This window comes from Candidatus Magnetaquiglobus sp., assembly GCF_058402785.1.
In genome coordinates this window covers 1-46664 of record NZ_JBZVFG010000016.1, presented here as the reverse complement: position 1 = coordinate 46664, position 46664 = coordinate 1, and the positions used below count along the sequence as shown (strand labels likewise).

At 60.8% G+C, this 46664-nt stretch carries 41 protein-coding genes; 22 read left to right on the top strand and 19 right to left on the bottom strand.

Annotated features, from left to right (window positions below):
* Positions 1–154: 154 nt before the first annotated feature.
* Positions 155–1444, top strand: a complete 1290-nt coding sequence (gene hemL / locus ACV4UY_RS07585; protein WP_491607003.1) for a glutamate-1-semialdehyde 2,1-aminomutase — start codon at positions 155–157, stop codon at positions 1442–1444.
* 450 nt (positions 1445–1894) lie between these two features.
* Here hemL and ACV4UY_RS07580 read toward each other — a convergent pair whose 3' ends face one another.
* The 6 genes from ACV4UY_RS07580 to ACV4UY_RS07555 are packed head-to-tail and all read right to left on the bottom strand — an operon-like array spanning position 1895 to position 7403.
* The gene (locus ACV4UY_RS07580; RefSeq protein ID WP_491607002.1) at positions 1895–2473 is read right to left on the bottom strand and encodes a NapC/NirT family cytochrome c; all 579 of its coding nucleotides are present in this window, start codon (positions 2471–2473) and stop codon (positions 1895–1897) included.
* Positions 2474–2528: 55 nt separating this feature from the next.
* Positions 2529–2990, bottom strand: coding sequence for a nitrate reductase cytochrome c-type subunit (locus tag ACV4UY_RS07575; RefSeq protein ID WP_491607001.1), 462 nt, complete (start codon positions 2988–2990; stop codon positions 2529–2531).
* Positions 2987–3856, bottom strand: a complete 870-nt coding sequence (napH, locus tag ACV4UY_RS07570; RefSeq protein WP_491607000.1) for a quinol dehydrogenase ferredoxin subunit NapH — start codon at positions 3854–3856, stop codon at positions 2987–2989. The genes ACV4UY_RS07575 and napH overlap by 4 nt, the downstream gene beginning before the upstream one ends.
* On the bottom strand, positions 3853–4581 hold the full coding sequence (gene napG, locus ACV4UY_RS07565; RefSeq protein ID WP_420906221.1) for a ferredoxin-type protein NapG: 729 nt from the start codon (positions 4579–4581) through the stop codon (positions 3853–3855). The genes napH and napG overlap by 4 nt, the downstream gene beginning before the upstream one ends.
* A 44-nt stretch (positions 4582–4625) precedes the next feature.
* On the bottom strand, positions 4626–7112 hold the full coding sequence (napA, locus tag ACV4UY_RS07560) for a nitrate reductase catalytic subunit NapA (protein ID WP_491606999.1): 2487 nt from the start codon (positions 7110–7112) through the stop codon (positions 4626–4628).
* A 27-nt stretch (positions 7113–7139) separates the two neighbouring features.
* Entirely contained in the window at positions 7140–7403 is a 264-nt protein-coding gene (locus ACV4UY_RS07555; protein ID WP_491606998.1) for a chaperone NapD, read from the bottom strand.
* Positions 7404–7806: 403 nt separating this feature from the next.
* Here ACV4UY_RS07555 and htpX point away from each other — a divergent pair, with 403 nt between their 5' ends.
* Complete coding sequence (htpX, locus tag ACV4UY_RS07550) at positions 7807–8661, top strand: zinc metalloprotease HtpX (protein ID WP_420906218.1); 855 nt, start codon at positions 7807–7809, stop codon at positions 8659–8661.
* Positions 8658–9317, top strand: coding sequence for a ribulose-phosphate 3-epimerase (gene rpe / locus ACV4UY_RS07545; protein ID WP_491606997.1), 660 nt, complete (start codon positions 8658–8660; stop codon positions 9315–9317). Before htpX ends, rpe begins: the two co-directional genes overlap by 4 nt.
* Before the next feature lie 320 nt (positions 9318–9637).
* Here the strand turns inward: rpe and ACV4UY_RS07540 are convergent, their stop codons facing one another.
* The 3 genes from ACV4UY_RS07540 to ACV4UY_RS07530 all read right to left on the bottom strand — a co-directional run bounded on the left by ACV4UY_RS07540 (position 9638) and on the right by ACV4UY_RS07530 (position 11592).
* Positions 9638–10558: a DsbA family protein gene (locus ACV4UY_RS07540; RefSeq protein ID WP_491606996.1), complete on the bottom strand. Its 921-nt coding sequence runs from the start codon at positions 10556–10558 to the stop codon at positions 9638–9640.
* A 146-nt stretch (positions 10559–10704) separates the two neighbouring features.
* Positions 10705–11136 carry a type II toxin-antitoxin system RatA family toxin gene (locus tag ACV4UY_RS07535; RefSeq protein ID WP_491606995.1) on the bottom strand — a complete coding sequence of 144 codons (432 nt, stop codon included), beginning with the start codon at positions 11134–11136 and terminating at the stop codon, positions 10705–10707.
* Between the two features lie 24 nt (positions 11137–11160).
* Complete coding sequence (locus tag ACV4UY_RS07530; protein WP_420906214.1) at positions 11161–11592, bottom strand: type II toxin-antitoxin system RatA family toxin; 432 nt, start codon at positions 11590–11592, stop codon at positions 11161–11163.
* 274 nt (positions 11593–11866) lie between these two features.
* On the opposite strand from ACV4UY_RS07530, the gene ACV4UY_RS07525 reads away from it, so the two are divergent.
* From ACV4UY_RS07525 to ACV4UY_RS07510, 4 genes are all read left to right on the top strand, one after another.
* On the top strand, positions 11867–16126 hold the full coding sequence (locus tag ACV4UY_RS07525; protein ID WP_491606994.1) for a PEP/pyruvate-binding domain-containing protein: 4260 nt from the start codon (positions 11867–11869) through the stop codon (positions 16124–16126).
* Between the two features lie 27 nt (positions 16127–16153).
* The gene (locus ACV4UY_RS07520; RefSeq protein ID WP_491606993.1) at positions 16154–17398 is read left to right on the top strand and encodes a type I glyceraldehyde-3-phosphate dehydrogenase; all 1245 of its coding nucleotides are present in this window, start codon (positions 16154–16156) and stop codon (positions 17396–17398) included.
* 92 nt (positions 17399–17490) lie between these two features.
* Entirely contained in the window at positions 17491–18174 is a 684-nt protein-coding gene (locus ACV4UY_RS07515; RefSeq protein ID WP_491606992.1) for a hypothetical protein, read from the top strand.
* 350 nt (positions 18175–18524) lie between these two features.
* Positions 18525–19136 carry a DUF3592 domain-containing protein gene (locus ACV4UY_RS07510; protein WP_420906210.1) on the top strand — a complete coding sequence of 204 codons (612 nt, stop codon included), beginning with the start codon at positions 18525–18527 and terminating at the stop codon, positions 19134–19136.
* A 321-nt stretch (positions 19137–19457) separates the two neighbouring features.
* On the opposite strand, the gene ACV4UY_RS07505 is transcribed toward ACV4UY_RS07510, so the two are convergent.
* The 4 genes from ACV4UY_RS07505 to ACV4UY_RS07490 are packed head-to-tail and all read right to left on the bottom strand — an operon-like array spanning position 19458 to position 23260.
* Positions 19458–20264, bottom strand: coding sequence for a formylglycine-generating enzyme family protein (locus ACV4UY_RS07505; RefSeq protein WP_491606991.1), 807 nt, complete (start codon positions 20262–20264; stop codon positions 19458–19460).
* A complete protein-coding gene (locus tag ACV4UY_RS07500; protein WP_491606990.1) occupies positions 20251–21120 on the bottom strand; it encodes a glycosyltransferase family 2 protein in 870 nt (289 codons plus the stop codon). Before ACV4UY_RS07500 ends, ACV4UY_RS07505 begins: the two co-directional genes overlap by 14 nt.
* The gene (locus ACV4UY_RS07495) at positions 21117–21821 is read right to left on the bottom strand and encodes a class I SAM-dependent methyltransferase (RefSeq protein WP_491606989.1); all 705 of its coding nucleotides are present in this window, start codon (positions 21819–21821) and stop codon (positions 21117–21119) included. Before ACV4UY_RS07495 ends, ACV4UY_RS07500 begins: the two co-directional genes overlap by 4 nt.
* Entirely contained in the window at positions 21818–23260 is a 1443-nt protein-coding gene (locus ACV4UY_RS07490; RefSeq protein ID WP_491606988.1) for a hypothetical protein, read from the bottom strand. The genes ACV4UY_RS07495 and ACV4UY_RS07490 overlap by 4 nt, the downstream gene beginning before the upstream one ends.
* 310 nt (positions 23261–23570) lie before the next feature.
* Here ACV4UY_RS07490 and dnaA point away from each other — a divergent pair, with 310 nt between their 5' ends.
* From dnaA to ACV4UY_RS07465, 5 genes are all read left to right on the top strand, one after another.
* Positions 23571–24893: a chromosomal replication initiator protein DnaA gene (dnaA, locus tag ACV4UY_RS07485; RefSeq protein WP_491606987.1), complete on the top strand. Its 1323-nt coding sequence runs from the start codon at positions 23571–23573 to the stop codon at positions 24891–24893.
* A 301-nt stretch (positions 24894–25194) separates the two neighbouring features.
* The gene (gene dnaN / locus ACV4UY_RS07480) at positions 25195–26316 is read left to right on the top strand and encodes a DNA polymerase III subunit beta (protein WP_491606986.1); all 1122 of its coding nucleotides are present in this window, start codon (positions 25195–25197) and stop codon (positions 26314–26316) included.
* Positions 26317–26465: 149 nt separating this feature from the next.
* Positions 26466–27587: a DNA replication/repair protein RecF gene (gene recF, locus ACV4UY_RS07475; protein WP_491606985.1), complete on the top strand. Its 1122-nt coding sequence runs from the start codon at positions 26466–26468 to the stop codon at positions 27585–27587.
* A gap of 448 nt (positions 27588–28035) precedes the next feature.
* Positions 28036–30480: a DNA topoisomerase (ATP-hydrolyzing) subunit B gene (gyrB, locus tag ACV4UY_RS07470; RefSeq protein ID WP_491606984.1), complete on the top strand. Its 2445-nt coding sequence runs from the start codon at positions 28036–28038 to the stop codon at positions 30478–30480.
* 41 nt (positions 30481–30521) lie between these two features.
* Entirely contained in the window at positions 30522–30980 is a 459-nt protein-coding gene (locus tag ACV4UY_RS07465; protein WP_491606983.1) for a methylated-DNA--[protein]-cysteine S-methyltransferase, read from the top strand.
* 147 nt (positions 30981–31127) lie between these two features.
* On the opposite strand, the gene ACV4UY_RS07460 is transcribed toward ACV4UY_RS07465, so the two are convergent.
* From ACV4UY_RS07460 to ACV4UY_RS07445, 4 genes are all read right to left on the bottom strand, one after another.
* A complete protein-coding gene (locus tag ACV4UY_RS07460; protein WP_491606982.1) occupies positions 31128–33764 on the bottom strand; it encodes a hybrid sensor histidine kinase/response regulator in 2637 nt (878 codons plus the stop codon).
* Between the two features lie 86 nt (positions 33765–33850).
* Positions 33851–34552, bottom strand: a complete 702-nt coding sequence (locus ACV4UY_RS07455; protein ID WP_491606981.1) for a phosphatase PAP2 family protein — start codon at positions 34550–34552, stop codon at positions 33851–33853.
* Between the two features lie 55 nt (positions 34553–34607).
* Positions 34608–34925: a cupredoxin domain-containing protein gene (locus tag ACV4UY_RS07450; RefSeq protein WP_491606980.1), complete on the bottom strand. Its 318-nt coding sequence runs from the start codon at positions 34923–34925 to the stop codon at positions 34608–34610.
* 50 nt (positions 34926–34975) lie between these two features.
* On the bottom strand, positions 34976–35899 hold the full coding sequence (locus ACV4UY_RS07445; protein WP_491606979.1) for a selenium metabolism-associated LysR family transcriptional regulator: 924 nt from the start codon (positions 35897–35899) through the stop codon (positions 34976–34978).
* A gap of 216 nt (positions 35900–36115) precedes the next feature.
* Between ACV4UY_RS07445 and ACV4UY_RS07440 the strand changes: the two genes are divergently transcribed.
* Together ACV4UY_RS07440 and ACV4UY_RS07435 are read left to right on the top strand one after the other, a co-directional pair.
* Positions 36116–37072 (top strand): HAD-IIA family hydrolase, encoded by a 957-nt coding sequence (locus ACV4UY_RS07440; RefSeq protein WP_491606978.1) that lies wholly within the window; start codon positions 36116–36118, stop codon positions 37070–37072.
* A 64-nt stretch (positions 37073–37136) separates the two neighbouring features.
* On the top strand, positions 37137–38747 hold the full coding sequence (locus ACV4UY_RS07435) for a fumarate hydratase (RefSeq protein ID WP_491606977.1): 1611 nt from the start codon (positions 37137–37139) through the stop codon (positions 38745–38747).
* Positions 38748–39207: 460 nt separating this feature from the next.
* Here the strand turns inward: ACV4UY_RS07435 and pyrR are convergent, their stop codons facing one another.
* Positions 39208–39759, bottom strand: a complete 552-nt coding sequence (pyrR, locus tag ACV4UY_RS07430) for a bifunctional pyr operon transcriptional regulator/uracil phosphoribosyltransferase PyrR (protein WP_491606976.1) — start codon at positions 39757–39759, stop codon at positions 39208–39210.
* 214 nt (positions 39760–39973) lie between these two features.
* Here pyrR and ACV4UY_RS07425 point away from each other — a divergent pair, with 214 nt between their 5' ends.
* From ACV4UY_RS07425 to ACV4UY_RS07410, 4 genes are all read left to right on the top strand, one after another.
* Positions 39974–40414 carry a hypothetical protein gene (locus ACV4UY_RS07425; protein WP_491606975.1) on the top strand — a complete coding sequence of 147 codons (441 nt, stop codon included), beginning with the start codon at positions 39974–39976 and terminating at the stop codon, positions 40412–40414.
* A gap of 97 nt (positions 40415–40511) precedes the next feature.
* Positions 40512–41294, top strand: a complete 783-nt coding sequence (locus ACV4UY_RS07420; protein WP_491606974.1) for an esterase/lipase family protein — start codon at positions 40512–40514, stop codon at positions 41292–41294.
* 126 nt (positions 41295–41420) lie between these two features.
* Positions 41421–41975: a DUF3576 domain-containing protein gene (locus ACV4UY_RS07415; protein ID WP_491606973.1), complete on the top strand. Its 555-nt coding sequence runs from the start codon at positions 41421–41423 to the stop codon at positions 41973–41975.
* Positions 41972–42118, top strand: coding sequence for a hypothetical protein (locus ACV4UY_RS07410; protein WP_491606972.1), 147 nt, complete (start codon positions 41972–41974; stop codon positions 42116–42118). Before ACV4UY_RS07415 ends, ACV4UY_RS07410 begins: the two co-directional genes overlap by 4 nt.
* Positions 42119–42133: 15 nt before the next feature.
* On the opposite strand, the gene ACV4UY_RS07405 is transcribed toward ACV4UY_RS07410, so the two are convergent.
* Positions 42134–42724: a hypothetical protein gene (locus ACV4UY_RS07405; protein ID WP_491606971.1), complete on the bottom strand. Its 591-nt coding sequence runs from the start codon at positions 42722–42724 to the stop codon at positions 42134–42136.
* A gap of 262 nt (positions 42725–42986) precedes the next feature.
* On the opposite strand from ACV4UY_RS07405, the gene ACV4UY_RS07400 reads away from it, so the two are divergent.
* The 4 genes from ACV4UY_RS07400 (at position 42987) to argF (ending at position 46406) form a co-directional block, all read left to right on the top strand.
* Complete coding sequence (locus tag ACV4UY_RS07400; protein ID WP_420906189.1) at positions 42987–43211, top strand: sulfurtransferase TusA family protein; 225 nt, start codon at positions 42987–42989, stop codon at positions 43209–43211.
* 25 nt (positions 43212–43236) lie between these two features.
* Entirely contained in the window at positions 43237–43704 is a 468-nt protein-coding gene (gene dsrE2, locus ACV4UY_RS07395; protein WP_420906190.1) for a sulfur carrier protein DsrE2, read from the top strand.
* Positions 43705–44271: 567 nt separating this feature from the next.
* Positions 44272–45444: an aspartate aminotransferase family protein gene (locus ACV4UY_RS07390; protein ID WP_491606970.1), complete on the top strand. Its 1173-nt coding sequence runs from the start codon at positions 44272–44274 to the stop codon at positions 45442–45444.
* An 11-nt stretch (positions 45445–45455) separates the two neighbouring features.
* The gene (argF, locus tag ACV4UY_RS07385) at positions 45456–46406 is read left to right on the top strand and encodes an ornithine carbamoyltransferase (RefSeq protein ID WP_491606969.1); all 951 of its coding nucleotides are present in this window, start codon (positions 45456–45458) and stop codon (positions 46404–46406) included.
* The last annotated feature ends 258 nt before the right edge of the window (positions 46407–46664 follow it).

The following is a 46664-nucleotide window of genomic DNA, read 5'->3' as shown; positions in this document are numbered from 1 at the left end:
CTGAACTTTACCCCTGAACTTTACCCCTGAACTTTACCCCTGAACTTTACCCCTGAACTTTACCCCTGGACTTTGCCCCTGGACTTTGCCCCTGGCCCCTGAACCCCACGAACAATGGATGACACCGAATCGTCATCAACCACTGGAGAAAAAGATGTCGCGTTCTGAAGAACTGTTTCTCAAGGCAAAAACCATGATTCCCGGCGGGGTCAACAGCCCGGTGCGCGCCTTCAAGTCGGTAGGCGGTACCCCACCCTTCATCCGCTCCGGTCAGGGTGCCCACATCACCGATGTGGATGGCAAGGTCTATATCGATTATGTCGGTTCCTGGGGCCCGCTGATCGTTGGCCATGCCCACCCCCACGTCGTGGAGGCCATCTGTCGCACCGCGGAAAACGGCTGCTCGTTCGGAGCCCCCACGGAGGCGGAAATCACTCTCGCCGAACGAATCATCGAACGGTTTCCCGGCATGGAAATGGTGCGCCTGGTCAACTCCGGCACCGAGGCGGTGATGAGTGCCATCCGTCTGGCCCGCGCCGCCACCGGACGCGACGTGCTGGTGAAATTCGAAGGGTGCTACCACGGCCATGCCGATGGACTGCTGGTGGCGGCGGGATCGGGCCTGGCCACCTTCGGCGTGCCTACCTCGCCGGGTATCACCCGCGCCACAGCCCGTGATACGCTGGTCCTTCCCTTCAACGATCTGATGGCGGTGGAAACCCTGTGGGCTGAACGTGGCAACGAAATCGCGGCGGTGATCGTCGAACCGGTGGCCGGCAACATGGGATGCGTGTTACCTCTGCCCGGTTTTCTCGAGGGACTGCGGAACGTTTGCGACACGCATGGTTCGTTGTTGATCTTCGATGAGGTGATGACCGGGTTGCGGGTGGATCGCGGTGGAGCCCAAACCCTCTACAACATTCGTCCGGATTTGACCACGCTGGGAAAGATCATCGGTGGAGGATTGCCGGTTGGCGCCTACGGAGGTCCGGCCAAATGGATGGAGATGATCGCTCCGGCTGGCCCGGTCTATCAGGCCGGAACCTTGTCCGGCAATCCGCTGGCGGTCGCTGCCGGTCTGGCAACTCTGGATCTGCTCGACGCGCCCGGCGCCTATGCTACGCTGACAGCCAAGACCCGGTATCTGGTCAAAGGGTTGGACCAGGTGATGTGCGCCAACAACATTCCCTGTCTGATCAACCATGTGGGATCGATGTTCGGGCTGTTTTTCACCAGTGCCCAGACGGTCGCCAACTTCACGGATGTCTCCAACGGTGATATCAATCGGTTCAACCGCTGGTTCCATGGCATGCTGCAAGAGGGGATCTATCTGGCACCGAGTGCCTTCGAGGCGGGATTCGTGTCGTTGGCCCACGAGGAGACGATGTTGGATCAAACCTTGACCATGGCCGAACGGGTGGCCGGACAGCTGCGCGCGGCGTAAAAGGCTGTTTGACACATGCTAAACCGCGCCCAGCTTGGAATGTGTAGTTTTTTATTATCAGGGGTCCAGGGGGATTATCCCCCTGGTGGGATCCAAGGGCAAAGCCCTTGGGACGTTTTTTTGACTTTAAACCGCGCCCAGCTTGGGATATTTAGTGGTGAAAAAAAAGAGAGGATCCGGGAGATTCCTCTCCCAGGGTTTTGATTTTACCTTTGACTTTAGCGCGCTCCTCAAAAGAAGCATTTTTCGCGGTTTTTTGCGAAAAATGCGCTGCGCGCAGCCTTCCTTGCGAGAAACGACGCATCCCAAAATGGGTGCGGTTTAAACGGAAGATGCAGAAATCAAGGCTCACGGGGAGGGACCGGGAACGATCCGAACCCCCTGAAGCGTTGTCACGCCATCCGCGTGACAACGCTCCACAATCCTCCGACACCCCGACTCACACCCGACTCAGAAGTGACTGGTATCGTCCGCCACCGTCATGCCCTTGGGCAACGCATGGGCAATCCCCTTGTGACAATCGATGCAGGTCTTGCCCTTGGAAAAACCACGCTCGTGGAAATCAAAAGCCCGCGCGCCCTGCCGCGTGAAGTCCATGGACTTGAACTCGTGACAGTTGCGACACTCGCGGGAATCGGTGCTCTTCATGGTCTGCCAGACATTGCGCGCCAACTCCAACCGCTTGCCCTCGAACTTCTCCGGCGTGTCGATCGTCCCCTTGAACTTGTGCCACAACTCGTTGCTCGCCTGAATCTTGCGCACGATCATGTGCTGCCAGGCCTTGGGCACATGACAATCCGGACAGGTGGCACGCACCCCGCTCGGATTGTAATAGTGCACGGTCTCCCGATACTCCTTGTACACGTTGTCCTTCATCTCGTGACACGAGATGCAGAAGGTCTCATTGTTGGTGGCGGCCAACGCCCAGTGGAAACCACCCCAAAACAGGACACCCAGAAAGAAGAATCCTCCCAGGATCTTCCACTGATTCCTGAAACTCCGCGGCGCGCGGTCCTGATCTTGACTCATGGCTGCTCCCTTCCTTCGAATGGCGTGGTCCCCGGCTGCATGGATCGCATCAACGTCACATCACCGAATCCACGGGCTTGAAGGAGTTGTCCACCAAGGGCTTGGCATCCTTCTGCGGAACGTGACACTGGGTGCAGAAATAACGCTGCGGCGAGACATCGGACAGTTCCGTGCCGAAACGGTTGCGGAAATGGGTCAGGCTGATCTTGGTGGCATGGGTCTCCTTGGCCTTGCTCCAACTGTGGCAGGTCATGCACTTGTTCTGACGCAGATCGATCTTGTAACCTTCGATGTGATGCGGAATCAACGGTGGCTGCTGCAAATAGTTGCGCGGCAGACCGTGGCTGTCCGGCATCCACTTGGCCATCTCCGGGGCCTGATCCGCACCCTCCAGAGGCACCGCCCCACGCAACGAACGCACCTCCCCGCCCTCCTGGGCCATGGCCACGCTACTCCACGCCCCGACGGCCACGATCACCAACGCCGCCCACATGATCAACCACAACCGTTTTTTCATGGCACCACCCTCGAAATGTTGGGTAAATGAAAGTCGAATTCAAAAACATCATCCGGACAGACATCGATGCAGCGCCCACAGCGCGTGCAATCCATCCCGGTGATGCGCGGCCCGACACCCTTGTCGGCCCCCTTGAGCGCCGGATCGATCACCGCCGCTTCGGGACAGACCTGATGACAGGCGCGACAATCGGTGCAGGCGTCGCGCCGGACGGCACTGACCGCCAACGGGGTTCGCCGACCCAACAGGGCATACACCGCTCCGGTGGGACACAACCGCCCGCACCAGCCGTGGGGCGAGAGGATCAGATCGAACAGAAAGATCCCCACCACCGCCAGCCAACCGCTCCACACCCCGAAGATCAAGCCGCGATGGAGCAGACTCATCGGGTTGATCCATTCCCAGACCATCAGACCACTCAATCCGGCGGTCGCAACCACCACGACCAGCACTGCATGACGAATGCGCCGGTCACCGCGCCAACCGCCACCGATGCCGAACCGGCGCCGCATCCAGGCGGCCAGATCGGCGATGGGGTTGACCGGACAGACCCAGGCGCAAAAGGCCCGACCGCCCAGAAGTCCATACAGCACCACCACCACCACGAATCCCAGCGTCGCCTGGGTGGCCGGCATGCCGCTGGTGGCCAACAGCTGCGCAAAAATCAGCGGATCGGTCATCGGCAGCGTGTCCAGAAACAGACTCGCGGAGAGATTGCCCTGGATCAGCCACACATCGAACGCCGGACCGAGCAGAAACAGTCCCAGAACACCCAGTTGCGAGAGGCGCCGCCACACCAGCCAACGATGGGCCGGCCACCACCCCTTTTTTTCGATCGCCTCGTCACCGGCCAAGCGTTTTTTCATGGTCCGTCTCCCGGACGCCGCACCGGCAGGCTGAGCGGTTCGGGAATCAGCGCATGCCCGGCCTTTTTCTTCTCTTCCCAGCCGACCCGGTAGTGCTTGCCCAACTCCCCCTTCACCGAAGAACGGGGAAAGACCCGGATGGCCGCCTCTTCCAGCACACACCCCTTTTCGCACTTGCCGCACCCGGTGCAGTGCTCCGAATGGACGGTGGGCAGGAAGTGGACATGCTTGCCGCTGCGGGTGTTGGGTCGCATCTCCAGGGTGATGGCCTTGTTCATCACCGGACAGACCTGGAAACAGACCTCGCAACGCAGCCCCAGAAAGGCCAGACAGGTCTCCTGGTCGGCGAGCACCGCCAATCCCATGCGCGCCTTGGCAATGTCGGTGAGTCCGTGATCCAGGGCCCCGGAAGGACACGCCTGGACGCACGGAATCTCCGGACACATCTCGCATGGCGCCTTCCTGGGCATGAAGAAAGGTGTGCCCGGTGCCACCCCACTGCCGGTTTCGGCCAGGGTGAGGATGTCGTAGGGACACGAACGCACGCACAAGCCGCAACGCAGACACTTGCCGAGAAAATCGGGTTCGGGCAAGGCCCCCGGCGGGCGCACCGCCCACACCGGCATCGCCTCGGTGGAACGCGCACCCACCCAGGTCAGAAAACCGATCAACCCCAAACCAACCGCGGCCCCCCCGCCCTTTTGCAAAAGGCCACGCCGCGTCATGGCGGTCCCCTGGGACCGCCCAGCGGATGAGTCGTTCATTTCGATCAGGCCTTCACCACCTTGACCGCGCACTTCTTGTAATCGGTCTCCTTCGAGATCGGGCAAGTGGCATCCAGGGTCAGCTTGTTGACCAGCCGCGACTCGTCGAAGAAGGGAATGTAGACCAGGCCCACCGGCGGACGGTTGCGACCCAGGGTTTCGACCCGCGCCACCACCTCGCCGCGGCGGGAGATGATCTTGGCCACCATGCCCCGTTTGAGACCCCGTTTTTCGGCGTCCTCCGGGTGCATGAAGAGCTGGGCATCCGGCACCGCGCGATGGAGTTCGGGAACGCGACGGGTCATGGAGCCGGAGTGCCAGTGCTCGAGCACGCGACCGGTCGAAAGCCACAGATCGAACTCCCCATCCGGGGATTCCGCCGCCGGTTGATAGGGCAGCGCGAAGATCCACGCCTTGCCATCCGGCTTGCCGTAGAACCGGACCTTCTGTCCGGCCTTCACATAGGGGTCATACCCCTCGCGGAAGCGCCACAGGGTCTCCTTGCCATCGACCACCGGCCAACGCAGACCGCGCGCCTTGTGATAGCTGTCGAAATCGGCCAGGTCGTGGGCATGGCCGCGACCGAAGGCGGCATACTCCTCGAAGAGCCCCTTTTGCACATAGAAACCGAAATGGCGCGATTCGTCGTTGAGCTGATCCTTCTTGAGTTCGTCCACCGAAAACTTGTTGACCTGCCCGTTGGCATACAGCACGTCGAAAAGGGTCTTGCCCTGGAGTTCCGGCTTCTTGGCGATCAGGTCGGCGGGCCACACCTCCTCGACCTTGAACCGCTTGGAAAACTCCATCAATTGCCACAGATCGGATCGGGCCTCGCCCGGCGCCTTGATCTGCTGGCGCCAGAACTGGGTACGCCGCTCGGCGTTGCCGTAGGCTCCCTCCTTCTCGACCCACATGGCCGTGGGCAGGATCAGATCCGCGGCCAGAGCCGTCACCGTGGGATAGGGGTCGGAAACCGCCACGAAGTTCTTCGGGTTGCGATAGCCGGGATATCCCTCCTCGTTCATGTTCGGAGCGGTCTGCATGTTGTTGGTGCACATCACCCAGTAGGCGTTGAGCTTGCCATCCTTGAGCATGCGGTGATGGACCACGGCGTGATAGCCCGGCTTGTCCGGCAGGGTGCCCTCGGGCAGAAGCCACAATTTTTCCGTGATGTCGCGATGCTCTTTCTTCATCACCACCATGTCCGCCGGCAGACGATGCGAGAAGGTGCCCACCTCGCGGGCCGTGCCGCAGGCCGAGGGCTGACCGGTGAGCGAGAAGGGGGAGTTGCCCGGCTCGGCGATCTTGCCGGTCAGAAGGTGCATGTTGTAGATCATGTTGTTCATCCAGGTGCCGCGGGTGTGCTGGTTGACACCCATGGTCCACAGCGACATCACCTTCAATTTCGGATCGGCGTACATCTCCGCCAGGGCCTCGAGATCCTTCTTGGCGATGCCGGTCAACTGACTGGTCATGTCGGCGGTGTACTCGGCGACGAAGGCCTTGAAATCGTCGAAGCTGATCGGCGCCGACACGTTCGGATCCTTGGCGTCGGCGGCATCCTTCTCCAGCCCGTGGGTGGGACGCAGGCCGTAGCCGATGTTGGTGACCCCCTTGTGGAAGGCGACGTGGTTGGCGACGAACTCTTCGTTCACCTTGCCGGTCTGGATGATGTGGTTGGCGATGAAGTTGGCGATGGCCAGGTCGGTCTGGGGCTTGAAGATCAGACCCATGTCGGCCAGATCGAAGCTGCGGTGCTGGAAGGTGGAAAGCACCACCACCTTGGCGTTGGGATTGCTCAGACGGGTGTTGGCCAGACGCGACCAGAGGATGGGATGCATCTCGGCCATGTTGGAGCCCCACAGCACGAACACGTCGGCATGCTCCAGGTCGTCGTAGCAGCCCATGGGCTCGTCGATGCCGAAGGTGCGCATGAAGCCGGCCACCGCCGAGGCCATGCAGTGACGGGCATTCGGATCGATGTTGTTGGAACGGAACCCGGCCTTGAACAACTTGACCGCCGCCACCCCTTCCCAGATGGTCCACTGGCCGGAACCGAACATGCCCACCGTGGTCGGTCCACCCTCCTTGAGGGCGGCCTTGTACTTTTCGGCCATGATGTCGAACGCTTCGTTCCAGGAGACCGGGGTGAAGTCGCCGTTCTTGTCGTATTTGCCGTCCTTCTTGCGCAACAGCGGGGTGGTGAGGCGGTCCGCGCCGTAGGGGATTTTCGAGAGGAAATACCCCTTGATGCAGTTCAGTCCCTTGTTGACCGGCGCGTCCGGATCGCCCTGGGTGGCCACGATGCGGCCATTCTTGACACCCACCAGCACGCTGCACCCGGTGCCGCAGTAACGGCAGGGGGCCTTGTCCCAACGGATGTCACCTTCCTCGCTCTGAACCTGGGCCATGACGGGCAGGCTCATGCCGGCTGCCGCGGCGGCGGCGGCAATGGCGTTGGCCTTGATGAATTCGCGTCGGGTCACTTTCACGGTGCGGTCTCCTTGACTTATGATGCCTTATGGGTCGGAACTCTCTTCGGAGTGCTGATAAATCAAATCGGCGCTTAGTACGCCGTCGAGGGTGCGGATGGTATCGAATTGATCGACGAGTATTTTTGTTGTTTCGCCTTCCAGGGTGATCACCATTTTGCCCTGTTCGCTGGTCGCGTGGATGGCGGCGCCTGGCAGGTCGGTGATGATGGCCGCGACCGTGAGCAGCCGTGCGGGCTGAACCAGGATCACGGCGCTTGCCAGGGCAAAGGGGGCGTCATCGCGAGACATGTGGGGTTGGCCGCTTTCAGTAGGTTATATTTAAAAACGCATCGTTCCAGACACGTTAACCTGAATTCAGGGTGAAATACAGTGTTGGGACTGGGGTTACATTGATCTGCATCAATTATGGGAGATTTTTTTTCACCCCCCAACGGAAACACGGGAATTGTCTCCATTTCTTTGTCAGCAATCGTTTATGTTAATATTTGCAAGCAAAAAATTATTCGCTCATTCCAACCCTTTTCATGCAGGAAAATGGCCTCCATCCGGTTGAACTTCCCGTGGAGGGGCACTATCTATAAACCATGAGGATCCATTCAAACGTTCATGATGGGGGGAGAATTCCCCCACCCCTCGACCGTGGCATGCCCAAGGGACATTCCACGGCACCACACCAGGCAGGAGTCAGACGATGAATCACCTTCGTTTTCTTTTGCTGCTCGCCGGTCTGACCGGGCTGTTTCTCGGCATCGGCCACCTGATCGGCGGTCGAGACGGCATGCTGTTGGCGTTGATCCTTGCTGCGGGCATGAATTTCTGGGCCTGGTGGAATTCGGATCAGGCGGTGTTGTCCATGTACAACGCCATGGAGGTCGGACCCGCCCAGGCACCCGAACTGCATGGCATCGTCCAGGAGCTGGCGCGGCGTGGCGGATTGCCGATGCCGCGGGTGTACGTCATCGACGACCCCTCCCCCAACGCCTTTGCCACGGGGCGCGATCCCGAACACGCGGCGGTGGCGGCCACCACCGGGATCCTGCGCATTCTCACCCGCGAAGAGTTGGCCGGGGTGATGGCCCATGAGATGGCCCATGTGCAGCATCGGGATATCCTGGTCGGCACCGTGACCGCCACCCTGGCGGGTGCGATCACCACGTTGGCCAATTTTGCCGGGCTTTTCTCCTCGAGCCGTTCCGACGACGGGGAGGAGGGCGGACGTGGCTGGCTGGGTGAGATCGTCATGCTGTTCCTGGCGCCCCTGGCCGCCATGTTGATCCAGATGGCCGTCTCCCGTTCCCGCGAGTATGGCGCGGACGAGGGCGGGGCGCGGTTGTGCGGCAATCCGTTGTGGCTGGCCTCCGCGTTGCATAAACTCGAGATCGGTTCGCAGCGGGTGCCGTTGGCCGCTGCCGAACAGAATCCGGCCACCGCACATCTGTTCATCGTTTCGCCGCTCTCCGGTGGGATGGTGGCGGGGCTCTTTTCCACCCATCCTCCCATGGAGGAGCGTATCGCCCGGTTGCAAAGGATGGCGCATACTCGATGATCAAGATCGCCCCTTCGGTTCTCTCCGCCGATTTCGCCCGTCTGGGCGAGGAGGTCCGCGCCGTGGAGCAGGCTGGCGCGGATTACATCCATGTGGATGTCATGGATGGACATTTCGTTCCAAACCTCACCATGGGTCCCCTGGTGGTCCAGGCCATCGCGCGGGTGGCCACCAGGCCCCTGGATGTCCATCTGATGATCTCGCCGGTGGAGATTTACATTCCGGATTTCGTCAAGGCGGGCGCTTCGATCATCACCGTCCATGCCGAGGCGACCCATCATCTGGATCGCACCTTGAACTTGATTCGCGAGTTGGGGTGCAAGGTTGGGTTGGCGTTGAATCCGGCCACGCCGTTGTGCAATCTCGGCACTGTGTTGCCGCTGTTGGACATGGTGGTGATCATGAGCGTCAATCCCGGATTTGGCGGGCAGTCGTTCATTCCGTATGCCTTGCAGCGCATTCAGACCGCGCGGCGCATGATCAACGATCGGGGTTTGCGGGTGGAGCTGGAGGTGGACGGGGGGATCAAGCCGGAGAACATTCAGGCCGCGGTGAAGGCGGGTGCGGATGTGTTCGTGGCCGGATCGGCGATCTTTTCCCAGCCCGATTATGGCGCGGTGATCCGGGCGATGCGGGAGAATGCGGCGGCGGGATGAGTCAAGTCATCACGGGGAGCGCGGGCGTTTAAGGCGGTTTATGTGCTGATGTGCGATGCGCCCCGAGTCGTTGCCCGAAATCGGCAACGACTCGGGGCGCATAAGACCGCGTAAAAGACGAAATCAAAAGCAACTTCCCAAGGGCTTCGTCCTTGGATCCCACCAGGGGCCACTGGCCTCTGCCGACTTGGGGGGCCTGAATATTCGTAAAAGCGCGCCAAAGGCAAAAGCGAAGTCCCGGAGGCTCTGCCTCCGGACCTCCGCCGGGGACCTTCGGCCCCCGGTCCCCCGCGACGGTTGGAGCCTGATCGGACCCCGCCCTACTTTTTCTCTTTCTCCTTCAACTCGTCATCGATCACACTCTTGAACTTCTCGAACGGTTGCGCCCCCACCACACGCACCCCGTTGATGAAGAAGGTCGGCGTGCCGGTCACCCCCAACTTCTTGCCATCGGTCAGATCCGCGGTCACCCGCGCACCATGCTTGCCACTGTCGAAACATTTGTCAAACGCCGTCATGTCCAACCCGATCGCCTTGGCGGCCTTCTTCAAATCCGCCGGATCCAACCCGGCCTTGTCTTCGAACAACAGATCGTGCATGGGCCAGAACTTGCCCTGATCCGCCGCGCACTGGGCCGCCTCGGAGGCCTTGGGCGCCTTGGCGTGGAACGGCAACGGATAGTGACGGAACACCATGCGCACCTTGTCGCCATACGCCTCGGTCACCTTCTTCAAGGTGGCCTGGGCACGCCGACAGTAGGGACACTCGAAATCGGAAAACTCGATGATGGTCACCGGTGCCTTGGCATCGCCACGGGAGAGATCCTCCGGACCGGTCACCGTGAAACGGGGCGCCTTGAGCAGAATCTCCGGCTCGAACTTCTGCAACAGCTTGGTCAACACCTTGCCCTCGGCATCCTTCCTGGCCTCGTCGCTCAGATGCTCCTTGATCTGCTCTTCCATCCCCTCGCCGTTGTTGGGGAGTTGGTCCTTGTTTTTCTGGATGAAGGTCTTGACCTCGGCGGCACTCGGCTCCGGCACCTTGCCCATCAGCTTTTCGACCACCTGCTCCGGGGGAACCTTCTCCTCGGCGCCCTTGACGGTCAGAATGTGCTCCAACACCAGCTCGCGAATCTTGGACTCGCGCAACTCGTGGATCTTGACCGCCAGAGCCCGATCCACCTCCTCGAGGGAGAGCACCCAGCTTCCCACCTTGGCCACGGGTTCGGCGAGGGCCGGCATCGGCGCGCTCAACCACAACAGGACCGCGCCAAGCGGCAACCAGGTCCATTTGGGCTTGATCGTTCTACCATGAAACGCCCGCGGGGAGGTCCATGGTACGGGGGGTGAGGGGGTTTTCCCCCCATCAGGCAAGTCACTCAAGCGGTTCATTTCGCGTAAATCTCCGTGGCTCGTTGTTTGAAAGCTTCGACCATCCGTTTGGACGCCTCGCCGAAGACCGGACCGAGGGTGAAATCCAACAGACGGTTCTTGAACGAAAAACTGATGAAAAAATCGATGCGCGCCCCGCCTTCGGCAGGGGAGAAACGCCATTCGCTCTCCAGATCGCGAAACGGACCGGAGACCAGTTGGATGCGGATCGATTCGTTGGGAACGATGAAATCCTGGGTGTGGAAGGTCTCGCGCAATCCCTTGAAGGCAAAGGTCATCTCCGACAGGAAGCGGTCTTCCTTCACGTCGTACTTGCGTGCCTTGACGATCCAGGGAATGAACTCCGGATAACGGTCCATGTCTGCCACGAGAGTATACATCTGTTCGGGCGTGAAAGGAACCAGGGTGGTTGAAGAGTGTTTGGCCATGATCTTAGGGATGGTTTGAGGAGGTTAGCGGCGGTAGACCACGGCGGCGCGGGCCTTGAACGCCTCAAGCATGCGCCTGGAGGCCTCGGAGAAGACCGGCCCCATGATCATCTCCTTCATGCGGCTCTGGAAGCTGAAGTCGATGAAGAAATCGACCCGCGAGCCGTTCGTGGCCGGGGCGAAGGCCCAGGTGCTGACCAGGTATTTGAAGGGACCATCGCGCAGGTTGATCTCGATGCGCTTGCCGGGATCGATGATGTCGAGGGTGCGGAAGGTTTCGCGGATCCCCTTGAAGGAGACGGTCATTTCGGCCATGAACTGGGTGGGGGTGCGGTCCCAGACACGGGTGGCCGCGCACCACGGCAGGAAATCGGGATAGCGTTCCACGTCCACCACCAGGGCGTACATCTGTTCGGGAGCGAAGGAAACGGTCTCACTGATGCGAATGCGCGGCATGGGGCAAGGTCCGAAAGCGGTGATCCGTATTGTGATCGCGGCAAGATTCCAATATGCTCCCTCCATTCACGGAGGGTCTCGATCCTGAGACGATACCGCGATCCGTCTGTTTGGATCACCAATCCCGCGACCTCGGAAACGCCATGCAAGGGGTTGCCGGAGAGCGGGGATGGGGGGATCCCCCATCAAGCCACGTAGTATGACGATTCGGAGGCGTTATGCAAAGGAAATTCCCATCCTGGCGGTGCAACTTCGCGTCGGGAGCGCGCCGGCCATGTTGACGAAACGGGATCCGGAAGGGCAGGTCTGGCCCGAATCCGACGCCCTGCGCGCCAATCTGGCGGTGACCGCGGTAGACGAGGTGGTCATCGACCCGCGTTTCACTCCTCTTCTGGAGGTGGTGCGCGGCTTTGCCGGCATTCTGAAGGATCTGGAACGGCTGCTCCGGGAACTCAACCACCCGTTTCGCAACTGGCCGTTGATCCTGCCGGAATTGAAAGGGTTCGTGCTCAAGAACGCGGTCCGCTACGCCCCCCATCCGCTGGGTCCGGCCTGTTTCGAGTTGTTCGGCGCGCTTTTTTTCCAGGCCCTCGACGAGGTGAACAAACCGGTCACCGTGCGGCTGGTGTTCGACGGTCTGACCGCCTATCTGGACAAGCAGGTCAATCTCATCGCGCCGGACCGCCTGGGCGAATACGCTCCGGTTTTCGATCGCATCATGGCCCGTCTGGCCGAGATGTCCGACGAGCGGTTGCTGATCGTCTCCCAGAGCCATCTGCCGTTGCGACGTACTTTCGCGCGCATGATCGAGCGGTGCTCCGAGAGCGGACACCCCTTCCCGTTCGATCCGGCACCCTACTGCCTCCTGGCGATCCGTTCCCTCACCGCCACCTATGATCTGTGGCTCGACCAGGCCGATCCGGTCTGGTACACGGTGCGCGGCCATCACGAGTGCGATGCCATCTCGCATCGCACCCTGCGCACCGCCAGCGAAACCTTGAAGAGTCTGGCCCGCGAGCACCCCTCGGAGGAGCTGCTTGGACGTCTCGCCATGCTGCCGGCCTATCTGGACATCGTGCGCGGCTATCGCGACGCGGCCAACGCCCTGGGACGGTTGCAGGCCCGGGACGGCAACGACGCCGATACCGACTCCGAACAGCTCGCCGAAGGACGCAAGCTGAGATTTCTGTTCCATATTTTGGAAACCGATGGCCTCTCGATGATCCACGAGGAGACCTTAAGGGAGATCAACCGCACCCTGGCCCACCTGGTGGAGCTGAAACAGAGCTACGAGGAGCTGCGGGAGTCGTTCCTGCGCACCTTCGCCTTTCTCAAGGCCAACGTGGTCAAATATCCCCACACCGCCTTGCAGTGCATCGAGGCGTTGGGCATCGAGGTGTTCAAGCGCGACAACAGCCGCCTGGTGGAGGCCTTCCTGGAACAGGCGGTACGTTTCGGCTTTCAGTACCGGACGGTCACCGGCGTGGGCAGCGACTGGCAACCGATCTGCAATCCGGCCCACCTGACCAACATCCGCGTCTGGCTCAACCTGATCAACCTCAACCCCAAATGGTGCTCGACCCTGCTTTCGGCGCTGATCATCAACGTCAAGCTCTCCGGCACCCTGATCCGGGATACGGATCTGTTCCAGAAGGAGGTGACCCGGCTGTTGAACGGCGAGGTGGCGCCGGTGTTCAATCTGGTGAAACAATTCGCGCGGCTCCTGCCGGTCTATTTCAACGAGATCGGCGCCGAGGGGGAGCTGCGCGATGTCTCCACCGAACTCGACGAGATCTCCAAGCGCCAGGATCGGTTGATCCACTTCCTGCGCAAGGCCTGTCATGTGGAGAGCACCAATCTGATGGTCGAGCTGGTGCGCGAGATCCTCGACTTCTGGCACTCGGGCGACTTGAACGATCTGGCCGGTCTGATCGCCCAACCCACCCTGGAGTCGATCCAGGCTCCCGGTCCGTGGTTCGACGGCGTGCATCGGGTCACGCGCCACCTGTTCGCCGCGTTGGCCATCGACGATCCGGTCACCCTGCTCACCCTCCCCCTGGAGAAGATCGAACCGGTGATCCTGGCGACCCCGGATGTGCCGGAAGGGGAGCGGCGGCGGGTGTTCCTGTTGATCCGGCTTTATCAGCTGCTCGATCACAAGTACAATCCGAGTCGGCATGGGGTGCTCGGCCTGGTGAAAAAGGCCGGCGAGGAGGGGATTTATGGCATGGATTGGCTGTCCGAGGTGCTCGAAAGCGGCGAGACGCGGGATGATGTCCGCCTGAACGCCCTGCTCGACGCCATGGAGGCCCTCAAACAGGTGGTGTTGTGTCGCGACACCTTCCCGGCCCAGGAGGAGATCTATCAAAAACGACACATCGCCGTGGACATCCCCTCGGTCTACGGGCGCTATCAGGAGCGCAAGTTCGATGCGCTGTCGCTGCTGTTCCGGCTCGAAGATCTGGCCAACGTCCATCTGGAACGGCTGGTGGAGCGGATTCCGGAAGGGTTCATCACCCGCGCCGCCTTCTTCCGCATCGACAAGTACATTCAGTTCTACCTGCGCGGGCTCGATCTGGACGGGATCTCCTCACGCCGCCTGGAGAGCCTGCGCAACGTGTTGACCCGGTTTCTGGAGCTGAATCAATTCTCCTTCCATCAGTATCTGGACATTTTCCGCAACTTTTCGGACAGCATCAAGGAGATCATCCACGCCTACTACGCGATCCATCACCGCGAAAACCTGGCGGTGATCGTGCCGATGATCCCGGAGCTGGCCATGGTGCCGCGCTACGCGGCCTTGAAGGATTCCGATCCCAGCTCCACCCTGGAGCGAATCACCGAATCGTTCATGCGCGACCTGATCGCCGAGACCTTCGGGTTGCAGTCGTTCGACCGTTTCATCTCGCGCATCCTGCGCATCCTGTCGCGCCAGGAGGGCAAGCTCCCGCCCGAGCTGATGAACAAGCTGATGACCTATGACCCGGCCAAGCTCTTCTGCCCGATCCACGATCCGGATCCGCGGGTGCGCGATCTGATTCATCTGGGCAACAAGGGATTCAACCTCACCGAGCTGGCTGCCATGGAGCTGCCGGTCCCGGCGGGGGTGATCACCACCACCGAATTCTTCCGCTGTCGCGAGGTGGTGCGTGCCTACTCCCTGGCCGGCGAGGATTTTCTTCAGCGGCTGCGGGATCGGGTGCGCGACATCGAGGAGGAGACCGGACTGGCCTTCGGCTGTGAGCGCAATCCGCTGCTGCTGTCGGTGCGCAGCGGCGCGTTGATCTCCATGCCGGGCATGATGCAGACCGTGCACAACGTCGGCATCAACGAGGCGATCGTGCGCGGGCTGGCCACCTGGTCCGGCAACCCCTTCTTCGCTTGGGACAATTACCGGCGTTTCGTGCAGTCGTGGAGCATGACCTTCGATGTCAATCGCGGCGTTTTCACCGATCTGATGCGCCGCGCCAAAAGACGTCACGACGTGCGCAAGAAACGGGAGTTCACCCCCGAGCAGATGGCCGATCTGGCCCGCGAATACCATCAGGCGGCCATCGAGATCGGCATCGAGATCCCCCAGGATCCCTGGGAGCAGCTCATGGCCGCCATCAACCAGGTGATGGACTCCTGGAACCTCCCCAAGGCCAGGGAGTACCGGCGCATCATGAACATCGCCGACGACTGGGGCACGGCGGTGGTGCTGCAACGCATGGTCTACGGCAATCTGCACCGTCAATCGGGCTCCGGGGTCTTCTTCACCGCCCATCCGCATCGCAAGCTCGATCGGGTGGTGCTGTGGGGGGACTATGCCACCGGGGATCAGGGCGAGGATATCGTCGGCGGCCTGGTCTCCACAGACGCCATTTCCCTTGAACAGTGCCGCTACGACCGTCGCGATCCCGAAACCTGCCTGGAGGTGCGCTTCCCGCGCATCTACGACGCCCTGCGCTGCACCGCGCGCCGCCTGATCCTGGAAAAGGGGTGGAACCACCAGGAGATGGAATTCACCTTCGACGGTCCGGAAGAAGAGAACCTCTTTTATCTGCAAACCCGTGATATGATCACCGCGAAAGGTCGCAACGCCCTGCGCGCGGTCTTCGCCGACTCCCCGAATCTGGCCGCCAGCCTCCTCACCCAGGGGATCGGCGCCAGCGGCGGAGTGCTGTGCGGGGTGGCGGTCTTCAACATGGAGCAGATTTCGCGCAAAAGACACGAAGATCCGGATGTACCTTTGATCCTGATCCGCTATGATACCGTGCCGGAGGATATCCGCGAGATCTCCCGAGCCGATGGACTGCTCACCGCCCGCGGGGGACAAACCTCCCACGCGGCCATCGTCGCGGCCCGACTCGAGAAGACCTGCGTGGTCGGTTGCGAACTTTTGACGGTTCGGGAAAGCTCCAGCCGTTGCGAAATCGACGGCGTGGTCATTCAATATGGGGATACCATCAGCATCGATGGCAACCGTGGCCTGTTGTACAAGGGCTGGCATCCCGTGACCACCGTGGTCACGGGCGACGCAGGTTTGTTGTAAGTAACTTAAATATCAGGAGAATCAGTCATGAAATTGGGTATCAACGGCATGGGGCGGATTGGCAAGCTCTCCTTGTGGACCCATGTGGCGCGCAAGCGTTTTTCCGGAATCGTGGTCAATCTGGGCCGTGACGTGGGTCAGAGTCTCTCCGATCTGGCCCAGACGGTGGAGAAGGACAGCACCTACGGACGCTTGACCCAGTATCTGCACGGCGTGCGCGGCGAACGGGTGATCGAGAATCTCGACGAGGCCAAGGGAACCATGACCATCGACGGGATTCCCGTGCAGTTCCTGCGGCATGGACGCAACCCCAGGGAGATCGGCTGGCGCGATCACGACGTGCAACTGGTGGTGGATTGCACCGGCGTCTTCATCGATCCGACCGTCTCCGCCGACGCCGGCAACGGCTCGCTGCGCGGTCATCTGGAGGCCGGAGCGCGCAAGGTGATCCTGTCGGCTCCCTACAAGATCAAGAGCACGGGGCTCTCCATGCCCGGCGACGCCGTGACCACGGTGATGGGGATCAACGAAGAGGTGTACGATCCGGGCAAGCACGCCTTGATCTCGGCGGCTTCGTGCACCACCACCTGCCTTTCGTTCATGATGAAACCGCTGATGGACCATTTCGGCGTGGATCGGATCCTGTCGGCCTCGATGGTGACCGTGCACGCCTCGACCAGCAGCCAGACCGTGCTCGATGCCGTGCCGCTGGCCGGAGCCAAGGATCTGCGCAAGAGCCGCAGCATCATGAACAACATCATCCTCACCACCACCGGCGCGGCCAAGGCGTTGCGTCTGGTGCTGCCGGACATGAAGGATGTCGGATTCATGGCCGAGTCGGTGCGCGTGCCGACCACCACCGGTTCGCTCACCATCCTCACGGTGAATCTCCAGTCCGAGAGCCGAGAAACCCCGATCAACCGCAACGACATCAACGGCATCTACCGCGAAGCGGCCCTGGGGCCCTATCGGGGGTATCTGGCCTATACCGAGGAGCAGAACGTCTCTTCGGACATGATCGGTTTCCCCAAGGCGGCCACGGTGATCGAAGCCCAGGAGACCCACACCCGTACCGCCTTCATCCGCTTGAATCTCGACCGGGTTCCCGGACTCTCCCCGGAGATCCTGGAGACCCTGGCCTCCCTGCCGAAGCACATCCTGGAGGCTCCGGTGACCCAGGTGGTGGTTTACGGCTGGTACGACAACGAACTGGGCAGCTATGCCAACATGCTCGGTGATCTCACCGAGCACATCTCAGCCCGGATGGTGTGATGCGGTGAAGCATGCGGGGTTCTTGGAGGACCCCGCCCTCTTCCGGAGGGGCGCGACGCTCCGGATCATTCAACAATGAGGGAGGGTGGTCGATGGATATGTCTCAAGGAAACGAGGGCGAAGGGATTCCGGTCGAACTGGCGCCGATCATGCGCGGGGATGGTTCGATGCGTTACGACATCATCTGTGGCAAACGGTTGGAAATGGTCCTCCCGCAGGCGGTCCACCAGGATCCGGCGCTCCAGGTGATGGTCGAGCTGGTCGATCGGGGGATGTTTCATCCGTTGTGCGAGATTTTCGGCAACATCGGTCTGGAGCGGTTCATCGACGCGCGCAAGGCGTTGGAGGCGGCGGCGCGTGATCCGCGACTCGCCAGCGAACCGTTTGGCCCCTCGGTGCGTCGCTCGCTGACGCAGACCGTGGTCGCCATGAAAGAGCGTGAACCCAAGGCGCGCGCCGCCGAACATCTGATCGCCCAGTCGGATGCGGTGGATCAGCTCTCCCGCGAGATGTTGACGTTGGACTCCCGTTGCGCGGTGGCCGGAGAGTCCCGGCGTCGGCAAAGCTCGTGTCGTCAGGAGTATTGGCGACTGTGGGAGCTGGCCTGGGCGGTGCGGATCTTCTCTCCCGAGGAGAAGGTGATCGAATCGCTCGAGAAGATGTATGCCCGCTATCCCTGTCTGGAGTTGCGCGAGGGGGAACGGCGCAAATTGCAGTTGCCGGGGGGTTTAAGGGATCCGCGGTTGCAGGAAGAGGGTGCGGTGGAGTTGTGGTGATGCGGATCGGGTCGGGGATCGTCGCGCCCCGGCCCGCCTGTCATGTCCGGAGAGGATTCGTCTTCCTGATGCGTCGTTGTCGATCCTGAGCGGTCATCCCTGCGTGGTCTGTTGGCGCGCGGTTCTGGAAACGCCATGCCCGAGTCGCGCGTCATCACGATTTTTTGAGTTCAACAAACCATCATAACGGCATAAGAATTGCTTGTTTTCCTGGAGGTTAAGGATCCTCAAGATCCACACCATTCATGGTGGCCATTTTTTGCAATGGGATGGATTCATGGGCTGGGATGCTCTATCATGCGTTAATTCAACGTGCTTCGAATCGCAACCGAAAAGAAGGATTGACGTGGATGGGACACAATCTCTACCTGTTGGTGCGCAATCTGGCTCTGTTTCTCGGCGGATTCTGTCTGGTCATTTTTCTTCAGCCCTTGCTCAAATACGTTGAATCCTCCAACTGGCCTCAGGCCGAGGGCACCATCGTGCAGTCCGACATGCGTCAAGATGGGGCGATGTTGTTCGATCTGCTGCCTCTTTACCGGGTAGAGATCGTTTATCGTTTCAAGTCTGGTGACACCGAATATCTGGGCACGCAACTCGATTCCGATCCCCAGGCCACGTTGTTTTTGTTCGAGCGGTTCGCCCGGGTCACCGTGGATCGTTATCCGGTCGGCAAGACGGTGCAGACCCATTACAATCCCAACAATCCCGCCGAGGCGTTCATTGCCCGTTCGGTCATTCCTGGGCTTGGTTTTTTCTGGGTGATTGGATCGTTGGTGATTTTTCTGGTGGCGGCGATCATCATGTGGAACAAAGCGCCGTTGGAGGATGCGCTGGAGAAGACCTTCAACAAATCCTTGCGGCCCAATGGTCGGGATCGTCAGGAGATTTTCAAGGGGTGTTATCCCAAGGCGGTCTACAATCCGCCGCCGTTGCAGCCTGGGCCGGAGAATCGGTCGTAACGTGCATGATGGGGCATTGGGCTCCGGTCGTTCGCAAAATGTGACTATTCAGCACCCCCATTATTGCAGGGGACGGGGGCCCGCGAGTTCCCCGGCAGAGGTTCGGAGACGGAGGGGTCTCCGAGGTTTGGTTTTTGACTGTGGCTTTTTAGCGCGCTCTTCTCAAAGAAGCATTTTGCGCGTCTTTTGCACTGTGGCCTTGCGGGAAACGACGCATCTCAAAGTAGACGCGGTTTAAAAGCGCGCAAAAGGCAAAAAGGGCCATTGGTCCCTGGACCCCGCCCAATGCAGGGGTCCTGAATCGTCACCTGCCCAGATCCCTCACCGCTCTGTCATCGCCACCCGGAACCCCACCGCGCCACTGCGATAATCCGGTTGATAATCATGCCGATTGGCCACCCGCACAAAAGCCGCGGCATTGTTCCAACTCCCGCCCCGCAACACCCGACTCCTGCCCCGCTCCGGTCCAACGGGATCCAGAACCACCACACCCGACTCATACCGACCCTGCCAGTCGGCCACCCACTCCCAAACATTGCCCAGCATGTCGTGCAACCCCCAGGCGTTCGGCGCCAACTGCCCCACCGGATGGGTCCGCTTCAGGGCGTTGCCCTGGTCATATCCAAACCAGGCATGCTTCTCCATCAACCTCCCATCATCCCCCCAGGGACGAAGGGTGGTCGTGCCGGCACGGGCCGCATACTCCCACTCGGCCTCGCTGGGGAGTCGATAGAGCCGCTCCTTTTCGCGAGCGTTGAGAAGGCGCAAAAACTCCTGAGTATCCTCCCAACTGACATTCTCCACCGGCAACCGCATGCCGACGAATTGCGACCGCTGCGACCCCATCACCGCCAACCATTCGGCCTGGGTCACCTCGTATCGACCCAGATAAAAGGAGCGGGTGATCTCCACCGCATGCGCCGGGGTCTCCACCGCCACCGCATCCGGGTCCACGGCGGGATCCGAACCCATGATGAAACGTCCAGGGGGAATGCGCACCAGTTCCATGCCGATGGTGTTGACGATGACCGCCTCGGACTCCGCATGCACGCCGTTCGACCAGGTTCCGGCCAAAAGGAACGCGATCGCCAACACCCGCCAGGCGAATCTCCCCTCAAAAGCTTCCACGACGCATCAACTCCTTGAGCTGCACGGCCAACAAACCGATGGCGAAAACCAGAATCGCCAGAAAGATGTTGCCGATCCCGAGAATGAACAGGCTGAGCAGCTTGGTGGCCAAGGCCCCGACCAGACAGAACGCGGACAGAAGCAGACAGAAAAGACTGAGCAGAATGTAGATCTTGATCGGGTTGTAATAGAGGATCGCCTCGATGATGTATTGCAGGGTGCGCAGGGTATCCCGAAAAAGACGCACCTTGCTCGAACCGATGCGGGAGTGATAATCGATCGGCAGATGATCGATGAAACGACCGGTCATCTGATAGGCCATGGTCAGGGAGGTGGTGAAGCTGAAGGTGTTGCACAGCCGAGGCAGATAGGGAAGAATGGTTTTTCTGGAAAAGATGCGCAAACCGGAGTTGACATCCGGCACCGGCTGCCCGGTGGTGAACTCCACCAGCATGCGCAACACGGCCCGCAGCGGCGACTTGAGGCGCGACTCCCGATAGTGGGGACCGGTCCGTTGTCCCACCACCATGTCGAATCCCTGCTGATAGCGCTGCCACAGATCGCCGACCCGCTCGATGGGATAGGTGCCATCGGCATCCAGGATCACCACCGTGTCGTGACTGGCGGCGAGAATCCCCTTTTTCAAGGCGTTGCCGTAACCACCCGGCTTGGGATGGCGGATCACCCGCGCCCCCTGACGTTGTGCTTCCTCGCCGGTGGCATCGGTCGAGCCATCATCCACCACGATCACTTCCGCCGGCTCCAGGGCGTGTTGACGGGCCACCGCCTGACATTTGCCCACGGTTTCGGCAATGGCGGCAGCCTCGTTGAGTGCGGGAATCACAAAACTGATCATCTCTTTCTGACCACCAGCATGAGGGATTGACCGAAAAGCCCCCGAGTCAAGGGGGTGAGCAGTCTGGAGATGGGCAGCAGATACCGCACGAAAAAGCGGATCTGGGCATTGCAGCCCGCGCCATCCAGATCATCATGGGCGATGAAGTTGTTCAATCCCCAGCCGAAGAATCCCACCGGATTGAAGAAATCGATCCGGATCACCTCTGCCGGCTGTCCGGAAAAGAGCGCCAGCAGGTCATCCCGGCCATAACGGCGCTGATGATGGGCCAGCCGGTCCAGATCGTTGTAAAGGAAGGTATGTGCCGGCACCTGGATGAGCAGATGTCCACCCGGTTGCAACAGCTCCAGCAGATGGGTCACCGCCTGGCGATCGTCGGGCACATGTTCGAGCACGTTGCAACAGAGAATGGAGCGCACCCGCCCCACCCCGGCCAGGGAGTCCCGATCGGCGATGTCGGCGGAAACGAAGCGCAAATCCGGATAGGTCCGCGCGGCTTCGGCCACGGCCTCGGGATCGATGTCCAGACCGGTGTAGTCGCCGATGGCGGCCAGATCGGGCACGAAACCACCATGTCCCAGCCCGATCTCCAGAATCGGCCCCTGGAGATGGGGTCGGAAGGTGTCCAGAATCCAGCGCGCATAGGTTGTGGCTTCGGCCACCGCCGAAGAGTAGGTCGCGGAAGAGGCGATGACCGTCATGCGGACTCCTTGTCCGGGAGAGAAGGGTTGGATGGCGCCACGACCGGTTGTTTCCAGGCGATCCAGCCGTTGTACGCGATCTGCCAGATCAGGAATCCGAGCAGGGGTTGAATGAAGATCGAGGTGGCGCGCAGATAGCGATCCATGGGAGGTTCGACCAGGACCACCAGCAGGGTCAAGGGGAGAAAGGTGGTGAGCGCCACCACGGACAGCACCCCCAGATGGTGATCACCCTGACTGGGAAAGCGGTTCATGCCGGTTTTGAGCGCCAGGTAAAGACGCCACAGCACGAGCAGAAACAGGATCGTCAAGGTGTACTCGGAGAGGATGAGCCGATCGCTGACGTAGATCAACGACTCCACCACCCCGGTGACCACCCAGCGCAAATAGTCGCCGGGATGGATCAGGATCAGCTCGCGCGACAGCCGGGAAAGCGCGGCGTTGACGCGCACCGGATCCGCGCCGTGCAGTTGTTCCGCCGCCGGGACGGTGATTCGCCAGATGTATTCGTTGTAGTGGCGCCAGGCGCCGGCGGGATGGATCCGATAGCCGAACACCAGACGTTTCTGATCGTCGCCGGGTTCGGGGCGCGGCGGATTCTGACCGATGCGGTGCAGGATCGCCTCGGCGAGGGGTCGGCTCTCCGGGGAGAGATCGGGAAGCGTCTCCCGGGTCAGTTGCGGGGTGGTGAGCCCCACCAGGTTGTAGCCGCCAAAGGAGACCAGTCCGAAATGGCCCACCACGATCAGGCGCAGCAGACAATAAAGGAAGAACGGCGCGATGGCGACCCAGAGATGGGTTTTGAGTTTTTGTTTGAACAGCAGCCGATCCATGCGGAATCCATCGATCGGGCCGCGGATCCACGACAGCAGCATGCCGAGCATCGGAACGATGAGGATCATGGGCAGATAGCTGGGCCGCATGTGGTAGCTGGCCGCCGTGCAAAGGCCGAGCAGGAGCCAGAGGAGCGGGTTTGTTTTCAACGGTTTGGCATGGATGAACAACAGCAGCGCCACCGTGAGCACCACCAGGGAGAGGGCCAGGGAGTCGGTGGCGATCTTGGCGAAGAAGGTTTTGAGGAGCAGGATCGGCAGTACGGCGCAAAGGGCGCCGGCGGCGGGGAGTCCGAAGCGGATCAGGGCGAAATAGAAAACCGTTCCCGTCAGGAGTTGGGCGAAGAACTGGACCGCGGCAATGCCGTGCTCGGAGCCGAACAGGGCCAGATGGGCACGCAGATAGAGGGGATAGCCGATGGTGCGGATCGAGGAGAGCAGTTCAACCCAGTCGAGGGGCGCGGCGACGAAATCGAGATAGTTGTCCTTGGTGGGTTTGTTGACCAGATGACCGGTGCGCCATTGATACCAGGCGTAGAGCGTGACGGTCAAAAGCAGCAACAGCGTGGGCAGATGGTCGCGTAACACGCGCGGGGAGCGTTTCATTCTGGCGGCCTGTCAGCGGGTCATGGCGAGGGTGGGGTGATCGCATCGGTCTGGAGCATCGATGAAAAAGTGCGCGTATCATCGCATGGATTTACGTTAATTCAAACGCCTTTGTCAAGGTCGCCCGCTCGACGTTGCGGCATGGCTTCAGCCTGATGATTTCTCCTGGAGGGCGGTAGCGTCGCAGGGTTGAATCGTGTTATGGTAACGTTCGAAAGCGCTGTTTGGTGCGTGCCGAACACCCTTTCACCCACAACGGACCCACCCAACGATGGATCACGAGACCAATCCGGCGAAACAGGCAATGGAGATGACGGCAATTTGGCAGGCAGCGCGCGCGCTGATCCAGGAACAGCTGGCTCCTCCTGTTTTCGATATGTGGATCAAGCCGTTGCGTCTTGGCCGAGCCGACGATCCCCAGCGCATCGAGATTCTGGCCAGCAACGATTTTTCCGCCAGCTACGTGCGGGATCACTACGGCGCCCTGTTGACCACCGCCTTCTCCTCGGCGCTCGGCCAGGGAGCCCGCCTGCTGTTTCACGTCGATCCGGATCCGCCGGCCCGACAGGTCGAGGAGTCCCCCGTCCCGCCACCACCACCCACCGGCGCCCGGTTCGGGGTGGATGGACGCTACACCTTCGAGAACTTCGTGGTCGGGAGTTGCAATCAATTCGCCCATGCCGCTGCGGCAAGGGTGGCGGACGCGCCTGCGACCGCATATAATCCGTTGTACATCCAGGGGGGGGTGGGACTCGGCAAGACCCATCTTCTGCATGCCATCGGCAACGCCCTGCTGCGCGCCCGACCGGAGAGCAAGACGCTCTACATCACCTCGGAAAAGTTCATGACCCAGTTGGTGGACTCGTTGCGTTTCAAGCAGGTCCACAACTTCAAGGAGAACTTCCGTTCCGTGGATGTGCTGCTGGTGGATGACATTCAGTTCATCGCCGGGAAAAAGGCCACTCAGGAGGAGTTTTTCCACACCTTCAACGCCCTCCAGGAGGCCAACAAACAGATCGTCATCTCCTCGGACAGCTATCCGGGCGAGATCGAACATCTGGAAGAACGGTTGCGCTCCCGGTTTTCGCAAGGATTGGTGGCGGATATCCATCCCCCGGATCTGGAAACCCGCATGGCGATCCTGAAAAAAAAGGCCGCCGTGGAGGGGATGGAGCTGTCCGACGATGTGGCCTTCTTTCTGGCCGAGGCGATCCAAAGCAACGTGCGCGAGCTGGAAGGGGCCCTGATCCGGGTTTTTCTGCTCGCCTCCCTGGAAAAAGAACCGGTCACCCTGTCGTTGGTGCGGGAGTCGTTGCGCGGCACGTTGCGGCGTGGGGAGCCGCGTCTCTTGTCGATGGACAAGATCATCGAAACCGTGGCCGCCTATTACAAAATCCGCCCGTTGGATATACGGTCGGACAAGCGGGCCAGACGTTTCAGCCATCCGCGCCAGGTGGCGATGTTTTTATGCAAGCAGTTGACCAAGGCCTCCTATCCGGAGATCGCCCGGGAGTTCGGGGACCGCAACCACACCACGGTGTTGTATGCCGTGGACAAGATCGCCTCCCAGCAACAGGTCGATGTCGATCTGGAGCAGGCGGTCGGAACCCTGGCGGGCATGTTGCGCAAGTGAGTCATGGATCAAGTAGGATGTTTTTATAATAGCGGGTCTTCTGAATTAAACCGCGTCTATTTTGAGAGGCGTCGTTTCCCGCAAGGCCACCGTGCAAACTACCAGAGGGATAATCCCCCTGGACCCTTGCTAATGGAACGACGCATCCCGTGATGGGTGCGGTTTAAAGTCAAAAGCAAAACCGTGGGAGAGGAATCTCCCAGACGCTCTCTTTATTCTTCAACGGTAAAAACGACACATTCCAGACTGGATGCGGTTTAAACCGGGATTGATTGAAACAACGACGACAAGGCGGTTAAAAATGGAATTTTTCATCGACCGTGACCCTTTTCTGAAAGTTCTGGCGCGCATTCAAAGCGTGGTGGAGCGACGCAACACCATGCCGATTCTCGGCAATGCCCTGCTGGAGGTGGCCAATGGCCAACTCACCGTCTCCGCCACCGATCTGGAGGTGTCGCTGCGCACCGTGACACGGGTCGAAAGCGTGGTGGAAGGGGCGATGACCGTCGGTGCACGGGTGTTGTTCGACGTGGTGAAGGAGCTGCCCGCCAAGGCGATCCGGTTGCGCGGCGAGGGTGAGCGGCTGCTGTTGACCTGCGATCGGGCCCGCTTCGATCTGGCCACCCTGCCGGCGGCGCAGTTTCCGCGCATCCCGGACGCGGACGGGGAGTTCCGTCTGGCGATCCCCCGCGAGCAGCTGATCGGCATGCTGGAGCGAACCCAGTTCGCCATGTCCACGGACGAAACCCGTTACGTGTTGAACGGCATCTTCATGCAGGTGACCGCCGCCACCGAGGTCGATCAGCCGGGTCGGATCCGCATGGTGGCCACCGATACCCACCGCATGGCCATGGTCGAACAGTCCCTGGAACACGCCGTACCGGAAAATCGGGAGGTGATCCTGCCGAAAAAAGGGATCCATGAGATCCGAAAGCTGCTCGAAGAGGACGATTCGCCTCCAGAGATGATTCTTGGCGAAACCTACGCCCAGCTGATCAAACCCGATCTGACCCTGGTCACCAAGGTGGTGCAGGGACGGTTTCCGGATTGGCGCCGGGTGGTCCCGACCGGCAATACGGTGCGACTGACCACCACCCGCGAGGCGTTCCATCAGGTGGTCAAGCGCATCTCCACCCTCTCCCACGAAAAATCCCTCGGGGTACGGCTCTCCATCGAGGAGACGCGCATGCGCATCGTGACGGTCAGTCCCGAGCAGGAGGAGGCCGAAGAGGAGATGGCCGTCACCTTCGACGGTCCCAGTCCGTTGACCATCGGCTTCAATGCCCGGTATCTGCGCGAGATTCTCACCGTGATGAACGGCGAGACCGCCCAGTTCGCCCTCAAGGACGACGAATCCCCGGTATTGGTGTACGATCCGGAGCGTGGCGATGCGTTGTTCGTGTTGATGCCGATGCGGGTGTGATGGCTGGTGTCGCGGGTTCGGGATGGGGATCGTTTCCGTGGTCCGCGACGGACGAAAGGGTCCCGCGACGGACGAAAGGGTCCCGCGACGGACGAAAGGGTCCCGCGACGGGCGGAATGGTTTGAAATGACCGGATCAAGTGGGTTTGCATGCATCTGGAATCGCTCCGTCTCAAGGATTTCCGCAACATCTCCGAGGCCCATTTGACCTTTTCCCCTGGCCTCAATCGCATCATCGGCGCCAATGGTCAGGGAAAGAGCAATCTGTTGGAGGCCGTGGCGTTGTTGGCCAACGGTCGTTCGTATCGCAAGGCATCCGCTGCGGTCATGCGGCGTTGGGATCGGCCCTGGTTTCGGGTGAGTGGCGCGGCGCGGGCGGGCGGCATGCGGCGCGCGTTGGATGTGATCGGCGAGTCGGGTCGGCAGGTATTCCGTCTCGACGACAAGCCGGTGGAGTCGGTATCCGGCATGGAGCGGGTATTGGTGGCCGTGGTGGTCACCCCGGAGAGCGCCTTGTTGGCGCGTGGTGCGCCGGTGGAGCGGCGTGCCTTTCTGGACTGGGTGATCTTTTCCGCGGACCGGCGTCATGGGGTGGAGTCGCGGGAGTATCAGATCGCCGCGCGGGCGCGGCAGCAGGTGTTGCGCGGGGCGGGTGATCTGCGCGAACTGGACGCCTGGGAGGCGCAGTTGGCGCGGTTGGGGGCGCGCATCGGTCAGCGGCGACAATGGGCGATGGGTCATTTGGCGCGGTGGTTGCCGGATCATCTGGAGCGGCTTGGTTTGGATTCCGGTTTGTGCGCGGTGGCGTTGGTGGGGGAGAGTGCGGAGGTTTGTGCGCGGGAGGGTGAGGTTGAGCGGGTGGAGGCGGCGTTGCGCGAGTCATTCATGCGCGTGCGTGCGCGGGACCGCGATACCGGACAGACCGGGGCCGGGCCGCAGCGGGATGATCTGGAGTTGCGGTTATCCGGTCATCTGGTGGCCCGTTACGGGTCGCGGGGCCAGCAGCAGCGGTTTGCGTTGGCTTTGAAGTTGGCCGAGGCGGATTGGTTGGAGGAGATGATCGGGGAGGCGCCGTTGATGGTTCTGGACGATCCGGCGGCGGAGTTGGATCCCGAGGGGGCGCGGGCGTTGATGCAGGTGTTGTTCGGGCGGGGGCGGCAGGTATTCGTGGCCGCGCCGGTGATGGATGGATTGAGGTGGCCGGGTGGGAGTGAAGATGAGGTGGCGGTGGGATTTTCCGTGACGGCGGGAGTGGTTGCGAAGCTGGTTTGACTGTTGCGGGGGACGGGGGCCGAAAGCCCCCGAAGATGGTGAGCTGATCTCACTGTTGCGGGGGACGGGGGGCCGAAGGCCCCCGGTGGAGGTTCGGAGGCAGCGCCTCCGAGGTCTTTTTTTTGACTTTTCCTTTGTTTTTGATTTTATTTTCTATTTTCGTTTTTTTCTTTGGCGCGCTTTACAAAAAAAAGCGATTTTCACGTTTTTTGTGAAAATCGCTTGCGCGCAGCCTTGGAAGGTGAGTCGTTTTGCGTTTTTGGCAAAACGACTCACCTTCGCCTTGCCGTGAAACAGGTCGCCAGAGGCGGCTCATGTTCTGACGAGCGATTCTCCATGAGGCCGAAGGCTCTGCCTCCGTACTTACAAACCGGGGACGATCATCGCCCCCGGTCCCCCGTGGGAAATGGACGTACACGAATCACCGCCTTAATGAAGGAACCCCCGCATGACCACGACGGACGAAAACGATATCCCGGCCAACGCCAGCTCCGAATACGGCGCGGATAGCATCAAGGTCTTGAAAGGATTGGAAGCGGTCCGCAAACGGCCCGGCATGTACATCGGCGATACCGACGACGGCACCGGCCTGCATCACATGGTCTTCGAGGTGGTGGATAACGCCATCGACGAAACCCTGGCCGGCTACTGCGATCGGATCGACGTGATCTTGCGCGTGGATGGCTCGGTGACCGTGCGCGACAACGGACGCGGCATTCCCACGGATATCCACCTGGAAGAGGGACGCTCTGCCGCCGAGGTGATCATGACCGTGCTGCATGCGGGTGGCAAGTTCGATCAGAACTCCTACAAGGTGTCGGGCGGTCTGCACGGGGTGGGCGTGTCGGTGGTGAACGCCCTTTCGGAACGACTGGAGCTGACCATCCGCCGCAACGGCGAAAAATGGCATCAGGAGTACCGGGATGGCGACCCGGTGGAGCCGATCCGTCGCATCGGCACGGCCAAGAGCACCGGTACCGAGGTGACCTTCCTGCCCAGCCGGCAGGTGTTCACGGATGTCACCTTTTCGTTCGATATCCTGTCGCAACGGCTGCGGGAACTGTCGTTTCTGAACTCCGGGGTGAATATTTTCATTCGTGAGGATGCCACGGAAAAGGAGCATCACTTCCATTACAAGGGAGGAATCCGCTCGTTCGTGGAACATCTGAACCGGGCCCGCACGCCGATCATGACCCCGCCGGTCTGCTTCACCGAAACCAAGGGGGTGATCCAGGTGGAGGCGGCGTTGCAGTGGAACGACTCCTATCAGGAGAACGTCTACTGCTTCACCAACAACATCCCGCAACGGGACGGCGGCACCCATCTGATCGGTTTTCGCTCCGCGCTGACCCGCGTGCTGAATCAATACGCCCTGACCACCGGACTCTTGAAAAAAGACAAGGGGGCCACCCTGGCCGGCGAGGATTGCCGCGAAGGGTTGACCGCCGTGCTGTCGATCAAGGTGCCGGACCCGAAATTCTCCTCGCAAACCAAGGAAAAACTGGTCTCCTCCGAGGTGCGGCCCGCAGTCGAAAGCGTGATGGCGGACCACCTGACCACCTATTTCGAAGAGCATCCCCAGGATGCCAAACGGATTCTCGGCAAGGCGGTGGAGGCGGCCACGGCCCGCGAGGCGGCGCGCAAGGCCCGCGAGTTGACCCGACGCAAGAGCGCGTTGGAAATCTCCTCCCTGCCCGGCAAGCTGGCCGACTGCCAGGAGAAGGATCCAGGCTTGAGCGAACTCTATCTGGTCGAGGGGGACTCCGCCGGCGGGTCGGCCAAACAGGCGCGGGATCGCAAGTTTCAGGCGATCCTGCCGTTGAAGGGCAAGATCCTCAACGTGGAGAAAGCCCGGTTCGACAAGATGCTCTCTTCCGCCGAGGTCGGCACCTTGATCACTGCGCTCGGCACCGGCATCGGCGCCGAGGAGTACAACATCGCCAAGCTCCGCTATCACCGCATCATCATCATGACCGACGCGGACGTGGATGGCTCGCACATCCGCACCCTGCTTCTGACCTTCTTTTTCCGGCAGTTCCCGGAGATCATCGAACGGGGTTATCTGTACATCGCCCAGCCGCCGCTCTACCGGCTGGCGCGCGGCAAGACGGTCCGTTATCTCAAGGACGAGGAGTCGTTGGTCGAGGTGCTGCTCGAGGGTGGACTGGAGGGGGTGGAGCTGATCACCGGTCCGGGGGAGACGTTGACTTCGGTCGAGACGTTGAACCTGGTGCGGGACGCGCGGCGTTATCAGGTGACGTTGGAGCGTCTGGCGCGGCGTTTCGACCGGCGGGTGCTGTCCGCCGCAGTGGAGCGGGCCCAGGTGACCGCGGACTCCCTGGCGAGCGCCGAAGAGGCGACCCGGACCGCCGAACGGCTGCGTCGGGCGTTGGAGGACGAGGCCGGAGCGGATCGGTTGACCGTGTTGGTGGAGCTGGATGGCGAGAGCGACATGGCGGCGTTGGTGATCCGGCGCACCATTCACGGCGTGCCGGTGGATGCGCGCTTGGATGGCGAGTTGATCCGGTCGCCGGAGTATCGGGACATGTCGCAGGTGGTGCGGCGCATCACCGAACGGTTGGGCGCGGGCGCCCGGTTGCGCAAGGGGAGCACGGAAACGCCGGTGGCGGATCTGGAGGCGCTGTTGAGCCAGGTGATGGCCGAGGGTCGCAAGGGGTTGACGATCCAGCGGTACAAAGGCTTGGGTGAGATGAATCCCGAGCAGTTGTGGGAGACCACCATGGATCCGACGGTGCGCACCCTGTTGCAGGTGCGGGTCGAGGATGCCATCGAGGTGGATACGGTCTTCACGACGTTGATGGGGGATGCGGTGGAGCCGCGCCGGGAGTTCATCCAGTCGAATGCGTTGAATGTGGTGAATCTGGATGTGTGACAAGCGGTAGCCGACAGGCTCCCAAGACCCAAGAGGCCCCCATGGCATCCCCCGATTTCGAGACCCCCCTGGGTCCGTACTGGCTGCAAACAGACGCCGGCTCGATCTTGGCCCTGAGTACGCAACCAACGCCCGATTCGGCGGATCCCGCCTTGCGCCAGCAGGTGGCCGAATGGCTGGATGCCTATTTCAAGGGGATTTTCCTGGCTTTGGATGTACTGCCCCTCGCGCCACGGGGTACCCCGTTTCAGCGTCGGGTCTGGGAGGCGCTGCGGGAGATCCCTCCGGGCCGGATCGAGAGCTATGGTGCGCTCGCCAAACGGATCGACGCCGCGCCTCGCCCCGTGGGCGCGGCATTGGGTGCCAATCCGGTCCCGATCCTGCTCCCCTGTCACCGGGTGGTGGCCTCAGATGGCGCGTTGCGGGGATACAGTGGCCGGGGTGGGCTGGAGAGCAAACGGTTTCTGTTGCGATTGGAAGGGGTTGAGGTCGCCAAGTGATCGCGGCCTGTCTGCTCCCGGATCCGGCGGTTGCGGGCAAGCACCCGTGGCCACCTTTTGCATCCATCCGGCAAATCGGAAGAAGGTCCCCCTCACCTCCCGACCGAGAACCTCCCCTGGCGGGAGTTCCAGGGCATCCCCGCATACTCACCCGTCACCCGACTCATCTTGCGCCATCTCCAATCCGATGACCCCCACCAGCCGATGCAAGACCTGTCGGGCCTCCTGAAAATCCAGCTGGTCCAAACACCCACCCAACTCCCGAATCACATTCGAATAGTCCTTCTCCGAGGTCAACCCGGCCTCCAACATCGGTTTCAAACGTTCGAACAGCACGCAGGCATCGAAATCCTGTTGAATCAACATCGGTTTGAGTTGACGCAACAATTCGCCAACCGTCCGCGCATCGAATCCTTGGGACTCCACCGTCACGCCCGCCGCCGTCTCACTCCGCTCCCAGGCGCGCACCTCGGCGACCAGCTGGTCCAGGGCCCGTTCCAGATCGTCCAACAACAACGACCATGCCGTGCTGACGGCCCCGGCCCGCAGAACCATTTCCAGGGCCCGTGCCGATTCGAATACCCGCCTGGCGGAGAGATTGCCGGCCATCCCCTTCAACGAATGGACCAAGCGCATGGCCCTGGTGCCATCTTCCGGATCGCCGCTCTCCAGCCACGACCGCAGGCGCGGTATCGACTGCTCCTGACCGCGCACGAACTCCTTCAACAGCATGCGCGCCAGCTGCCGGTTGTGATTGACCCGATCCAGCAGTTCCTCCACCTCGATGCAGGTCAACCCCTCGAAGTTGTGACCGCCGTGCGTTGCCTTCTGCATCGCGGGGGCGCTGATGCGTTGCGACTGCGGCGCGATCCAGCGGGTCAGCAGCGCGAAGAGTTGCGCGGAGTCGATGGGCTTGGTGACGTGCTCGTTCATGCCCGCGTTCAGGCTCTCCAGACGGTCTTCGTGCATGGCATGGGCGCTCATGGCCAGAACCGGCAACTCCCGCCAGCGTGCATCGGCCCGCAGCGCCCGGGTGGCTGACAGACCATCCATGATCGGCATCTGGATATCCATCAACACCAGATCAAACGAGCCCTGTTCCAGCTTGTCGAGGGCCATCTGGCCATTGTCCGCGCACTCCACGATCAGACCCACCCCGGAGAGCATGGCTTCGGCCACCTGACGGTTGATCGGCTGATCCTCCACGAGCAGCACCCGTGCCCCACCCAGATGGTTCACCAGGGTTTCGCGGCTCAACGGTGCGCGGCGATGCGCGGTGACGGCGCGGGTTGACCACGCTTCACCGCTGGGTTGACCGATTTCCAACAGCACGGTGAAATGAAAGGTACTGCCGCGACCTGGCGCGCTGCGCACCCAGATTTCACCCTCCATCATCTCCACCAGACGTTTGCAGATCGCCAATCCCAGCCCCGTGCCGCCGAAGCGGCGGGTGGTGCTTTCATCGGCCTGGGTGAAGGGGGCGAACAGGGCGGACTGTTTTTCCAGCGGGATGCCGATCCCTTCGTCCATCACCCGGAATTGAATCTGCTCCTTGCCCGCGGTCCGTCCGAGGGACTCGACGCTCACCGTGATCCGACCCCGTGGCGTGAATTTGACCGCGTTGCCCACCAGGTTGAACAGCACCTGTTGCAGCCGCAGCGGATCACCGATCAGCCATTCGATCTTGCGGGCGGGGGTGATGATATCCAGGCGCAGATCCTTGTCCGCGATGTTGGGTGCGAACAGATCGGCCACGTCGGCCAGCAGATCGGGCAGGCGAAAGGGAATCTTTTCCAGGACCAGGGCGCCCTGTTCGATTTTGGAGAAGTCCAGGATATCGTTGATCAACCGGAGCAGGGTGAGGGACGATGCCTGGGCCTTGAACAGATACTCGCGGGTTGTCGGCGAGATGGCGACGTTCAGGGCCAATTCGATCATGCCGAGTACGCCATTCATCGGCGTACGGATTTCGTGGCTCATGTTGGCCAGAAAGGCGCTTTTGGAGCGGTTGGCGGTTTCCGCCTCCTGGCGTGCCTGCTTGAGGTCGAGGGAGACTACCAGAATGCTGATCAAAAGGCCGATCAGCACACACAGATAGCTGATCTGTTTAAAGAAATGTCCCAGGTCGAACCGTTCGTCGTACAGTTGGTCCGAGGTGGCCATGAACAGGGCCTCGCCCCAGAAATTCACCAGCAGTGCCAGCACCAGCCAGTGTTCGAAGGTGTTGTCCCGCCAGTTTCCCTTGTGCAGAAATCCGATCAGGGCGATCAGGAACAGGCTTGCCGGCATCCACTCTTGTGGTCTGGGCACGAACCATTCCGGATGGATGGCGCGTGGCAGGGGCATGAGCATGAAGAACAGCAGGTTGGCCAGGGTGAACAGTCCCATGCCCCAGAGGAGCCAGCGGGGGTTCAACCGCGATGGGTGGATGCGGGTGTCGTGGCGGGTGAAAACCCAGCTCAGCACCAGGAAGAAGGCGAGGAAGAATCGTGACGAAAACCAGCTCCAGGGGATGAGTGTGGTGTAATCCAACGCCATCGCCTGGGTGAAAGGGGCCGAGGTGACGATGGTGTGATACAGGTCCAGGAGCGCGGTACCCAGGAATCCGGCCCCGATCAGCAGATAGAGATCCTCTTTTTCGGTATGGTGGCGCATCAGGGCGAGCACGCCGACCATGGAGGCGAGCGTGGTGGCCACGGTTTCGAGCAGGGTATGCAGATGAACCGAGCTGGTCCAGGTGATCTGGCGTGTGAGCAGGTAGCCGGCAACCAGCACAAGGGACACGATTCCGTATTGACGGCCACGCGTCCGTGCTCGGTTCGAGGGTGCGGTGGTGGTCATACGCCCGATCGCGTTGGAAGTGGAACCGGTTATGTTGTGGGGGTGTGAGGAGTTTTCCCCCTCTCAGGCCAGTATTTTTCGAATAGTAGCACGATTCCTTCGATGAGCAACCAGGCAAGCAGCATGGAGACGATGACATGGCTCAAATAGTGCGCGCCTTTCATCATCTGGTAGAGTCCCATGATCCAGCCGAGGGTGACGCCGGTGCCCAGGCCGACCCAGCGCCAGGCTCCCGGCAGCAGGAAAAAGAGCGCCATGAAGGCGAAGCCGCCGGAGGGGTGGCCGGCGGGAAAGCATTTGCCTGGGCGTTTGGCTGGAAAGTCGTTCGGATTGGTGGCCAGAAACGGCACATGGGGCAGATCCCCGCCGTAGCGGGTCAGGGACCAGGGACAATGGACGTTGGAGATGTTCTTGAGGCCCGAGATCGTCCCCGGCACCACGATCAGCGTTACCAGGAGCAGGGTGAGTTTGCGGCGCAGATGGATGCGGGTCTTGAATTTCCAGGAGTGGAGGAGTGTGAGCAGCGTGAGGATGGCCACGAGGGCGATGGTGCGTTTGGCACCGGTATAGAAGATGGCGCGCCAGAAGGGATCGTCCTTGTCGATGCGCCATTGGTGGCTGTCGAACTGGAAGAAGAGATCCTGGACAGGCAGATCCACACCAGTGGTTTCGAGCAGCAGGATCAGGAGCAGCGCGACCGAGACCCAGAGGATGGAAGGTTTAATGCGCATCGGGGGGAGGGGGGCGATTGAGAACGTTTGCGGGGATGATAGGGACCCACCACCTTCACGGCTCGACGACGATCGTACCCTTCATGCGGTTTTCATGCGGGGTGCAGTGATAGGGATAGGTGCCAGGGGTGGTGAAGGTGTGGCTCCAAAGCTCTCCGGGGAAGAAATCCGCTGACATGAACGTGCCAGCCTCGTCGCTGGCCACGGCATGATAGGTGGCGCCGGCCTCGTTGTTTTTCCAGGTGACGGTGGTTCCAACCCGAATGGTGAGGGTGGCCGGATGAAAGGCCATCTTCTGAATGCTCACCTCCGCGGAAGCCGGGAGCTGGTCAGCCCCTACGGCAGCCGGCGACAGACAAAGCAGAACCGCCAACACCCAACCATGATCAGACCTGAACCATTGCATGGTCTCCCCCGGACGACTCAAATGGCAAATTTTTCTTTGATTTTCGAGCACTCGCCCTGGGCATAGGCGAGAAACTCCTCCACCGCCTTGGAGCGGAATTTCTGCTTTTGAAAGACAAAATTGAGCTTGCGCTTGATGGTCCCCTCCTTGAGGCGACGCACTACCAGACTTTTGAGTTGGACCTCCTTGCGCAACGCCATGGTCGAAACGATGCTGAACCCCACGCCACCTTCGACCGCGGCCTTGATCGATTCGGTGGCACCCATCTCCAGGATGAGATCCAACTGCTCGTAATGGATTCCGAATTTGCTCAACTGTTCGGTGATCACCGCGCGCGTGCCCGAACCCTCCTCGCGGGAGACGAACGGATACTCCTTGAGCCGGTGAACCGGCACCTCCTCGAGCTTGGTGAACGGGTGATTCGGGGCCATGATCAGCACCAGTTCATCCTCCATGCAGGAGGAGACGACGATGTTCTTGTTGCTGATCGGCCCTTCGATCATGCCGATGTCGATGGTGGCGTCCTCGAGCTTGCGCACCACGGTGCGGGTGTTGTGGACCGTCAGACGGACCTGCACGCCGGGAAAGCCGTCGTGATAACCGCTTAGAATGCGCGGCAGCAGGTACTCGCCCAGGGTGGTGGTGGCGCCGAGCTTGATCACCCCGCGGGTCACGCCGGTCATTTCGTTGATGGCTTTTTCCGTCTCCCGATAGAGTTCCAGGATCCGGTCCGCGTAGTTGAAGACCATCATGCCCGCCTCGGTCAGCGAGATGCGGTTGTGATGGCGATCGAAGAGGCGGGTGTTGAAATGTTCTTCGAGCTGTCGGATCTGGAACGTGACGGCGGGCTGGGTGAGGTAGAGTTCTTCAGCCGCGCGGGTGAAGGAGAGATGTTTGGCCACGGAGTAGAAAACCCGGAGCCGGGTATCGGAAAAGCTCATGGGATGTTCTGCCTTCTGACGGAATACCGAAAGCGATAGGGGGATGGCTCTATATGCTAAAAAAAAATTTGATGGATGTATAGGGAAAAAGGGTTCCAAACGAAAAATGGCGGCCAACAACCACATGACTTGGGAATGATCGACAAAAGAGGATATAGTGGTAGTGAAACACGGCATCGTCAAGCTTTGGAACTGGCATGAGGTCTTGTTATTAAAATGAATCTCAAACCCCGCATTGAATCCCAGGATGCCTTGACCCCGCGCTATGCCCGTTATCGGCGTCTGTGGTGCGAGGCGCGGCCCGGTCTCGATGCGACCCTGCGAGCCGGTCGGATGGTACGCACAACCCTGGCTGAATTGCGCCTGGAATTCGATGTGATCCTGTTGGACGCCTTTGGGGTGTTGAATCTGGGTGACGGGGTGATTCCCGGCGCTCCCGAGGCGGTTCAGGGGCTGTTCGCGGCAGACAGACAGGTACGGGTGGTCTCCAACAACGCCTCCCAGTCCCCGGCACGAATGGTTCGCAAGCTCAAGGAGATGGGCTATCCGTTCGAGGCGGGGCATATCCTCTCCTCGGGCATGGCGGTTGGACCGTATGTGGCCGCCTCGGGCTATCGCGACCGGCCTTATTTGTTGGTCGGCAGCGAGGACAGCGCGTTGTATGCGCCGGATGCCGAGGCGTGGATGGTCAATCGCGCGGGCTCCCGCTGGGCCATCGAAGAGGCGGAATATCTGCTTTTTTGCAGCAATCGCGACTACCATGGCGGTCAGCAGGAGATCGATGCCAAGGCGCTGTTGGCGGTGAAGAGCGTCCCGTTGTTGTTGGCCAATCCGGATCTGGTCACCCCCAAGCCGGATGGTCGGCTGGAGGCGGTGGCCGGTTTCGCGGCCATGGATCTGGTGGAAGCCCACGATCTGGTCATCGAGGGGATCGGCAAGCCGTTCGCGCCGATCTTCGAGCTGGTGCGCGCCCAGTTTCCGGATGTGGCCCAGGAGCGGATCCTGATGGTCGGGGATACGTTGGATACCGACGTGTTGGGGGCGGCGGCGATGGGGTTTGCCAGTTGTCTGGCCTTGTCCGGGGCGTGTGCCGGTTGGGGGGAGGCGTTGGAGCGGTTGTGTGACGCGCGGGGCATACGTCCGGATTATGTGATTGATTCGTTGGGTAGTTAGCGTTGCGGGTTGTGGCGATAAGTAAAGTTCATTTCCTTTCCACCGATTGGGAGAGTCGAGGATCATGGCCGAATTTCGATATGGTGAGCTGTTCAATCTGGGACACGACGAAACCGAATTTCGTCTGTTAAGCCGCGATTTCGTCCGCGAGGAGAATTTTCGCGGCGCACGGATGGTGATGATCGATCCGGAAGGTCTGACATGGCTGGCCAAGGAGGCGATGCGCGATGTGTCGTTTTTGTTGCGTACCAGCCATTTGCAACAACTGCGCGCCATTCTCGACGATCCCGAAGCCTCCGGAAACGACCGTTACGTGGCCCTGGAACTGCTGAAAAACGCCAACATCGCGGCGGGCATGGTGCTGCCGAGCTGTCAGGATACCGGCACGGCCACGGTGGTGGCCAAGAAGGGACAGCGGGTCTGGACCGGCGGCAACGATCGCGAGGCCCTGTCGCGGGGGATCTTTTCGGCCTATGCCGACAATAACCTCCGCTACTCCCAGGTGGCGCCCATCAATTTGTACGATGAAAAGAACACCGGCACCAATCTGCCCGCTCAGATCGACATCGAAGCCGTGGATGGCGAGGCCTATAAATTCCTCTTTCTGGCCAAGGGGGGCGGCTCGGCCAACAAGACCTTCCTGTTTCAGCAGAACAAATCGTTGTTGAATCCCGCGTCGCTGGCGGCCTTCGTCGCCGACAAACTCAAGGGGTTGGGAACCTCGGCCTGCCCACCCTATCATCTGGCGTTGGTGATCGGCGGACTCTCCCCGGAGATGACCTTGAAGACCGTCAAGCTCGCTTCGGCGCGCTATCTGGATACTCTGCCCGAGACCGGCGATGGCATCGGCGGCGCGTTGCGCGACCGTGCCTTCGAGGCCGAGGTGTTGGAGTTGGCCAAAAACATCGGTCTGGGCGCTCAGTTCGGCGGCAAGTATTTCGCCCACGATGTGCGGGTGATCCGTCTGCCGCGGCATGGTGCTTCGTGTCCGGTGGGGTTGGGGGTGTCGTGTTCGGCGGACCGCAACATCCTGGCCAAGATCAATGCCGAGGGGATCTGGCTCGAGGCGTTGGAGCGTGATCCGGCCCGTTTCCTCCCCGAGGTGGAACCGACCGCCGGCGAGACGGTGCGGGTGGACCTGAACCGTCCCATGAGCGAAATCCGCGCCGAATTGAGCCGTTATCCGATCCGCACCCGTCTGTCGCTGAGCGGTCCGATCGTGGTGGCCCGTGACATCGCTCATGCCCGCATTCAGGAGCGTCTGGATCGCGGCGAGGGGATGCCGGACTATTTCAAGGATCACATCGTCTATTATGCCGGCCCGGCCAAAAAGCCGGATGGCATGCCTTCCGGGTCGTTCGGTCCCACCACCGCCGGGCGCATGGACAGTTATGTGGACCGTTTCCAGAAGGTTGGCGGATCGTTGGTGATGCTGGCCAAGGGGAATCGCAGTCGCGAGGTGACTGCGGCCTGCAAGGCCAATGGGGGCTTTTATCTCGGATCGATCGGTGGCGCGGCGGCTTCACTGGCGCAAAAGAGCATCCGCAAGGTGGAGGTGATCGATTTCCCGGAGTTGGGAATGGAGGCGGTGCATCGCATCGAGGTGGAGGATTTTCCGGCCTTCATCGTGGTCGATGACAAGGGTGGGGATTTCTTCGCGGAGTTGGGATTGTAAGAAATAGGGACCGGGGGGGTGATCTCCCCCGGAGGAGCGCAAGAAAAGCTTCCCAAGGGCGAAACCCTTGGGAAGTTGCTTTTGATTGTGTCTTTCGCGCGTTTTTCACGATAAGCCAATTTTCACGATTTTTGCGAAAATTGGCGCAAGCGCGCGGTTTTATGTGCTCTGAGTCGTTGCCGATTCTGGGCAACGACTCAGGGCGAATGGCACGTCAGCACATAAGCCGCCTTCGGCGGCCTGTTTGAGGCCATGCGAAGGTGAGTCGTTTTGCCCAAATCGCAAAACGACTCACCTTCCAAGACCGCACGCAACGTTTTTTCGCCAAAGGCGCGTAAAAACGTTGCCGCGAACATGGCCCGCAATCAGGCCGACGGAAGCGACGCGTCTTCCGAGAGCCATTCTTCCCCCTCCTTGATGCCCTGGCGGGCAACAGGTGAGGCGTCTCGCCCTGCAATCATCACCCCTCCGGCACGCGCCGCACCACGATCCACTCCCCCGGATTGCGCTCCACCAGTTTGATCATCTCCCGCGCGCCCGCTTCGAAATGGCCACCCGCATAATCGGGTTGAATCGGCAACTGCCGTCCGCCACGATCCACCAGCACCGCCAACTCGACCCGCTCCGGGCGTCCATAGTCGAACAGGGCGTTCAGGGCGGCGCGGATGGTGCGTCCGGTGAAGAGCACGTCGTCCACCAGGATCACCTGTCGGCCATCGATGGACATGGAAAGATCCGTGGCCCCGACCACCGGATTGGGGGCGATGGTGCGCAGATCGTCGCGATAGAAGGTGATGTCGAGATAACCGATGGGGATCTGGCGTCCCAGAGCTTCGTCCAGACGGGCACGCAACAATTTGGCCACCACCGCCCCACCACGTCGGATGCCGACCAGAACCTTTTTCTCCGGTTGCGAAAAATCACCGAGAATGCGTTCGGCCATGCGTTGGATGACGGCCCGGGTATCGTTGGCCGACAACAGGATCTCTTCGCGAAAGGGTGTGGCGGACATCGGCGGTCCCCCCGGTTGATAAGGATGAGGAGGCTGTTACGGCTCCACCTTACACCAGAGGCGAGGGCGTCGGGAAGGGTTGGCAAGTGACGGCATGGGAATCAGGAATCTCTAAGAGGCGATTGAGTCCGTAAACTGCTGTAACTGACATGATAGGGGGAGAACCCCCCTCACCCCCCGTACCATGGACCTCCCGCCGCTGGCGAGGGCAACAATGTTGTTGCCCTCGCCGGTTGAAAGACCAAACCGGACTGAAGGGAATTTACATACAGCATTTATTGGACTTGACCTTGGCCATCAACCAGAAACGACATTGGACGACCTGTTTGAAACAAAAAAGAGTGCCAACCGGACAAAAAAAGCGATCAAGAAATCCGTACGATTGGACGATTCAATGATCATGACGGCACGTTCGTTCCCGATGTCAAGCGTAAACGACGAGGAAACCATGATCAGCGTATCCTATCCAGTCTTGTTGCAACTCTACCGTCGGGAAGACCGCACCCGCGCGGCCCGCCAGGTCGTTGAACCGGGAACCGGCGTGCAGGCGCGCATCTCCACGACCCGACCCGGCTTCTCCCAGTCCACGCTCGCGGAGAGCGATGGCAAGGATTTTCAATCCTTTTTCCTGAAAGCCCTGGAAAAACGTGATTAAACGGATCCCTTCCCAAACCCGTTTGTCCGTGACGGACAAACGGACGCTCAAGCGCATTGTCAGGCAATGCGCTTTTTTTACGCATGTCGTTTTCGGCGTGATCGTACTGCTCGGCATGCCGCAAGCGGCGCATGCCGACGTGGCGATTCTGGTGCATGGCTATTTCAGCGGCGACGATGCCTGGCAGCGCTCCGGCGTGACGGCGGAGTTGGAAGCGGCGGGTTGGAAGTCGCTGGGCCGGATGATCGCCACCGGTCGCGAGGTGATCGAACGGGAGCCGACCAACCGCACGGAGAAACACGGTTATCTGTTGGCCGATCTCCCCTCCGAAGCGCCGCTCACGATCCAGGCCGAGGGGTTGAAATCGATCCTCGCCACCCTGCGCGCCCAACGCGGCACGGAGAGAACCATTCTGATCGGCCATTCGGCGGGCGGGGTCGTGGCGCGTCTGCTGATGGTGAACGCCCCGGAACTGGCCATCCACACCCTGATCACCATCGCCGCCCCCCATCTGGGCACCGACAAGGCGGAAGTGGCCGGATTGATCGCCTCCACCCCGCTGGCGATGATGGCCCCGATGATGGGGGCCGATACCCTCAACCGCTCCCGGGCGCTCTATGCGGAGCTGGAACGGGAACGACCGGGCAATTTTCTCTATCGGCTCAACCGGCTGCCCCATCCCACGGCCCGGTATGTGTCGATCGTGCGACGCGAAGGATTCGCCCTGTCCGGCGACAACACCGTCCCGGCCTGGAGCCAGGAGATGGCCCGGATCATCGCCTTGAAGGTTCGGGCCAGGACCGCGATCCAGAGTGGCGAGGGCCATGCCCTGGAGCGTCAGGATGGGAGGATTCTGGCGCTCCTGCTCGATTCGAAATGAATCGTCAAAAAATTCCATGCTCGCGCGGGAGATGCTTTCCCCGCGCAACGGTTTTGCTTCATAATGAGATCGGTCGAGACCAATTCCCGTTCCCTTTGCAAAAAGACTCCGATGAAAGAAACCTCCATGAAAATCCGACTCATGAGCGCGGCAATCACCGCTTTGGCCCTGTCGATCAGCGGTTGCTCCAACTCCATCATCAGCAGTCCCAACACCCTGGAGCAGCAGAAACTGGCCAAATTCGGCCAAAAGAAGGCGCGTGAGGATGCCCAGGAGGGACGCACGGAAAACGTTTCTTCGGAACTGCTCGGTCAGGAGAGCATCTTTAGCATGGGCGGTCTGGGCGGAGGCACCAAGCTGTCCCAGGAGCAGATCCGCCAGAACAAACTCTACGCGGGCGCCATGGATGTGGTGATGGAGCTGCCGGTACAGGTGGCCAATCGCGAGGGAGGGTTCATCTCCACGGACTGGAAGGTGGATCCCAACGATGGGCGCACCCGCTATCGGGTCAACATCCGGGTATCGGGTCAGGCGCCCTACGGGGATGTGAAGGTGGTGGTGCTCAAGCAGACCCAACGCGGGGATGGCAACTGGCAGGATGCCCCCTCGGACAGCGAGACCGCCCGGCAGATCGAAAAGGCGGTTCGCAAGAAGGCCCAGGACGCCCGTCCGGCAGAGTGATCGTGGTCTCGATGGGCGCCGGCGGCGATGTCGTGGTCTCGATGGGCGCCGGCGGCGATGTCGTGGTCTCGATGGGCGCCGGCGGCGATGTCATGGTCTCGATGGGCGCCGGCGGCGATGTCATGGTCTTGATGGGCGGGTGAGGCGGTTGGAACGCCTCACTCCTCGTCATCCTCGCCGGCGACCGGAACCGGCGTGGCCCCCGACGCCCCCGACGCCACCGCATCCACGGGCGAAGGCGGCTTGGCGCCAATCGGACGCACCGGCAGGGGGAGCGTGAGATTGATCAGGGTATCCCCGGTGCTGGTCAACGGTTTGTACTGACCGCCCCGATAGTCCTGAAACTCGATCGTGGTCTTGGTTTCCGAGACGCGCCGCAAGAACTCCATGGCCACCGACGCCTTGATGTGCGCCAGACAGATCCCATATCCCCCCTTGTCGGTGACCACGATGGAAAAGAGTTTCACGGATTTGCTCAACTGGGCCAACGGCTCGTCGTTGAGATATCCCAGCTCCATCAACCCGTCGGGGGTGCCGCTCACCGCCGGGGGATAGGTGTTGCGATCCCGATAATAGTTCAGGCAGGCGCGACTCAACACATAGAACATGCCCAGCAACACGGTGAGCTTGTCTGGCGGCATCTCATCCTGAATCGAGTCCTCGCGCAGGGTGCGAAGCTTCAGGAGAAACCAGAAAAGCGCGATCAATACGAGCAAAACGATGAAAATCGTCAGAATCGGATGTTCCATGGCCGTTTTCGTCCAAAGCTGGAGGGTTGACTCCCGATGGTCACCCGGTAATGCCCGTCCGGGGTGTTCCCAGGAACTTGCATGATGGGGGGTTCCCCCATCGTGTCAGTCAGTTTCATGGCGCGTGCCAGTTTTTTATCTTGAGATGAGAAAAAATTCTTTGCAACCCGCGCCAATGCGATTCACTATAACAGAGTTTGCTGTTTTTCTTATATGACTCTCTCTTTCTCGCTTCAGTGCCCAACCCGGAGGAAAAACGATCATGGCTGATATCACCCTCGACGCCAAGGGGCTGAACTGCCCGCTCCCCATCCTGCGCGCCAAGAAAGCTCTCAAGGACATGGCATCCGGCCAGATTCTCGCCATCGAGGCCACGGATCCCGGTTCCGCCAAGGATTTCGAGTCGTTCTGCTCGCAGACCGGCAACGAACTGGTCAAGGCGTCGGAAGCGGCTGGCGTCTTCTATTACGAAATTCGCAAGCCCTGATCATTGGACCGAGGAGTCATCCGACATGGCGCAGAAACGCTTGGCGATCATCGCCACCAAAGGCACCCTGGACTTTGCCTATCCGCCGTTGATCCTGGCCACCACGGCAGCGGCATTGGATTACGAGGTCACCATTTTCTGGACCTTCTATGGTTTGCAGGTTCTCAAGAAAAATCGCAATCTCAAAATCTCCCCGCTGGGCAATCCGGCCATGCCGATGCCGGTGCCGATGCCGGTGCTGGTGCAGGTTCTGCCGGGCATGGAGAGCATGGCGACCATCATGATGAAACAGAAGATGGCCGGCAAGGGTGTGGCCTCCATCGACGATCTGATGGAGATGGCCATCGAGTCGGATGTCAAGATGATTGCCTGTCAAATGACCGTCGATCTGTTCGACTTCAAGCATGAAGAGTTGATCGACGGTCTGGAGTATGCCGGCGCCGCCCGCTTCTTCGAAGTGGCCCAGCAAGCGGATATCGTGCTGTTCATCTAAACCTCGTCTGTTTTGAGATGCGTCGTTTCCCGCAAGGCCACCGTGCAACATACGAGCTTCGTTTCCAAACTTGCCTGATGGGGGGAGACCCCCTCACCCCCCAACCGTGGACCTCCCTTACGGGAGTTCCACGGTAATAAAGCGGAAACGAAGCTCGCGAAGGCTGCGCGCGGCGCATTTTTCGCAAAAGAGGCGAAAAAAGCTTCTTTGAGAAAAGCGCGATCAAGTCAAAAGCATAAGTCCCAAGGGCTTTGCCCTTGGATCCCACCAGGGGGATAATCCTCCTGGACCCTTGATCATGGAACGACGCATCCCGTGATGGGTGCGGTTTGGTTTTCCAGCAAGCGGACAGCGTGCTGTTCATCTGGTTTTCCCTCGCGGAGGTCCCCGGATATCCCTGGACCTCCGCGAAGCCCCGCCATTGCCGCAAAATCACGTCCGCCATTCCCTGGTCTTGCGCTCAAAAACCGTCGAAAAACCCATCTGCCCCTTTTTTCTCCATGAACCGTTGCGGCCTGAGTGGTAAAAGGCTATAAAAAACGTTTCAAATCAGTACGGAGAGGCAGCATGAACGACATTCAGTGCATCATGTCCACCTATGGACGGAATCCCGTGGCCTTCACACGGGGTGAGGGAACCCGCCTGTGGGACGAGGAAGGCCGGGAATATCTGGACTTTTTGGCCGGCATCGGGGTCAACAACCTCGGCCACTGCCCGCCCAAGGTCACCGCCGCCATCCGTGAACAAGCCGGACGCCTGATCCATACCTCCAACCTCTACCGCATCCCCTTGCAGGAGAAACTCGCCCGGCGCTTGACCGATACCTGCTTTGCCGATCAGGCGTTCTTCTGCAACAGCGGCGCGGAGGCCAACGAGGCGGCGATCAAGCTCACCCGCAAGTTCATGCGCGATCACGGCCATCCGAGCCGCTTCGAGATCATCACCGCCGTGCATGGCTTCCATGGCCGCACCATGGCCACCCTCTCGGCTACCGCCCAGGAAAAGGTGCAACGCGGCTTCGAACCCCTGGTGCCCGGATTCCGCTACGTGGCCTTCAACGATCCGTCCGCGGTGGAAAAGGCCATCAGCCCCTATACCGCCGGCATCCTGGTAGAACCGATCCAGGGCGAATCCGGCGTGCGCCTGCCGGACGATGGCTACCTGGAGGCTCTGCGTGCCATCGCCGATCAACATGGTCTGTTGTTGATCCTCGACGAGGTGCAGACCGGCATGGGCCGCACCGGAAAGTTCTGGTGCCATCAATGGAGCAGCGTCACCCCGGACATCATGACCGTGGCCAAGGGTCTGGCTTCGGGCGTGCCGATGGGCGCCTGCCTGGCCACCAGCCGGGTCGCCGCGTCGTTCTCGCCGGGCACCCACGCCTCCACCTTCGGCGGCAACCCCCTGGCCTGCGCCGCCGCGCTCGCCACCCTGGAAGTGCTGCTCGACGACGGGGTGCTCGCCGGCGTGCCCGACCTGGGTCGCTATCTGTGCGACAAACTCGATGGCCTCAAGGGTCATCAAGCCATGATCCATGCCACGCGCGGTCGCGGCCTGATGGCCGCCGTGGAACTCAAGGGCGGCACCGAGGAGGTGGCCGCCATGTGCCTGAATCGCGGCTTGCTGTTGAGCTGCCAGATGGGCACCACCTTGCGCATGCTGCCACCGTTGACCATTACCCGCGATGAAATCGATCAGGGCGTGGCCATCCTGGACAGCGTGCTCAGCGATCTCTTTTGACGGCCAACTCCATGAACGCGCGCTCCTCCACCAAACGGGACCTTTTGACCTTCGACGATCTCACCGCCCAGGAGATCCGCCATCTGTTCCAGCGGACCACCCAGCTCAAGCGCAACCGCGCCGCCGGACGCGACGTGGCCACGCTCCAGGGGCGTACCCTGGGCATGATCTTCGAAAAACCCTCGACCCGCACCCGCGTGTCGTTCGAAACCGGCATGTTCCAGCTCGGGGGACAGGCGTTGTTCCTCTCCAGCCAGGACATCCAGCTCGGACGCGGCGAGGAGGTTTCCGATTCCGCCCGCGTGTTGTCGCGGTTTGTGGACATCATCATGGTGCGCACCTTTGCCCACAAAAAGGTCGAAACCATGGCCGAATATGCCACCGTGCCGGTGATCAACGGCCTTTCCGACGACTTCCACCCCTGCCAGGTTCTGGCCGATCTCTTCACCTACGAAGAGCATCGCGGACCGATCGGCGGACGCAAGGTGGCCTGGATCGGGGATGGCAACAACATGGCCAACTCCTGGATGCAGGCCGCGGCCAAGCTCGGATTCGACCTGGTGTTGGCCTGTCCGGCCAATTACGAGCCCGATGCCAAGCTGTTGGGCCACGCCCAGCTCGAGGCCGCCTCCACCGGGGGTTCGATCACCGTGGTGCGCGCTCCCGCCGAGGCGGTGGCGCGTGCCGATCTGATCTGCACCGACACCTGGACCTCCATGGGTCAGGAGGCGGAACGGCAGCGGCGTTTGCGCGCCTTCGCGGATTACTGCGTGGACGAGGCGTTGATGCGCCAGGCCAAGGACGAGGCGTTGTTCATGCACTGCCTGCCCGCCCATCGCGGCGAGGAGGTTTCGGCTGGGGTGCTCGATGGTCCGCAATCGGTGATCTGGGACGAGGCGGAAAACCGGTTGCATGTCCAGAAAGCGGTTCTCGAGTGGCTGATGGGCGTGGATATTCATTAAACCGCGTCTATTTTGAGCTGCGTCGTTTCCCGCAAGGCCACCGTGCAAAAGACGAGCTTCGTTTCCAAACTTGCCTGATGGGGGGAGAACCCCCTCACCCCCCAACCATGGACCTCCCTTACGGGAGGTCCATGGTAATCAAAGCGGAAACGAAACTCGCGAAGGCTGCGCGCGGCGCATTTTTCGCAAAAGAGGCGAAAAAAGCTTCTTTGAGAAGAGCGCGCTCAAGTCAAAAGCAACGTCCCAAGGGCTTTGCCC

Bases quoted from the DNA above. Each gene is read 5' to 3' on its own strand.
- hemL (WP_491607003.1), top strand. From the start codon at position 155: ATGTCGCGTTCTGAAGAACTGTTTCTCAAGGCAAAAACCATGATTCCC.
- ACV4UY_RS07580 (WP_491607002.1), bottom strand. From the start codon at position 2,473: ATGAGTCAAGATCAGGACCGCGCGCCGCGGAGTTTCAGGAATCAGTGG.
- ACV4UY_RS07575 (WP_491607001.1), bottom strand. From the start codon at position 2,990: ATGAAAAAACGGTTGTGGTTGATCATGTGGGCGGCGTTGGTGATCGTG.
- napH (WP_491607000.1), bottom strand. From the start codon at position 3,856: ATGAAAAAACGCTTGGCCGGTGACGAGGCGATCGAAAAAAAGGGGTGG.
- napG (WP_420906221.1), bottom strand. From the start codon at position 4,581: ATGACGCGGCGTGGCCTTTTGCAAAAGGGCGGGGGGGCCGCGGTTGGT.
- ACV4UY_RS07555 (WP_491606998.1), bottom strand. From the start codon at position 7,403: ATGTCTCGCGATGACGCCCCCTTTGCCCTGGCAAGCGCCGTGATCCTG.
- htpX (WP_420906218.1), top strand. From the start codon at position 7,807: ATGAATCACCTTCGTTTTCTTTTGCTGCTCGCCGGTCTGACCGGGCTG.
- rpe (WP_491606997.1), top strand. From the start codon at position 8,658: ATGATCAAGATCGCCCCTTCGGTTCTCTCCGCCGATTTCGCCCGTCTG.
- ACV4UY_RS07540 (WP_491606996.1), bottom strand. From the start codon at position 10,558: ATGCCGGCCCTCGCCGAACCCGTGGCCAAGGTGGGAAGCTGGGTGCTC.
- ACV4UY_RS07535 (WP_491606995.1), bottom strand. From the start codon at position 11,136: ATGGCCAAACACTCTTCAACCACCCTGGTTCCTTTCACGCCCGAACAG.
- ACV4UY_RS07530 (WP_420906214.1), bottom strand. From the start codon at position 11,592: ATGCCGCGCATTCGCATCAGTGAGACCGTTTCCTTCGCTCCCGAACAG.
- ACV4UY_RS07525 (WP_491606994.1), top strand. From the start codon at position 11,867: ATGTTGACGAAACGGGATCCGGAAGGGCAGGTCTGGCCCGAATCCGAC.
- ACV4UY_RS07520 (WP_491606993.1), top strand. From the start codon at position 16,154: ATGAAATTGGGTATCAACGGCATGGGGCGGATTGGCAAGCTCTCCTTG.
- ACV4UY_RS07515 (WP_491606992.1), top strand. From the start codon at position 17,491: ATGGATATGTCTCAAGGAAACGAGGGCGAAGGGATTCCGGTCGAACTG.
- ACV4UY_RS07510 (WP_420906210.1), top strand. From the start codon at position 18,525: ATGGGACACAATCTCTACCTGTTGGTGCGCAATCTGGCTCTGTTTCTC.
- ACV4UY_RS07500 (WP_491606990.1), bottom strand. From the start codon at position 21,120: ATGATCAGTTTTGTGATTCCCGCACTCAACGAGGCTGCCGCCATTGCC.
- ACV4UY_RS07495 (WP_491606989.1), bottom strand. From the start codon at position 21,821: ATGACGGTCATCGCCTCTTCCGCGACCTACTCTTCGGCGGTGGCCGAA.
- ACV4UY_RS07490 (WP_491606988.1), bottom strand. From the start codon at position 23,260: ATGAAACGCTCCCCGCGCGTGTTACGCGACCATCTGCCCACGCTGTTG.
- dnaA (WP_491606987.1), top strand. From the start codon at position 23,571: ATGACGGCAATTTGGCAGGCAGCGCGCGCGCTGATCCAGGAACAGCTG.
- dnaN (WP_491606986.1), top strand. From the start codon at position 25,195: ATGGAATTTTTCATCGACCGTGACCCTTTTCTGAAAGTTCTGGCGCGC.
- recF (WP_491606985.1), top strand. From the start codon at position 26,466: ATGCATCTGGAATCGCTCCGTCTCAAGGATTTCCGCAACATCTCCGAG.
- gyrB (WP_491606984.1), top strand. From the start codon at position 28,036: ATGACCACGACGGACGAAAACGATATCCCGGCCAACGCCAGCTCCGAA.
- ACV4UY_RS07465 (WP_491606983.1), top strand. From the start codon at position 30,522: ATGGCATCCCCCGATTTCGAGACCCCCCTGGGTCCGTACTGGCTGCAA.
- ACV4UY_RS07455 (WP_491606981.1), bottom strand. From the start codon at position 34,552: ATGCGCATTAAACCTTCCATCCTCTGGGTCTCGGTCGCGCTGCTCCTG.
- ACV4UY_RS07445 (WP_491606979.1), bottom strand. From the start codon at position 35,899: ATGAGCTTTTCCGATACCCGGCTCCGGGTTTTCTACTCCGTGGCCAAA.
- ACV4UY_RS07440 (WP_491606978.1), top strand. From the start codon at position 36,116: ATGAATCTCAAACCCCGCATTGAATCCCAGGATGCCTTGACCCCGCGC.
- ACV4UY_RS07435 (WP_491606977.1), top strand. From the start codon at position 37,137: ATGGCCGAATTTCGATATGGTGAGCTGTTCAATCTGGGACACGACGAA.
- pyrR (WP_491606976.1), bottom strand. From the start codon at position 39,759: ATGTCCGCCACACCCTTTCGCGAAGAGATCCTGTTGTCGGCCAACGAT.
- ACV4UY_RS07425 (WP_491606975.1), top strand. From the start codon at position 39,974: ATGTTGTTGCCCTCGCCGGTTGAAAGACCAAACCGGACTGAAGGGAAT.
- ACV4UY_RS07415 (WP_491606973.1), top strand. From the start codon at position 41,421: ATGAAAATCCGACTCATGAGCGCGGCAATCACCGCTTTGGCCCTGTCG.
- ACV4UY_RS07405 (WP_491606971.1), bottom strand. From the start codon at position 42,724: ATGGAACATCCGATTCTGACGATTTTCATCGTTTTGCTCGTATTGATC.
- ACV4UY_RS07400 (WP_420906189.1), top strand. From the start codon at position 42,987: ATGGCTGATATCACCCTCGACGCCAAGGGGCTGAACTGCCCGCTCCCC.
- dsrE2 (WP_420906190.1), top strand. From the start codon at position 43,237: ATGGCGCAGAAACGCTTGGCGATCATCGCCACCAAAGGCACCCTGGAC.
- ACV4UY_RS07390 (WP_491606970.1), top strand. From the start codon at position 44,272: ATGAACGACATTCAGTGCATCATGTCCACCTATGGACGGAATCCCGTG.
- argF (WP_491606969.1), top strand. From the start codon at position 45,456: ATGAACGCGCGCTCCTCCACCAAACGGGACCTTTTGACCTTCGACGAT.